At 68.1% G+C, this 56,083-nt stretch carries 55 protein-coding genes, 2 tRNA genes and 1 pseudogene (1 of these 58 cut by a window edge); 35 read left to right on the top strand and 23 right to left on the bottom strand.

The features are described from left to right. The 3 genes in view from K340_RS0110160 to K340_RS28995 are tightly spaced (at most 16 nt apart) and all read left to right on the top strand, a layout consistent with a single transcriptional unit that may run on beyond the window. Positions 1-780: the 3' portion of a Gfo/Idh/MocA family protein gene (locus K340_RS0110160; RefSeq protein WP_029136626.1), read on the top strand. 231 nt of this gene lie to the left of the window's left edge; only the last 780 of its 1,011 coding nucleotides appear in the window; its start codon lies beyond the left edge, outside the window; the stop codon is at positions 778-780. Continuing rightward, positions 777-1,286: a PH domain-containing protein gene (locus K340_RS29000; protein ID WP_051265739.1), complete on the top strand. Its 510-nt coding sequence runs from the start codon at positions 777-779 to the stop codon at positions 1,284-1,286. Before K340_RS0110160 ends, K340_RS29000 begins: the two co-directional genes overlap by 4 nt. Positions 1,287-1,302: 16 nt before the next feature. Continuing rightward, positions 1,303-2,814 carry a PH domain-containing protein gene (locus tag K340_RS28995; protein WP_154674174.1) on the top strand — a complete coding sequence of 504 codons (1,512 nt, stop codon included), beginning with the start codon at positions 1,303-1,305 and terminating at the stop codon, positions 2,812-2,814. A 48-nt stretch (positions 2,815-2,862) separates the two neighbouring features. Here K340_RS28995 and K340_RS0110145 read toward each other — a convergent pair whose 3' ends face one another. From K340_RS0110145 to K340_RS0110130, 4 genes are read right to left on the bottom strand one after another with little or no spacing between them, the layout of a single operon-like run. Beyond that, a complete protein-coding gene (locus K340_RS0110145; protein ID WP_029136625.1) occupies positions 2,863-3,624 on the bottom strand; it encodes an ABC transporter permease in 762 nt (253 codons plus the stop codon). A gap of 7 nt (positions 3,625-3,631) precedes the next feature. Continuing rightward, the gene (locus K340_RS0110140; protein WP_029136624.1) at positions 3,632-4,444 is read right to left on the bottom strand and encodes an ABC transporter ATP-binding protein; all 813 of its coding nucleotides are present in this window, start codon (positions 4,442-4,444) and stop codon (positions 3,632-3,634) included. Continuing rightward, positions 4,441-4,809 carry a DUF1048 domain-containing protein gene (locus K340_RS0110135; protein ID WP_029136623.1) on the bottom strand — a complete coding sequence of 123 codons (369 nt, stop codon included), beginning with the start codon at positions 4,807-4,809 and terminating at the stop codon, positions 4,441-4,443. The genes K340_RS0110140 and K340_RS0110135 overlap by 4 nt, the downstream gene beginning before the upstream one ends. 1 nt (position 4,810) lies before the next feature. Further along, positions 4,811-5,140: a PadR family transcriptional regulator gene (locus tag K340_RS0110130; RefSeq protein ID WP_029136622.1), complete on the bottom strand. Its 330-nt coding sequence runs from the start codon at positions 5,138-5,140 to the stop codon at positions 4,811-4,813. 137 nt (positions 5,141-5,277) lie between these two features. Here K340_RS0110130 and K340_RS28990 point away from each other — a divergent pair, with 137 nt between their 5' ends. From K340_RS28990 to K340_RS0110110, 4 genes are all read left to right on the top strand, one after another. Continuing rightward, positions 5,278-6,390 carry a cation diffusion facilitator family transporter gene (locus K340_RS28990; protein ID WP_211229368.1) on the top strand — a complete coding sequence of 371 codons (1,113 nt, stop codon included), beginning with the start codon at positions 5,278-5,280 and terminating at the stop codon, positions 6,388-6,390. 62 nt (positions 6,391-6,452) lie between these two features. Next, entirely contained in the window at positions 6,453-8,069 is a 1,617-nt protein-coding gene (locus K340_RS0110120; protein ID WP_029136621.1) for an FGGY-family carbohydrate kinase, read from the top strand. Beyond that, positions 8,066-8,725, top strand: a complete 660-nt coding sequence (locus K340_RS0110115; protein WP_029136620.1) for a histidine phosphatase family protein — start codon at positions 8,066-8,068, stop codon at positions 8,723-8,725. The genes K340_RS0110120 and K340_RS0110115 overlap by 4 nt, the downstream gene beginning before the upstream one ends. Next, positions 8,722-10,125: a DHA2 family efflux MFS transporter permease subunit gene (locus K340_RS0110110; RefSeq protein ID WP_029136619.1), complete on the top strand. Its 1,404-nt coding sequence runs from the start codon at positions 8,722-8,724 to the stop codon at positions 10,123-10,125. Before K340_RS0110115 ends, K340_RS0110110 begins: the two co-directional genes overlap by 4 nt. Before the next feature lie 12 nt (positions 10,126-10,137). Here K340_RS0110110 and K340_RS0110105 read toward each other — a convergent pair whose 3' ends face one another. Continuing rightward, the gene (locus tag K340_RS0110105) at positions 10,138-10,656 is read right to left on the bottom strand and encodes a DUF3817 domain-containing protein (RefSeq protein ID WP_211229367.1); all 519 of its coding nucleotides are present in this window, start codon (positions 10,654-10,656) and stop codon (positions 10,138-10,140) included. Positions 10,657-10,772: 116 nt separating this feature from the next. Here K340_RS0110105 and K340_RS0110100 point away from each other — a divergent pair, with 116 nt between their 5' ends. From K340_RS0110100 to K340_RS0110080, 5 genes are all read left to right on the top strand, one after another. Next, a complete protein-coding gene (locus K340_RS0110100) occupies positions 10,773-10,994 on the top strand; it encodes a putative acetyltransferase (protein ID WP_154674173.1) in 222 nt (73 codons plus the stop codon). 445 nt (positions 10,995-11,439) lie between these two features. After that, on the top strand, positions 11,440-13,452 hold the full coding sequence (gene gyrB / locus K340_RS0110095) for a DNA topoisomerase (ATP-hydrolyzing) subunit B (RefSeq protein ID WP_029136616.1): 2,013 nt from the start codon (positions 11,440-11,442) through the stop codon (positions 13,450-13,452). 379 nt (positions 13,453-13,831) lie between these two features. Then, a complete protein-coding gene (gene gyrA / locus K340_RS0110090) occupies positions 13,832-16,300 on the top strand; it encodes a DNA gyrase subunit A (RefSeq protein ID WP_084614296.1) in 2,469 nt (822 codons plus the stop codon). Next, positions 16,297-16,758, top strand: coding sequence for a DUF3566 domain-containing protein (locus K340_RS28985; RefSeq protein WP_051265735.1), 462 nt, complete (start codon positions 16,297-16,299; stop codon positions 16,756-16,758). Before gyrA ends, K340_RS28985 begins: the two co-directional genes overlap by 4 nt. Before the next feature lie 587 nt (positions 16,759-17,345). Continuing rightward, complete coding sequence (locus tag K340_RS0110080) at positions 17,346-18,782, top strand: hypothetical protein (RefSeq protein WP_211229366.1); 1,437 nt, start codon at positions 17,346-17,348, stop codon at positions 18,780-18,782. A gap of 210 nt (positions 18,783-18,992) precedes the next feature. Here K340_RS0110080 and K340_RS0110075 read toward each other — a convergent pair whose 3' ends face one another. Continuing rightward, positions 18,993-19,661 (bottom strand): response regulator, encoded by a 669-nt coding sequence (locus K340_RS0110075; protein ID WP_029136613.1) that lies wholly within the window; start codon positions 19,659-19,661, stop codon positions 18,993-18,995. A 2-nt stretch (positions 19,662-19,663) separates the two neighbouring features. Next, entirely contained in the window at positions 19,664-20,431 is a 768-nt protein-coding gene (locus K340_RS28980) for a sensor histidine kinase (RefSeq protein WP_051265733.1), read from the bottom strand. Between the two features lie 166 nt (positions 20,432-20,597). On the opposite strand from K340_RS28980, the gene K340_RS28975 reads away from it, so the two are divergent. The 4 genes from K340_RS28975 (at position 20,598) to K340_RS0110050 (ending at position 24,056) form a co-directional block, all read left to right on the top strand. Continuing rightward, positions 20,598-21,968, top strand: a complete 1,371-nt coding sequence (locus tag K340_RS28975) for an FAD-binding oxidoreductase (protein WP_051265731.1) — start codon at positions 20,598-20,600, stop codon at positions 21,966-21,968. Positions 21,969-22,095: 127 nt separating this feature from the next. Next, complete coding sequence (locus tag K340_RS28970) at positions 22,096-22,602, top strand: GNAT family N-acetyltransferase (RefSeq protein WP_051265729.1); 507 nt, start codon at positions 22,096-22,098, stop codon at positions 22,600-22,602. Between the two features lie 120 nt (positions 22,603-22,722). Further along, a complete protein-coding gene (locus K340_RS0110055; RefSeq protein ID WP_029136612.1) occupies positions 22,723-23,226 on the top strand; it encodes a hypothetical protein in 504 nt (167 codons plus the stop codon). A gap of 20 nt (positions 23,227-23,246) precedes the next feature. Further along, positions 23,247-24,056, top strand: coding sequence for a PaaX family transcriptional regulator (locus K340_RS0110050; RefSeq protein WP_029136611.1), 810 nt, complete (start codon positions 23,247-23,249; stop codon positions 24,054-24,056). A gap of 20 nt (positions 24,057-24,076) precedes the next feature. On the opposite strand, the gene K340_RS0110045 is transcribed toward K340_RS0110050, so the two are convergent. Beyond that, the gene (locus K340_RS0110045) at positions 24,077-24,475 is read right to left on the bottom strand and encodes a RidA family protein (RefSeq protein ID WP_029136610.1); all 399 of its coding nucleotides are present in this window, start codon (positions 24,473-24,475) and stop codon (positions 24,077-24,079) included. Between the two features lie 164 nt (positions 24,476-24,639). Between K340_RS0110045 and K340_RS0110040 the strand changes: the two genes are divergently transcribed. From K340_RS0110040 to K340_RS0110015, 6 genes are read left to right on the top strand one after another with little or no spacing between them, the layout of a single operon-like run. After that, positions 24,640-25,122 carry a cupin domain-containing protein gene (locus K340_RS0110040; protein WP_029136609.1) on the top strand — a complete coding sequence of 161 codons (483 nt, stop codon included), beginning with the start codon at positions 24,640-24,642 and terminating at the stop codon, positions 25,120-25,122. Next, a complete protein-coding gene (locus K340_RS0110035; RefSeq protein WP_084614246.1) occupies positions 25,119-26,114 on the top strand; it encodes an acyl-CoA thioesterase in 996 nt (331 codons plus the stop codon). The genes K340_RS0110040 and K340_RS0110035 overlap by 4 nt, the downstream gene beginning before the upstream one ends. 43 nt (positions 26,115-26,157) lie before the next feature. Continuing rightward, positions 26,158-27,834 (top strand): AMP-binding protein, encoded by a 1,677-nt coding sequence (locus tag K340_RS0110030; RefSeq protein WP_029136607.1) that lies wholly within the window; start codon positions 26,158-26,160, stop codon positions 27,832-27,834. Next, positions 27,831-30,272 (top strand): bifunctional salicylyl-CoA 5-hydroxylase/oxidoreductase, encoded by a 2,442-nt coding sequence (locus tag K340_RS0110025; RefSeq protein ID WP_029136606.1) that lies wholly within the window; start codon positions 27,831-27,833, stop codon positions 30,270-30,272. Before K340_RS0110030 ends, K340_RS0110025 begins: the two co-directional genes overlap by 4 nt. 44 nt (positions 30,273-30,316) lie before the next feature. Next, positions 30,317-31,705 carry an MFS transporter gene (locus K340_RS28965; RefSeq protein ID WP_084614245.1) on the top strand — a complete coding sequence of 463 codons (1,389 nt, stop codon included), beginning with the start codon at positions 30,317-30,319 and terminating at the stop codon, positions 31,703-31,705. After that, entirely contained in the window at positions 31,702-32,583 is an 882-nt protein-coding gene (locus K340_RS0110015; RefSeq protein WP_029136605.1) for an HAD family hydrolase, read from the top strand. The genes K340_RS28965 and K340_RS0110015 overlap by 4 nt, the downstream gene beginning before the upstream one ends. 26 nt (positions 32,584-32,609) lie before the next feature. On the opposite strand, the gene K340_RS28960 is transcribed toward K340_RS0110015, so the two are convergent. After that, positions 32,610-35,807, bottom strand: coding sequence for an AfsR/SARP family transcriptional regulator (locus K340_RS28960; RefSeq protein WP_037363959.1), 3,198 nt, complete (start codon positions 35,805-35,807; stop codon positions 32,610-32,612). Between the two features lie 236 nt (positions 35,808-36,043). Here K340_RS28960 and K340_RS0110005 point away from each other — a divergent pair, with 236 nt between their 5' ends. The 3 genes from K340_RS0110005 to K340_RS0109995 are packed head-to-tail and all read left to right on the top strand — an operon-like array spanning position 36,044 to position 37,433. After that, positions 36,044-36,520, top strand: coding sequence for a nucleoside deaminase (locus tag K340_RS0110005; RefSeq protein WP_029136604.1), 477 nt, complete (start codon positions 36,044-36,046; stop codon positions 36,518-36,520). Positions 36,521-36,528: 8 nt separating this feature from the next. Further along, positions 36,529-37,182 carry an RNA polymerase sigma factor gene (locus K340_RS0110000; protein WP_029136603.1) on the top strand — a complete coding sequence of 218 codons (654 nt, stop codon included), beginning with the start codon at positions 36,529-36,531 and terminating at the stop codon, positions 37,180-37,182. Continuing rightward, entirely contained in the window at positions 37,179-37,433 is a 255-nt protein-coding gene (locus tag K340_RS0109995) for an anti-sigma factor family protein (protein WP_051265728.1), read from the top strand. Before K340_RS0110000 ends, K340_RS0109995 begins: the two co-directional genes overlap by 4 nt. A gap of 30 nt (positions 37,434-37,463) precedes the next feature. Here the strand turns inward: K340_RS0109995 and K340_RS0109990 are convergent, their stop codons facing one another. Then, the gene (locus K340_RS0109990) at positions 37,464-38,633 is read right to left on the bottom strand and encodes a lactonase family protein (RefSeq protein WP_029136601.1); all 1,170 of its coding nucleotides are present in this window, start codon (positions 38,631-38,633) and stop codon (positions 37,464-37,466) included. A 222-nt stretch (positions 38,634-38,855) separates the two neighbouring features. Here K340_RS0109990 and K340_RS0109985 point away from each other — a divergent pair, with 222 nt between their 5' ends. Both K340_RS0109985 and K340_RS34125 read left to right on the top strand, forming a co-directional pair. Beyond that, the gene (locus tag K340_RS0109985; protein WP_029136600.1) at positions 38,856-39,401 is read left to right on the top strand and encodes a dihydrofolate reductase family protein; all 546 of its coding nucleotides are present in this window, start codon (positions 38,856-38,858) and stop codon (positions 39,399-39,401) included. 20 nt (positions 39,402-39,421) lie between these two features. Further along, positions 39,422-40,369, top strand: a complete 948-nt coding sequence (locus K340_RS34125) for a hypothetical protein (RefSeq protein ID WP_051265726.1) — start codon at positions 39,422-39,424, stop codon at positions 40,367-40,369. Positions 40,370-40,488: 119 nt separating this feature from the next. On the opposite strand, the gene K340_RS0109975 is transcribed toward K340_RS34125, so the two are convergent. Beyond that, entirely contained in the window at positions 40,489-41,109 is a 621-nt protein-coding gene (locus K340_RS0109975) for a TIGR03086 family metal-binding protein (RefSeq protein WP_029136599.1), read from the bottom strand. Between the two features lie 110 nt (positions 41,110-41,219). Between K340_RS0109975 and K340_RS0109970 the strand changes: the two genes are divergently transcribed. The 4 genes from K340_RS0109970 to K340_RS0109955 all read left to right on the top strand — a co-directional run bounded on the left by K340_RS0109970 (position 41,220) and on the right by K340_RS0109955 (position 42,732). Beyond that, on the top strand, positions 41,220-42,203 hold the full coding sequence (locus K340_RS0109970; RefSeq protein ID WP_029136598.1) for a helix-turn-helix transcriptional regulator: 984 nt from the start codon (positions 41,220-41,222) through the stop codon (positions 42,201-42,203). Between the two features lie 95 nt (positions 42,204-42,298). Further along, positions 42,299-42,375, top strand: a tRNA-Ile gene (locus K340_RS0109965). A 54-nt stretch (positions 42,376-42,429) separates the two neighbouring features. Next, positions 42,430-42,600 carry a DLW-39 family protein gene (locus K340_RS35805; RefSeq protein WP_154674172.1) on the top strand — a complete coding sequence of 57 codons (171 nt, stop codon included), beginning with the start codon at positions 42,430-42,432 and terminating at the stop codon, positions 42,598-42,600. A 59-nt stretch (positions 42,601-42,659) separates the two neighbouring features. Beyond that, positions 42,660-42,732 (top strand) — tRNA-Ala (locus tag K340_RS0109955). A gap of 289 nt (positions 42,733-43,021) precedes the next feature. Here K340_RS0109955 and K340_RS35070 read toward each other — a convergent pair. Further along, the gene (locus K340_RS35070) at positions 43,022-43,705 is read right to left on the bottom strand and encodes a PIN domain-containing protein (protein WP_029136597.1); all 684 of its coding nucleotides are present in this window, start codon (positions 43,703-43,705) and stop codon (positions 43,022-43,024) included. Positions 43,706-43,757: 52 nt separating this feature from the next. Further along, positions 43,758-44,138 carry a hypothetical protein gene (locus K340_RS36615; protein ID WP_211229364.1) on the bottom strand — a complete coding sequence of 127 codons (381 nt, stop codon included), beginning with the start codon at positions 44,136-44,138 and terminating at the stop codon, positions 43,758-43,760. A gap of 175 nt (positions 44,139-44,313) precedes the next feature. Between K340_RS36615 and K340_RS36610 the strand changes: the two genes are divergently transcribed. Continuing rightward, positions 44,314-44,532: a metallophosphoesterase family protein gene (locus tag K340_RS36610; RefSeq protein WP_051265718.1), complete on the top strand. Its 219-nt coding sequence runs from the start codon at positions 44,314-44,316 to the stop codon at positions 44,530-44,532. Between the two features lie 149 nt (positions 44,533-44,681). Here K340_RS36610 and K340_RS0109940 read toward each other — a convergent pair whose 3' ends face one another. From K340_RS0109940 to K340_RS28930, 8 genes are all read right to left on the bottom strand, one after another. Continuing rightward, positions 44,682-45,023, bottom strand: a complete 342-nt coding sequence (locus K340_RS0109940) for a hypothetical protein (protein ID WP_029136596.1) — start codon at positions 45,021-45,023, stop codon at positions 44,682-44,684. A gap of 150 nt (positions 45,024-45,173) precedes the next feature. Then, positions 45,174-45,833 (bottom strand): endonuclease domain-containing protein, encoded by a 660-nt coding sequence (locus K340_RS35065; protein WP_084614244.1) that lies wholly within the window; start codon positions 45,831-45,833, stop codon positions 45,174-45,176. Continuing rightward, complete coding sequence (locus tag K340_RS28940) at positions 45,830-46,651, bottom strand: tyrosine-type recombinase/integrase (protein WP_211229363.1); 822 nt, start codon at positions 46,649-46,651, stop codon at positions 45,830-45,832. Before K340_RS28940 ends, K340_RS35065 begins: the two co-directional genes overlap by 4 nt. Before the next feature lie 17 nt (positions 46,652-46,668). After that, on the bottom strand, positions 46,669-46,983 hold the full coding sequence (locus K340_RS36605; RefSeq protein WP_211229362.1) for a hypothetical protein: 315 nt from the start codon (positions 46,981-46,983) through the stop codon (positions 46,669-46,671). Further along, positions 46,976-47,173: a helix-turn-helix domain-containing protein gene (locus K340_RS0109930; protein ID WP_029136595.1), complete on the bottom strand. Its 198-nt coding sequence runs from the start codon at positions 47,171-47,173 to the stop codon at positions 46,976-46,978. Before K340_RS0109930 ends, K340_RS36605 begins: the two co-directional genes overlap by 8 nt. Positions 47,174-47,204: 31 nt before the next feature. Then, positions 47,205-48,554 carry a replication initiator gene (locus K340_RS0109925; protein ID WP_154674171.1) on the bottom strand — a complete coding sequence of 450 codons (1,350 nt, stop codon included), beginning with the start codon at positions 48,552-48,554 and terminating at the stop codon, positions 47,205-47,207. Between the two features lie 26 nt (positions 48,555-48,580). Then, positions 48,581-49,924: an FtsK/SpoIIIE domain-containing protein gene (locus K340_RS28935; protein ID WP_051265714.1), complete on the bottom strand. Its 1,344-nt coding sequence runs from the start codon at positions 49,922-49,924 to the stop codon at positions 48,581-48,583. Continuing rightward, positions 49,924-50,268, bottom strand: coding sequence for a hypothetical protein (locus K340_RS28930; RefSeq protein WP_154674170.1), 345 nt, complete (start codon positions 50,266-50,268; stop codon positions 49,924-49,926). The genes K340_RS28935 and K340_RS28930 overlap by 1 nt, the downstream gene beginning before the upstream one ends. Before the next feature lie 120 nt (positions 50,269-50,388). On the opposite strand from K340_RS28930, the gene K340_RS34105 reads away from it, so the two are divergent. Continuing rightward, complete coding sequence (locus tag K340_RS34105; RefSeq protein ID WP_051265710.1) at positions 50,389-51,147, top strand: GntR family transcriptional regulator; 759 nt, start codon at positions 50,389-50,391, stop codon at positions 51,145-51,147. A gap of 163 nt (positions 51,148-51,310) precedes the next feature. Next, a complete protein-coding gene (locus tag K340_RS35060) occupies positions 51,311-52,918 on the top strand; it encodes a translation initiation factor IF-2 N-terminal domain-containing protein (protein WP_084614243.1) in 1,608 nt (535 codons plus the stop codon). A 228-nt stretch (positions 52,919-53,146) separates the two neighbouring features. Here the strand turns inward: K340_RS35060 and K340_RS37490 are convergent. Then, positions 53,147-53,885 (bottom strand): annotated as a pseudogene (locus tag K340_RS37490) (DUF5131 family protein). A gap of 315 nt (positions 53,886-54,200) precedes the next feature. On the opposite strand from K340_RS37490, the gene K340_RS28915 reads away from it, so the two are divergent. Further along, complete coding sequence (locus K340_RS28915; protein WP_211229360.1) at positions 54,201-55,796, top strand: AAA family ATPase; 1,596 nt, start codon at positions 54,201-54,203, stop codon at positions 55,794-55,796. A gap of 8 nt (positions 55,797-55,804) precedes the next feature. Here K340_RS28915 and K340_RS0109890 read toward each other — a convergent pair. Beyond that, positions 55,805-56,083 (bottom strand): IS3 family transposase (locus K340_RS0109890; protein WP_029136593.1); only part of this gene is annotated, 279 nt, incomplete at its 5' end.

The following is a 56,083-nucleotide window of genomic DNA, read 5'->3' as shown; positions in this document are numbered from 1 at the left end:
ACCCCCCATCCGCAACACCACGCCATCGCGCTGGCCGGCTTGCGGGCCGGCAAGGCCTTGTTGATCGAGAAGTCCTTCACCGCAACCGTTCCCGGCGCGGAGCAGATCATCGATCTGGCCCGTTCGACCGGCACCTTCGTGATGGAGGCGATGTGGACCCGGTTCCAGCCGGCGATCGTCGAGCTGCGCCGGCTGATCGACGACGGGGCCATCGGCCAGGTCCGTCAGGTGCAGGCCGACCTCGGTGTCGACCGGCCCTTCGATCCGGCCGACCGGCTCTTCGATCCGGCCCAGGGTGGCGGCGCGCTGCTCGACCTCGGCGTCTACGTGGTCTCGTTCGCGCAGTACCTGCTCGGGAATCCGACCACGGTGACGGCCACCGGGTCGTTGGCGCCGACCGGGGTCGACCTCGAGGTCGGGCTACTGCTCGGGTATGACGACGGCCGGGCGGCCACGCTGCTGGGTTCGCTGCGGAACCCGACCCCGGGGCAGGCCAGGATCTTCGGCACCGGGGGCTGGATCGACGTGCTGCCGAGATTCCACCATCCGAGCACCTTCGTGCTGCACCGCAACGGGTCCGAGCCGGAGACCGTGAGCCGGGAGCCGCTCGGCGGTGGCTACGCCCACGAGCTCATCGAGGTGACCGATCGCGTCCTTGCCGGAGCCACCGAGAGCGAGATCATGCCGCTGGCCGACACGCTGGCCGTCCAGCGCATCCTGAACGGGGCGAGCGAGCAATTGGGCGTCCGGCACACCGAGGATGCGACAGTCCAGGTATGACGGCGCAGCTCAGGCTCCGGCCGCCGCAACACCGGGTCGACCCGCGATGTCGCGGATGGTGGGCGAGCCGGATAGGTCTACTCGTCGGCGTCCCAGCCGTCGTGCTGTTCGTCCTCGGGGTCCTGCTCGACGCGGCCAGGCCGTGGCTGTGGTGGCCCGCCGCGCTGCTGGCGCTGGTCGCGATCGGTGGTGCCGTCGTCGTTCCACCGGTGCTGTTCCGGATCCACCGCTGGGAGGTGACCGACGAGGCGGTCTACGCCCGCAGCGGCTGGCTCTGGCAGGAATGGCGGGCCGCTCCGCTGTCGCGGGTCCAGACGGTGGATGTGGAACGTAGCCCGCTGCAACGGGTCTTCGGGTTGGCCACCCTCACCGTGACCACCGCCTCGGCCAAGGGCCCGGTCCGGATCGAGGCACTGGCCAACGAGCAGGCGGAACAGATCTCGCACCGGCTGACGGTGCTGACCGAGCAGGTGTCCGCCGGTGCCGCGGACCGCGACGCCACCTGATGTCCGCCGCCACCTGATGTCCACCGATAGTGCGACCGGATCGCCGACCGACCACCGGCTGGATCCGCGCACCGTTCCGGCGTCGGCGTTGACGGTGGCCGGCACGTTGCTGGCCGCCGGGGTGCCGACCACGATCGGCCTGCGAATCGGCGACATCGCCTGGGAATGGGTGCTGCTGTGGGTGCTCGGCGGCACCCTGCTGCTGTCCGCCGCCGCCGCGCTGGTCGAATGGATCCGGTGGCGCTGCAGCAGTTTCCGGATCGACGTCGACCGGGTCGAGTACACCTTCGCGTTACTCGGCACCAAGCGCACCTCGCTGCCCCGTGACCGGATCCGGACGGTCGAGATCACCGCCGACCCGGCGCAACGGCTGCTGAACGTCGCCGATCTGCGGATCGGTACCGGTGATCAGCACGGCGATCTCACGCTCAGGTCGGTGAGCCGGCAGTACGCGGAGACGTTGCGGCTGCAGTTGTTGCACCGGCCGGGAGCGGAGGTGCCGGGCGAGCTACCGGTGATCGGCGAACTCGCCAGCTTCCACCCGAGTTGGCTGCGGTACGCACCGATGAGCTTCTGGACGCCGGTACTGGCCGCCGGCGCCTTCGGCGTGCTGATGCAGGTGGCCGGCTGGTTCAACGCGAACGGCGCTGTCCTGCAATGGATCCAGGACCGGTTCGCCGGCGTTCCGCTGGTCTGGGAGCTGCTGGCACTTGCCGTCGTCGGGCTGCTGGTCGGCGCGATCGGCAACCTGGCCATCTTCATCGAAGGGTGGTTCAACTACACGCTGGAGCGCGAGCCCGACGGCGCGTTGCGGATCCGCCGCGGCCTGCTGGTGCACCGATCCACCAGCTTCGAGGAGAACAGGGTCCGCGGTGTCGCCCTGGTCGAGCCCCTCGGCATCCGTGCGGTCGGGGCGGCCCGGCTGGACGTGCTGGCGACCGGCCTGCGCCGGACCGACGACCAGCGAACCGCGGAACCGGACACGCTGATGCCGGCGGCGCCGCGAGCGCAGATGCGGCAGGTAGCGGCGGCGGTGCTGGGCACCGCCGTGCCGGACCGGCTCACCCGGCACCCGGCGGCCGCCCGACGCCGCCGGTTCGTCAGGGCCGCCGCGGCCGCCACCTCGGTGACGCTGCTGTGCGCGGCCTTCGCCGTGCTCGTCATCCCGGCCCTCTGGTGGGCAGCGGCGGCAGCCGCCCTACTGCTCGGCGGGTTCGCCTTCTGGTCCGCCGGAAACAACTACGCCGCGCTCGGTCATCGGGTCACCGACCGGCATCTGGTGGTCCGGTCGGGATCGATCCACCGGGCGACCGAGGTACTCGGTCGGACCGGACTGCTCGGCTGGAACCTGCGGCAGTCGCCGCTGCAGCGCCGTTCCGGTCTGGTCACCATGCTGGCCACCACCGCTGCCGGTGACGGTGCGATCCGGCTACCGGACGCCGGCGTGGATCAGGCCGTCGGGCTGCTGCTCGAGACCGCGCCGGAATGGCGCCGGCTACTCGTCGAACAGCCGCCGCCGTCGAACTGAGCGACAGCCGCCGCCGTCGAACTGAGCGACGGCCGCCGCCGTGCCGGATCAGCGGATCTTGCGGCGGTAGAGCCTGGTCGCGAACAGGTACGCGACGGCCAGGATGCCGACGCACCAGGCCAGAGCGATCCAGATGTCGGCGCCGACCGGCTGTCCGGTGAAGATCGCGCGGATCGAATTGACGATCGCCGTGACCGGCTGGTTGTCCGCGAACCACGCGACGGGGGCGGGCATGGTGTCGGTCGAGACGAATGCCGAGCTGATGAACGGCAGGAAGATGAGCGGGTAGGAGAACGCGCTCGCGCCGTCAACGGTCTTGGCGCCCAAACCGGCGATCACCGCGACCCAGGTGAGCGCCAGGGTGAACAGGATCAGCACCCCGGCCACCGCGAGCCAGCCGAGAATACTTGTGCTGGTGCGGAAACCCATCAACAGTGCGACGGCGATGACGACCACCAGCGAGGCCATGTTGGCGACCAGTGAGGTCAGCACATGGGCCCACAACGCGCTGGGCCGGGCGATCGGCATGGACTGGAAGCGCTCGAAGATCCCGCTCTGCAGGTCCATGAACAGTCGGTAGGCGGTGTAGGCGATACCCGAGGCGATGGTGATCAGGAGGATGCCGGGCAGCATGTAGTCGATGTACGAACCCGACCCGACGTCGATGGCGCCGCCGAGCACGTAGACGAACAGCAGCATCAGCGCGATCGGGGTGACCGCGGTGGTGATGATGGTGTCCGGGCTGCGGGCGATATGGCGCAGCGACCGGCGGGTGAGGACCGTGGTGTCCTGCAGGGCGTGTGTGGCCATGATTTTCCTACCTTTCTGCATCGGCGGTGCGGTGCACCGCGGCGCTGTCGCTGCTGCCATCGGCGCCGCCGTTGTCGCCCACCAGCGCCAGGAAGACGTCTTCCAGGCTCGGCTGCTTCTCGACGTACTCGACCTTCGCCGGCGGCAGCAGTTGCTTGAGTTCGGACAGGGTGCCGTCGACGATGATCCGTCCTTGATGGAGGATCGCAATCCGGTCGGCGAGCTGTTCGGCTTCGTCCAGGTACTGCGTCGTCAACAACACCGTTGTGCCGTTCTTGGCGAGTTCCTCGACGGTCCGCCACACCTCTTTGCGTGCCTGCGGGTCGAGGCCGGTGGTCGGCTCGTCGAGGAAGATGACGGGCGGATCGCCGATCAGGCTCATGGCGATGTCGAGGCGACGGCGCATGCCGCCGGAGTAGGTGGACGCCCTCCGATCGCCCGCCTCGGTGAGCGAGAACCGGGCGAGCAGTTCGTCCGCGATCTGGCCGGCGTGCTTCAGATGCCGCAGTTGTGCCACCAGGGCAAGGTTCTCCCGCCCGCTGAGGATCTCGTCGACGGCCGCGAACTGCCCGGTCAGGCTGATCGACTCCCGAACGTCCTGCCCGCTATCGGCGACGTCGAAGCCGTTGACTTCGGCCGTTCCGGCGTCCGCCGCCAACAGCGTCGACAAGATCTTCACCACCGTCGTCTTGCCGGCCCCGTTGGAGCCGAGCAGGGCGAAGATGCTGCCCTGTGCAACATCGAAGTCCACGCCGCGCAGCACCTGCAGATCGTCGTACGACTTCTGCAGATTCCGCACCCGGATGGTGGCCGCGGTCATTGCTGCTCCCTCCCTTCGGCGTCCTGGATGGCCTTGACGAGGCGCTCGCGCTCCTTGTCGATCCACTGCTTGCCGCTGTAGGCCTGGGCGAATGCCTCGGCGAACTCGACCGGGTTGTCCCCGACGATCGCGTGCAAGGTGGTGCCGTCAGCCGCGGCCCTTTCCCAGAGCTCGACGTGGTCGCCCATCATCGACAGCAGGGTTCCGCCGTCCGTGACTCCCGCGTAGTAGGTCAGGTACCGCTGCAACGCCTTCGCTGCGGCGGCGTACGGCTCGGGGAGAGCGTCGATACGGGAGGCGTACTGCCGGTACTCCTTCTTCTGTTCGAGTGATCCGGTCAAGGTCTCGATCCACTTCGCTGCCATTTCAGTTCCTTTCTCGGTGGAGCTGTTCGATACGTTCTGCGAGGAAGCTCCAGGTCCGCCAGAACTCTTCGAGCTGGTCCCGCCCTTGGGCGTTGACCGAATACACCTTTCGTGGCGGCCCCTTCTCGGAAGGGACCTTCTGGACGTCGACGAAGCCCCGCTGCTCGATCCGGACCAGTAGGGCGTAAACAGTGCCCTCGACCAGGTCCGCGAAGCCCTGCTCGCGCAGCCGGGCGGTGATTTCGTATCCGTAGGCCGGACGTTCGGCCAGGATCGACAGCACAATTCCTTCGAGCGTGCCCTTGAGCATCTCCGTCATCTGATTCGCCATCACGTCTCCTTCGACCTACTCGGCGTCGCTGACTACTGGTAGACAGTAACACTGACTACCGGTAGATAGCAACACCAAGTACGACGGACCTGAACGACCACCCGAAGCCCGGATCCGCCGGCAGTATCGTCGAGTGCGTGGAGACGCACAGCCACCGCGCGGACCACGGGACCGGCGGTCACGATCACGGCGTCCGGGTGGACGCCGATCGGCGCTATCTCTCGGGTGCGCTGGCGCTGATCGTCGCGTTCCTGATCGCCGAGGTGACGGTCGGCGTCATCGCCGGGTCCATCGCGCTGATCTCGGACGCGGGGCACATGCTGACCGACGCCGCGTCGATCGTGCTGGCGCTGATCGCGATCCGGCTGGCCGCCAAACCCGCCCGCGGCCGCTGGACGTACGGATACCGCCGGGCCGAGATCCTCTCCGCGCAGGCCAACGGGCTCACCCTGCTACTGCTGGCCGCCTGGTTCATCTTCGAGTCGATCCGGCGGCTCATCTCACCGCCCGAGGTCGAGGGTCTGCTGGTATTCGTCACCGCGCTGGTCGGCATCGGCGTCAACATCGTTGCGGCCTGGCTGATCTCGAAGGCCAACCGGACCAGCCTGAACATCGAGGGCGCCTTCCAGCACATCCTCAACGACCTCTACGCCTTCATCGCCACCGCCCTCGCCGGGCTGGTGGTGATGCTCACCGGGTTCACCAGGGCGGACGCGATCGCCGCGCTGGTGGTCGCCGCGCTGATGATCCTGGCCGGCTATCGGCTGGTCCGCGACTCCGGCCGGATCTTCCTGGAGGCGGCGCCGGCCGACCAGGACCCGGACGTGATCGGCCCGGCCATGGCCCAACAGCCGGGGGTCACCGAGGTACACGACCTGCACATCTGGGACGTCACCTCGGGCCTGCCGGCACTGTCCGCGCACGTGCTGGTCGAGCCGGACGGCGACTGCCATGCGGTTCGGCGTGGGCTCGAGCAGCTGCTGCAGTCCGACTACCGGATCCGGCACACGACCCTGCAGGTCGATCACGCCGGCGCCGACTTCAGGCTGCCGGCGACGCTGCCCGACCCGACCCTGGCGCGGCCGGCCGGTGCGCCCACCTCGTCGGCCGGGCGGCCGGTGTCGCGCGGCACCGGGGCCGCCGACGGCGGCCGGACACCGGTGCAGCAGGATAACTGCGAAGACCCGCACGGCCCACGGCACCACCCGGTGGCCGGGCGGGTCGACAGCCCGGCCAGCCCCCCGCACTGACCGGCACGGGCGCTGCCGGTGCCCGGGGCCGAGCAGTTGCCCCGACGTCGAAGGCGGATGCCATGTCCGATCCCGCCGGGGACGACGCGCTGTACCTGGGCATCGACATCGGCACCCAAGGAGTGCGCGCCGCGCTGGTCGCCGCCGACGGGACCGTCGTCGGCACCGGTGCGAGCCCGCTGCGCAGCAGTCGCCGGGAGGCCGGCCGGCACGAGCAGGATCCCGACGAGTGGTGGCGTGCGCTCTGCCAGGCGAGCACGGTGGCGCTGGCCGGACTCGGCGGCCGCAGGCTGGGTGGGGTTGCGCTGGACGCCACCTCCGGGACGATCCTGGTCGAGGACGCCCGGCAGCGACCGCTCACCCCGGCGCTGATGTACGACGACGCCCGGGCCGTCGAGCAGGGGGCCGCCGTGGCGGCCGCCGGTCGGTCGGTCTGGGCCAGGTTCGGGGTGACGATGCAGCCGAGTTGGGCGTTGCCCAAGGCATTGTGGTTGGTGCACGGTGGTTTGACGCACGGTGGTTTGACGCACAGTGCTTTGACGCACGGTGGTTTCACGCACAGTGGTTTGACGCACGGTGGTTTGGCGCACGGTGGTTTGGCGCACAGCGCCGCGCTGCCGGCCGGCGCCCGGATCGTCCACCAGGGCGATCACCTGGTGGCCCGGTTGGCCGGCCGCCCGACAGCCACCGACACCAGCCAGGCGCTGAAGACCGGCGTCGACCTGATCGAGCTTCGGTGGCCATCTGACGTGTTCGACGACCTCGGGCTGGACGTCGGCCTGCTGCCCGAGGTGGTACTGCCGGGCACGGTGATCGGCGAGGTGGGCCCGGCCGCTGCCGCGGCCACCGCGATCCCGGTCGGCACGCCGATCCGGGCCGGCATGACGGACGGCTGTGCCGCGCAGATCGCTTCCGGCGCACTGGATCCGGGTTCGTGGAGCTCGACCCTTGGCACCACCCTGGTGATCAAGGGCAGTACCTCGGCGCCGGTGATCGACCCGACCGGGGCCGTCTACTCGCACCGGAGCCCGGACGGCGGCTGGCTGCCGGGCGGGGCGTCCGGCATCGGCGCCGGGATCATCGCGCGCGATTTCGCCGGGGCCGACCTGGCCGCGCTGAGCACGGCCGCCGCCGCCCTGGAACCGGCCGGCGGGGTCTGCTACCCGCTGGCCGGCCGGGGCGAGCGCTTCCCGTTCGTCGCCCCAGCGGCCACCGGGTTCACCGAGGGCGTCCCGGCCGGTGCAGCTGCCCGATTCGCCGCCGTCCTGCAGGGCATCGCCTTCACCGAACGTCTTGGCTACCAACGGCTCCGGGAACTCGGCGCGGAGGTTTCCGGTCCGGTCAGCTTCTCCGGCGGGGCCACCGCGAACGACTACTGGAACCAGCTGCGTTGCGATCTGCTCGGCCTGCCGGTGGTGGTCCCCGAGCACGCCGACGCCGCCATAGGGATGGCGATCCTGGCCGCAGCGCCACCGGATCGACCCGGCGGCGTGGCCGCCACCGCGGCGCGGATGGTCCGTCATTCCCGGGCTCTGCAGCCCGACCCCGACCGAGCGGCGGTCTTCGACGACGCCTATGCGGCGTTCGTCGCCGCGCTCACCGAGCGCGGCTGGCTGCCCGGCGCCGCGCCGCACCAGGCAGCAGCCGCACACCAGACAGCACAGGAGGACGGGCCGTGACCGCACCGACCACCGTCATCGTGTCCCGGCACGGCCAGACCGTCTGGCATGCGGAGAACCGGTACGCCGGGTCCAGTGACGTCGACCTGACACCGACCGGGCGCCGGCAGGCGGAGCAGTTGGCCGAGTGGGCCGGCCGGGTCGAACCGCAGGCGCTGTACGTCTCGCCGATCCGCCGGGCCAGGGAGACGGCGGCACCGGTGGCCGCCGCGCTGGGCATCGAACCGATCGTGCTGGACGATCTACGGGAGGTGCACTTCGGCGTGATGGAAGGCCGGACGATGGCCGAAATGCGTTCCGCCGCACCGGACCTGGTCGCCAGGTTCGTCGACGATCCGGTCGGCGGGCACTTCCCGGAGGCCGAGCCACCGACCGCGGCCGCCGAGCGCGGACGGGCCGTCTTCCATCGGATCGCCGCTGCCCAACCCGGCGCGACGGTACTGGTGGTGGCGCACAACACCTTCTTCCGACTCACCCTGTGCGCGCTGTTGGGCATTCCGCTGGGCAGCTACCGCCGGGTGCTGCCGCGGCTGGACAACGGCACCCTGACCACCCTGTCGCTGACCGGTGACCCGGACTCCGGCGCCGCACTGCTCTCGTTCAACGTGCCACTGGACACCGGAGCGTCAGGCGACACCCGGCCCGCGGCACCATGAGCGACGAACGGCGGCAGAAGATCGCCGTCGCCACGGTTTTCGTCGCGGCGATGTTCATCAACATCATCGACGCGACCGTGGTGAACGTGGCCCTGCCGACCATCGCTCTCGATTTCGGGGTGCCGGTCGATCAGACGGCCACCATCAACATCGGCTTCCTGGTCGCGGTCGCGGTCGCCATCCCGGTGGCCGGCTGGCTCGGCGACAGGTTCGGCCCGCGCGGGGTGTTCATCGGTGCGCTGGCGGCGTTCACGGTGGCCTCCGGCGCCTGCGGGCTGGCCGGGTCGGTCGAGCAGTTGGTGCTGTTCCGGGTGCTGCAGGGGCTGGGCGGCGGGCTGATGACCCCGGTCGGGCTGGCCATGCTGTTCCGCACCTTCCCGGCCAACGAGCGGGTCCGGCTGTCCCGGATCACCACGGTGCCGATCGCGTTCGCGCCGGCGCTCGGCCCGGTACTGGGCGGGTTCCTGGTCGAGCACGTGAACTGGCGGTGGATCTTCGGCATCAACATCCCGATCGGGGCGCTGGCGCTGATCTTCACCCTCATCTGGGTCCGGCCGCTGGCGCCGGCACCGCGGACCAGGCTGGACATCGCCGGGTTCCTGCTGGCCGGCATCGGTTTCGCCGCCTTGATGTTCGCGGTCTCCGAGGGCCCATCCCGCGGGTGGGGATCGCCACTCATCCTGGTCTGCGGCCTGGTCGGTCTGGGCCTACTGGTGCTGTTGGTGATGGTCGAACTGCGGCTGACGGCACCGATGCTGCACCTACGGCTCTATGCGTTGCGGCTGTTCCGGTCGGCCAACCTGGTCACCATGGCGTCGTCGGCCGGCTTCCTCGGGGCGCTGTTCGCCTACCCGCTGATGCTGCAGACCTCGTTCGGTTACGGCGCGATGGAGGCGGGACTGCTCACCTTCCCGGAGGCATTCGGGATCATGATCGGCACCCAGCTGGTGGGCCGCCGTTACGGAAGGGTCGGGCCGCGTCGATTGATCGCCGGCGGGCAGACGTTGGTCTGCCTGCTGCTGCTGACGATGGCGGCGATCAGCGGCCAGCGGGTCCCGCCGGTGGTGCTGGTGCTGGTGATGCTGGTGCTGGGGATCGGTCAGTCGCACACCTTCGTGCCGACCCAGGCCGCCGCTTTCGACACCGTGCCCAGGGACAAGATCGGCGCCGGGACCTCGCTGTACAACGCCACCCGGCAGGCCGGCTCGGCCATCGGGGTGGCCATCGCCGCGACGGTGATCGCCGCGATCGGGGTCGGCCTGGCCCCCGACGCCGACCCGACCCCGTTCCGTTGGGCGCTGGTGGCCTGTGCGGCGTGCAACGCCCTCGGGGTGTTCTTCGCGCTCACCATCGACGACAACGACGCCGCACCGAGTCGCGGCCACACCACTTCGAAGTGAACGTCGACCCGGCTAGTTGCCGCGGCCGCCCGGCGGACCGATGAGCAACAACGTCACCATGATCACCACGACCAGCGCCACGAAGACACCGGTCAGCACCGCCGGCCGTCCGAGCATCCAGCGCAGCAGCCTGCTCACCGCGGTGTGATCGCGAGGATCGTCGGTGGCGGTGGTGCGCCAGCCACCCTCGAGCAGCTGACGCCGCTCCAGTCGGTTGTCGAACGGGATCGTCGCGTACGGCACGACGGCGGTGAGCACCGCGGCGACGATGAGCCGGGTGTTCCACCGCTGGTTGACGCCGACCAGCACCGCGGTCAGCCCGTAGCTGATGAACACCAGGCCGTGCAGGGAGCCGGCGATCAGCACCGGCAGGCCGCCGGCCTTCGCCACGTACTTCAGCAGCATGCCGATGATCAGCAGCGTCCAGGTCACGGTCTCGGCGATGGCGACGATCCGATAGAACCGGCGGGGAGACAGTTTCGGCGCGGCCGGTGTGATGACCGGACCGGACACCGATGGTCGGGACGACATGCGTGGTTCCTCTCGGGTTCTGCGGGCTTGCCCCCACGCTAGCTGGCTGCTGCACGGCGGCTCCGCCGCACCGGCCGCCAGGGGCGAACGGGCCGTCGGCGGCTACCGTCGATCAGGTGAGCGACAACCCAGCGGTCGAGCGCCTGCGCGGGCTGCCCATCGGCACCAGGGTGGTGGTCCGTCACCGGGTCCCCGGCGCCTTCACCGACGCGTTGGGCGACCTGGTCGCGATCGACGACGCGACCTGCACCATCAGCACCCGGCGCGGCGAGGTCGTCATCGACCTGGCCGAGGTCGCGCTCGCCAAGCCGGTCCCGCCGCCACCGCCCCCTCGATAGTCCGCAGCCGCGACCGGCAGGATTGTGGAGCAATCGCCGCATGGTGGAGCAATCACAGGAATGTGGAGCAATCGCGGTGGGTGGACAACCGTGCGCCTGCCGGAGTGCACCGAAGGCGGCTCCTGAGTCCACTCTTGGTGCATCCGGACCCGTGGATGCGGCCGATGACCTCAAAACCCCGCCAAAAAGCGCGCCACGGCGTTAACAGGTACCGGGAAAGAGGCGGAGAGGGCCTCCCGAGCGCTAGAATGAGGAGTGCCTTCGACGTAGTGGTGCCCAGCAGCCTCGCTGACGGAATCGGCAGTCCCAAAAGTTGGGCGTCGTCAGCCGGACCGGATCCCCGGTTCCGGCGCCATCGGCGGGCCGCGGTGCCGCGGCATCCGGTCGCGTCATCGACGCGCGGTGTGCGCAGCTGTCCAGGGCCGTTCTCATCCTAAGGAGACCAGTGGCGAAGAAGAAGAACGAGTACGGCGCGTCATCGATTACCGTGCTCGAGGGGCTGGAGGCCGTCCGCAAACGGCCCGGCATGTACATCGGTTCCACCGGCGAACGCGGCCTGCACCACCTGGTGCAGGAGGTCGTGGACAACTCGGTCGACGAGGCGATGGCGGGCTTCGGAACCAAGATCGTCGTCACCCTCCAGGCGGATGGCGGTGTCTGCGTCGTCGACGAGGGCCGCGGCTTCCCGGTCGACATGCATCCGACCCAGAAGAAGCCGGCCGTCGAGGTGGCGCTCACCGTGCTGCACGCCGGCGGCAAGTTCAACTCCGACACCTATGCCGTCTCCGGCGGCCTGCACGGCGTCGGCGTCTCCGTGGTGAACGCGCTGTCGACCAGGTTGGTTGTCGACATCAACCGCGACGGCAACCACTACCGGCAGAACTACGACAACGCCGTGCCCGGCCCGCTGGAAATTGTCGGCAGCAGCACCGGAACCGGCACCACCATCACCTTCTGGGCCGACCCGAACGTCTTCGAGACCGTCGAGTACAACCTGGAGACGATCTCCCGGCGGCTGCAGGAGATGGCCTTCCTCAACAAGGGCCTGACCATGGTGCTGCGCGACGAGCGGCCCAAGGCGCGCGAGCTCGACGAGACCGCGGGCGACGGCGCTCTGGACGGCGCGCTGGACGTCAAGACGGAGGCCAAGGAGCGCAGGTCGCTGCCCGCCGAGCGGGTGTTCCACTACCCGGATGGGTTGATCGACTACGTCAAGCACATCAACGCCACCAAGGACCCGATCCACCCGTCCGTCATCGGGTTCGACGTCAAGGGCGAGACGATGGAGGTGGAGGTGGCCATGCAGTGGAACTCCTCCTACTCGGAGTCGGTGCACAGCTTCGCCAACACCATCAACACGCACGAGGGCGGCACCCACGAGGAGGGCTTCCGGGCCAGCCTCACCACCGTGGTGAACAACTACGCCAAGGCGAAGAAGCTACTCAAGGACAAGGACCCGAACCTGTCCGGCGAGGACGTCCGCGAGGGCCTGGCGGCGATCATCTCGATCCGGCTGCGGGAGCCGCAGTTCGAGGGCCAGACCAAGACCAAGCTGGGCAACACCGAGGCCAAGAGCTTCGTGCAGAAGGCCTGCAACGAGTGGCTCACCGACTGGTTCGAGCGCAATCCGTCGGAGGCCAAGCAGATCATCAGCAAGGCGGTCGGTTCGGCGCAGGCCAGGGCGGCGGCCCGCCGGGCCCGCGACCTGGTGCGGCGCAAGGGCGCGCTGGAGATCGGCGGCCTGCCCGGCAAGCTCAAGGACTGCCGGTCGACCGACCCGGCCCAGTCCGAGTTGTACATCGTCGAGGGCGATTCGGCCGGTGGCAGCGCCGGCGCCGGCCGCGATTCGATGACGCAGGCGATCCTGCCGATCCGCGGCAAGATCATCAATGTCGAGAAGGCCAGGATCGACCGGGTTCTGAAGAACACCGAGGTGCAGAGCCTGATCACCGCCCTTGGCACCGGCATCCACGACGAGTTCGACCTGAGCAAGGTGCGCTACCACAAGATCGTGCTGATGGCCGACGCCGACGTCGATGGTCAGCACATCCGTACCCTGCTGCTCACCTTGCTGTTCCGCTTCATGCGGCCACTGGTGGAAGCCGGATACGTCTACCTGGCCCAGCCGCCGCTGTACAAGCTGAAATGGACCAAGGGGGCGCACGAGTTCGCCTACTCCGACCGCGAGCGCGACGGGTTGATCAAGATCGGCAACGAGGCCGGCCGCCGGCTGCCCAAGGACGACGGTGTGCAGCGCTACAAGGGTCTGGGCGAGATGGATGCCAAGGAGCTGTGGGAGACCACGATGGATCCGGCCCACCGGCTGATGCTGCAGGTCACCCTGGACGACGCGGCCACCGCGGACGAGTTGTTCAGCGTGCTGATGGGCGAGGACGTGGAGGCGCGTCGTTCGTTCATCACCCGCAATGCCCGCGATGTCCGCTTCCTGGACTTCTGAGCGCGGATTTCCGGGCAACCGGATATCTCCTCGACGCGGGTCGGGGAATTGACGATCCACCCACAGGCTTCATCCCCAGTTGTGGATGAAATTCCGCTCAGCGCGGACGTGATCTGAAAGGTCTGCAGTTGTGACTGGTCCCACCGATGGCGACGGCACCGATAACGGTTCCGGTACCGACAACAACGAGAACAACAACTCCGCTGACGAGACCAACGGTTCGGTCGACGGCGGTGACGTCAGCCCCGGCGGCGGTGACGTCACCCCCGGTGGCAGCGGCTCCTCGGACGGGCCGGACGAAACGGCGGAGGCCGGCGAGTCCGTCGATACGGTGATCGTCCAGCACGACCGGACCGAGCCGATCGACATTCAGCAGGAGATGCAGCGCTCGTTCATCGACTATGCGATGAGCGTCATCGTTTCCCGTGCGCTGCCGGACGTCCGGGACGGACTGAAGCCGGTGCACCGGCGCGTGCTGTACGGCATGTACGACTCCGGTTTCCGGCCGGATCGCGGGCGGGTCAAGAGTTCTCGCGTGGTCGGCGACGTGATGGGTAACTACCACCCGCACGGCGACTCGTCGATCTACGACACCGTTGTCCGGATGTCGCAGCGCTGGTCGCTGCGCTATCCGATGATCGACGGCCAGGGCAACTTCGGATCCCCTGGTAACGATCCGGCCGCTGCCATGCGGTACACGGAATGCCGGATGAGCAATCTGGCGATGCACATGCTGACGGGCATTGACGAGAACACCGTCGACATGATCCCGAACTACGACAACAAGACCACCGAACCGACGGTGCTGCCCTCGCGTATCCCGAATCTTCTGGTGAACGGTTCGGAAGGTATTGCGGTCGGCATGGCCACCCGCATTCCGCCGCACAATCTCCGCGAGGTCGCCGCGGCGGTGTTCTGGAGCCTTGAGCACCCGCAGGCAACGGCGGAAGAACTGCTCGAGGCGGCCGTGGAACGGATCAAGGGGCCGGATTTTCCGACCGGCGCGCTGATCGTCGGCGCCGACGGTATCGCCGATGCCTATCGGACCGGCCGCGGCAGCATCCGGATGCGGGCCGTCGTGGAGATCGAGGAGGACAGCAAGGGCCGCACCATTCTGGTGGTCACCGAGCTGCCGTACCAGGTCAACCCGGACAATCTGGTCGAGTCGATCGCGCAGCTGCACAAGGACGGCAAGATGGCCGGCCTGGCCGACGTCGCCGACGAGTCCAGCGACCGGATCGGGCAGCGCATCGTCGTCACCCTCAAGCGTGACGCGGTGGCAAAGGTGGTGCTGGCCAACCTGTTCAAGCACACCCAGCTGCAGACCAGCTTCGGCGCGAACATGCTGGCCATCGTCGACGGGGTGCCCCGCACCCTGCGGCTGGACCAGATGATCAGCTTCTACGTCACCCACCAGATCGAGGTCATCACCCGGCGGACCCAGTTCCGGTTGGACGAGGCGGAGAAGCGCGCCCACATCCTGCGCGGCCTGGTCAAGGCACTCGACGCGCTCGACGAGGTGATCGCGCTGATCCGCGCATCGCAGACGGTCGACGTCGCCCGCGAGGGTCTGAAGGAACTGCTGGACATCGACGACGTCCAGGCGATGGCCATCCTGGACATGCAGCTGCGCCGGCTGACCGCCCTGCAGCGGCAGCAGATCATCGACGAGTTGGCGGAGATCGAGCTGAAGATCGCCGACCTCAAGGACATCCTGGCCAAGGACGAGCGCAAGCGGCAGATCATCGCCGACGAGCTCGCCGAGGTGGTCGAGAAGTACGGCGACGAGCGGCGTTCCAAGCTGGTGCCCTACGACGGTGACGTGTCGATGGAGGACCTGATCGCCGTCGAGGACGTGGTGGTCACCATCACCAGGACCGGCTACGCCAAGCGCACCAAGTCCGATCTGTACCGGGCCCAGAAGCGCGGTGGCAAGGGTGTGCAGGGCGCCGGCCTCAAGCAGGACGACATCGTTGCGCACTTCTTCGTCTGCTCCACCCACGACTGGATCCTGTTCTTCACCAACAAGGGACGGGTGTACCGGGCCAAGGCGTACGAGCTGCCGGAGGCGAACCGGAACGCCCGCGGGCAGCACGTGGCGAACCTGCTGGCCTTCCAGCCGGACGAGAAGATCGCCCAGGTGATCCAGATCCGGAACTACTCGGTGGCCCCGTATCTGGTGCTGGCCACCAAGGGCGGGCTGGTCAAGAAGTCCGAGCTGACGGCGTTCGACTCCAACCGGCAGGGCGGCATCGTCGCGGTGAACCTGCGGGACGGCGACGAGCTGGTCGGTGCGGTGCTCTGCTCCAGCGAGGACGATCTGCTGCTGATCAGCGCCGAGGGGCAGTCCATCCGCTTCCACGCGACCGACGAGGCGCTGCGGCCGATGGGCCGGGCCACCTCCGGCGTGTTGGGCATGCGGTTCCGCGACGGTGACGAACTACTCTCGCTGGATGTCGCGCAGGAGGGCGCCTACGTGCTGGTGGCGACCGAGGGCGGTTTCGCCAAGCGGACGGAGATCGACGAGTATCCGGTGCAGGGTCGCGGCGGCAAGGGCGTGCTGACGATCAAGTACGACCGCAAGCGTGGCAAGCTGGTGGGCGCGTTGATCACCGACCTGGACACCGAGATCTTCGCGATCACCTCCAGCGGCGGGGTGATCAGGACCAGGGCCAAGGAGGTCCGCAAGGCGCAACGGCAGACGATGGGAGTGAAGTTGATGAACCTGTCCGACGGTGACAAGCTCGTCGCGATCGCCCGCAATGCCGATGCCTCGGACGAGGTGGACGAAAACGGTAACGGGTCGGATACGGCCGATGGTCCCGACAAGAAGGGTGACGGTGCGTGACGACGCCTCGCACGGATCAGCCCCGTAACGATCCGTCCGGCAGCGGCGGTGGGCACGCCGCACCGCCGCGCCGGGCGAAACCGACGAAACGCCCGCCACGGCTGGCCTCGCTGCAGCTGAAGCGGATCGATCCGTGGACGGTGCTGAAGATCAGCCTGATCGTGGCGATCGTGATGTTCTTCGTCTGGATGATCGCGATCGGCATCATCTACCTGGTGCTCGGCGGGATGAACGTCTGGACCTCGGTCAACGACACGTTCAACACGCTGACCACCTCGGACACCACGCAGGCCACCGGTGACCTGATCACCCCGGCCAGGGTGTTCACCATCGCCGCGGTGATCGGCGCGGTGAACATCGTGCTGTTGACCGCGCTGTCCACCATCGCCGCGTTCGTCTACAACGCCGCCGCCGGCATGGCCGGCGGAGTGGAACTGACTCTCGGCGAGCGCGACTGAGTCTTCTGGTTCGCCGGCCGCGCTGTGCCCGATTGGTTCGCCGGCCGCGCTGTGCCCGATTGGTTCGCCGGCCGCGCTCGGCTGCGGTCACTAACCGGGCTCGTTCCTCGCCCGGTTCGTGTCCTCGCTTCGCTGTGCCGGCGAACGAGGGCGCGGGCGCCGGGTTCGTGTCCTCGCTTCGCTGTGTCGGCGAACGAGGGCGCGGGCGCCGGGTTCGTGTCCTCGCTTTGCTGTGCCGGCGAACGAGGGCGGGCGCCCGGGCTGGTGTCCTGGCTTTGCTGTGCCGGCGAACGGGGGCGCCCACCCCGTGTCCTCGCTTCGCTGTGCCGGCGAACGTGGGCCGGTGGTCCCGCTGGGGCGTAGCGGGCTTGTCCCGCCCGGGTGAACCGTTCGGCCGGGCGTCACGTACTTAGTGGAATCGGGACAGCGTCGATCGGGCAGCGGTCCGCCACATCCCATGGGATGAGCCACCTTTCGCCCGATTTCGACGGTGACCAGCACCCGAGTTTGCCGCAGCGTTGCTGGCGTGCGGCCATCCGTGCGGTTACCACGAGCTGGGATACGCCCAGCCTGAGCGAGGACTTGTCATGCACAAAATCAGCAACAAGGTCACCGGCATCGCGGCCATCGCGGCCCTCGGCGTCGCCATGGCCACCACCACCGGCATCAGTTCCGCGACGCCCGCAGCGCATCCGACCGCGGGATCCGCGTTCGCCGACCGCGGCGACATCCGGCAGCTACCCGTTCCCCTGAAAGACCGGCTCGCCCTGCTGGCGAGCCGACCGAGCACCTACCCGCCGATGACGGCCTTCTCCGAGGCCGCCACGCCCAGCAAGCTGTTCCAGTACTACCTGTTGGACACCAAGCACTTCCAGCCCAACGAGTTCACCACAACGATCCCCGGCGTCAACGACGGCGTCGCGCCCAGCGCGACCGGACCCAACCACGATCTACCGAACCTGGGCGCCATCCGGGTAGTCGTCGAGCCCAAACCTGGCCTGCCGAAGGATCCGAACGATCCGGGCTCATTCGTGGACATCTTCAGCGACATCTCCGGCCTGTTCGTGATCAACAACGAGTCGGGCTGGTACGAGGGCTGGCTGATCCACGATGTGACCGTTCCGGCCGCCGCGGCGCCCCGGCCGGACGGGCATGCGCAGTTCGGCAAGCTCACCGCGGCCGACGTGGTGAAGCTGGCCCGGATGGGCGATTACCACAATCGGCCCGGCGCGATCTTCACCACCGACGGGAAGAACGTGCACCTGCCGGCGGCCACCGATCACTGGCCGGATCACGTCTCCAACACCGTTCCGGTGCAGGTGTCGCTGGGTGCCTACAACGCGCTGCAGCAGAGCGACCTGCACTCCTACTGGGAGCTGAACCAATACACGAACTGGGCCCCGCCGACGTACGAGCTGCCGTTCACCGGCGGTCTGCCCGGCACCTTCGAAAAGGGCAAGGTCGGCGCTCGGTCCTCACTGATCCCGGGGTCGGGTCCGTCCGGCGTCAGCAACACCCCGCAGGCCGAAGGTGACAACCCGAACCTGCCCCGCGACCCCGACCGGCTGCTCAACACCAGCCCGGACGATCCCGACCGCGGCAGCGTCAACAACGACGATCACAAGGAAACCCGGCTCCGGTTCATCCCGAGCGGGCTGTCCAACGAGGTGCTGCTGGACGCCTACGAGCGCCTGGCCTCGTTCGAGCCCAACGTGCACAGCCTCAAGAAACGCATCTTCGACGGTTATGCCGCCGAGGTCGCGCGGGTCGACTCGAACCACGACGGCGTCGTCACCGCTGTGGAGGCCGACCTCGAGGGCACCTCGGACGGTGGCCAGTCCAACGACCGGCTGTTCCTGCCGGCGCCCGCCTACAACCGGGTCGCGGTCACCCGGGAGATCAACGACGGGCTGCTGTCGCCCCGATTCGCACCGAGCCAGCGGGCCTGGGTCCTCAGCGGCACCATCACCAGGGTCAACCCGTCGGTCAATGCCTCCATCCCGCAGGACGGCGACAACCGCTGACCGGACAGCGCGGCGACCCGCCGCCGGCCCACCCGGCCGGCTGCGGGTCGGCTCGGTTGGCGGCGGGCAGCCGGAGCCTCGCAACGCTGCCAGTGGTTCGCAACGTGAATTTCCCCTGCGGACCACTGGTGGCATTGCGAACCCCGGGTGCGCCGGCACCGGCCCGCCTCGACCGCAAGTTCCACGGCGACCACACTCGGTCGACGGAGGTCAGGCCGGATCGCTGCGCGGCAACACCAGCCCGGTCTCGTAGGCGAACACCACCAGCTGCGCGCGGTCGCGGGCGTGCACCTTCGACATCGCCCGGCTGACATGGGTTTTCGCGGTGGTCGGACTCACCACCATCTGCTGGGCGATCTCGTCGTTGCTCAGTCCCTGCCCGACCAGCGCCACCACCTCCCGCTCCCTGGCGGTCAGCTCCGTCAGCCCCTCGGTCGACACCCGAGCGGCCGGCCGGGCGACGAACTCGCTGATCAGTGTCCTGGTGATGGTCGGCGACAGCAGGGCGGCGCCGTCGGTCACCACCCGCAGCGCCTGCAGCAGTTCGGCCGGCTCGGTGTCCTTCACCAGGAACCCGCTGGCACCGGCGCGCAGCGCGGAGAACACGTACTCGTCCAGCCCGTAGTTCGTCAGCATCACGACCCGGACACCGCACAGCCGTGGATCCGCGACGATCCGGCGGGTCGCCTCGATGCCGTCCATCGTCGGCATCTGCACGTCCATCAGCACGATGTCCGGCAGCAGCTCGGCAGCAAGCTCGACCGCCCGGGAGCCATCGGCCGCCTCCCCGACAACGGTGATGTCGTCCTCCGCCTCCAGCAGTGCCCGCAGCCCGGTGCGGATCAGTGTCTGGTCGTCGGCGAGCAGCACTCGAATCACGATCATCGGGGGACCAGCGGCAGGACCGCCTCGACGGCGAACCCGCCCTCCGGACGGCGGTAGGCGACCAGGCTGCCGCCGAGCGCCGCGGCCCGCTCGCGCATGCCGATCAGGCCAAGGCCCGGCCGATGGGAGTCGGCGGCGATGCCCTCGCCGTCATCGGTGATCTCCACCCGGAAGCAGTCGTCCGAATAGTCCAGCGTCACCCGCGCGGTGGCCGGCCCGGCATGCCGGGAGGTGTTGGTCAGCGCTTCCTGAACGATCCGGTAGGCGGCGGTGTCGACATCGGCCGGCAGCTCGCGCCTCGTCCCGAGTTCGTGCACCGAAGCCTCCAGCCCGGCGCTGCCGCAGCGGGCAATCAATCGCGGCAGCTCCGTCAGCCCGGTCCCGGTGGGCACCTCGTCGCGGCGCAACACCCGCAGCGTCTCGCGGAGTTCCCGGGACGCCTCGGTCGCCGCCTCCTCGATCGCCAGCAATGACTCGGGCACCTGCTCGCCGCGTTTGCGGGCCAGGTGCACGGCCACTCCCGCCTGCATCTTGACCACGGAGATGCTGTGCGTCAACGAATCGTGCAGATCGCGGGCGATCCGCAGCCGCTCCTCGGCCGCCCGCCCGCGGGCGGTCGCCTCGTGGGTGCGCTCGATCTCGGCCGCCCGCTGCTCGGCCTCCCGGACCCGGCCGTTCCACTGCCGGGCGGCGGCCACTGCGACCAGACAGGAGACCACCCATCCGGTGGCGTAGAACCTTTTCCAGCCGCGGTCGGTGCGCACCTGATCAACAGTAGGCGGTGCGTCAGCCGCGGTCGTCGTCCGCCGGGAGTAGTTCACCGGTACTCCCGCGGTGGTACTTCGCGGACCGGACGGCGCCGCTCGTCGTGCCGGCAAGTGTCACCCCAGGTCCGACGACATCCGGCTCGTCGCCGACGACGGTAAAGGTATGACATCACAAGGAATCGACACGACCATCACCGATCGCGGCGCCGACCGGCTCGCGCCCGGACCGACCGAGCTGGGCGACGTACTGCTGCCCGGGGATGACGGTTACGACGACGCGTCCGGGGCGGTTTTCGCCCTCGGGGCACCGGATGTGATCGTCCGTCCGAGAGACCCGGGGGAGATCGCCGCCGCCATCGAATACGCAACCGGCTCCTGCCTGGACATCAGCGTGCGGGCCGGCGGGCACAGTCCCGCCGGGCTCAGCACGAACACCGCCGGGGTGCTGATCGACCTGTCCCACTTCGACCGGATCGTGGTGCTGGACCGCACGGCCCGCCGGGTGCGGATCGGCGCCGGCGCCACTTGGGGGGCGGTGAGCGACGCATTGGCCGAACACGGCTGGGCGATCACCGCCGGCGACACCCGCAGCGTCGGGGTGGGTGGGCTGACGCTCGGCGGCGGCATCGGCTGGCTGGTCCGCAAGTACGGGCTGGCCATCGACAGCGTGGTGGCCGCCGACGTGGTGCTGGCCAACGGGCAGTTGGTGCGGGCCACCGTCGACGAGAACCCTGACCTGTTCTGGGCGTTGCGCGGCGGTGGCGGCAACTTCGGTGTGGTGGTCAGCCTTGACTTCATCGCGCAACCGATCACCTCGGTGTACTACGGCTCGATCGCCTTTGCCCTGCAGGATGTTCCGGCGATGGTTGCCGGCTGGCGGGACGCGATGCGGGCCGCCGACGAGAACCTCACCAGCACCCTGGTGCTGATGCCGCCGATGATGGGCCGGCCGGCGGCGGCCATGGTGCTGTGCTGCTACGCCGAGCCCGACGAGCGGGCCGCCGATGCGGCGCTGGAACCGTTGCGGGCCTTGGGCTCCGTCGTGGCGGACACGGTACGGCTGATGCCGTACTCGCAGGTGCTGGAGGACGCCCACCATCCGCCGGGGATCCGGATCGTGGCCCGCAACACGCTGCTGCCCCGGCTCACCGACGAGGTGATCTCCGGGATGGCCCGCGCCTTCGAGTGCGAGCAGATGATGCTGACGCTGCGCAGCCTCGGCAGCGCGGTCGCCAGGGTCAGGGCCGATGCCACCGCGTACGCTCATCGCGCCTCGGAGGGGATGCTGCTGGCCGGGATCATGCTGCCGATGGCTGCCACCGAGGCCGAGATCGACCAGGCGTTGAGCGACTGGAAGCCGTTGGCGGCACAGGGATCCGGCCCTTACATCAACTTCCAGGGCTCGGCCACACCGGACGATGTCGCCGCCGCGTATCCGCCGGAGACCTATCAACGGCTCTCGTTGATCAAACGGCGCTACGACCCGGAGAACATCTTCCGGCGCAACCACAACGTCCCGCCCGCAGCCGGCTGACGCCACTGCCGCCCGCCCGGGAGGTAGCGGAATGCTCTGCAGGTAGCGCGAAGTCTCGCGGCGTGTCCTGCGGGTTTCCGCTACCTCCATGGTGATTCTTGACCATCGGTCGTGACAAGGTGGTCCGGTGACGTCGACGATTCGGGTCCTGCCGTGCAGGTCGGACGATGTGCCGCTGCTGACGGCTGCCGAACCGTCGGGTGCGCGACTGGCCGAGCAGTTTTTCTCGAGCCAACAGGCCGGCTCGATCGTGTACCTGGTCGGCTGGCTGGACGGGGTGCCGGCCGGGACCGGGGTGCTGACCAGGGGCGAGCGACCGGAGTTGAAGAACCTGCACACCCGCGCGGAGTTCCGTGGCCGCGGGGTGGGTCGGGCGCTGATCGCGGCGGCCGAGCAGTTGGCCGCACTGCAGTTGGCCGCATCGCAGTTGGCCGCACCGCAGTCGGCCGCCGCCGACGGCGTGCTGGCCATCGGTGTCGGCGTGGACAACCCGGATGCCCGCCGGCTGTACGTGCGACTCGGCTACCGCCCGACCGGTCGGCTGACCACCACCACGTACCGCTATCACGACGGCGAAGGGGTCGAGCGAGAGGCGACCGAGACCGCCGAGGAGCTGGAGAAGCCGCTCCGCTGAGCCCCCCGGGGCAGGTAGCGGAACCTTGCAGGACACGCCGCACAACTTCGCGCTACCTGTCGAACATTCCGCTACCTCGTGGGTGGGAGCCGGCTGGTCGGGTCGAATAGGGTCTGACGGATGACCACCCCGACGCCGCAGGCGGGTGCCCGCACCTACCAGGTCCTGGCGAACACCTTCATCAGCGTCCCGGTGCTGCTCGGGATCGTGGTGTTCGTCGTCCAGAGCTCACAGTCCGACTCGCCGCAGGTGTCCTGGCTGGCCGTCGTGGTCCCGCTGGTGATCGCTGCGCTGTCCTGGATGCTGTGCGAACAGATCGGCTATCGACTGGCGCCGTTGGAGTCTGCCCGGGCGGGCACCGACGTGCAGCAGGTCGCGTTCGCCCGGTTCCAGACGTCGGCGATGGTCCGGGTCGCCCTCTGCGAGGTGCCGATGCTGGTGGCGGTCGCACTCACCTTCCTGTCGCCGCCGGCGTCGGTCGGCAACTACCTGCCGGGCGGCCTGGCCTCGCTGGTGTTGCTGTTCATGCACGTGCGGCCGACCCGCGCGGTGGTTGGCAGGTCGGAAGCCGCGCTCGACCGGAACGGCGGTCATTCCGGACTGAGCGCCACGTTCGGGTTCTGAGCTGATCTAGGCTCCCGATCATGCCCGCCAGTCCACCGACCGCGCCACGTCACCAGCACTTGATCGTCACCGTCTTCGGGCTGTATCGCGACCTGCGGGGCGCCATCCCGATCGCCGCACTCATCAGGATGCTCGGCGAGTTGGGCGTGGAACCGGCCGGCGTCCGCTCGTCCGTCGCCCGGCTCAAGAAGCGCGAGATCCTGGTCAGTGCGACGACCGACGGTGCCGCGGCGTATGCCCTGGCCCCACAGCTGAACGAGGTGTTCGACGAGGGCGACCGGCGGATCTTCGGCCGGCATGCGGAAGCCTCGGACGAATGGCTGCTGGCCACCTTCACCGTCCCGGAATCGCAGCGTCACCTGCGGCACCGGATCCGAATGGTGTTGGGCCGCTGGGGTTTCGGATCAGTGGCCCCCGGACTGTGGATCGCCCCGGCCGGGGTGGCGGACGCGGTCAGGACCAGGCTCGCCCGCGAGCAGCTGGACCGCTATGTCGAGTTCTTCACCGCCCACTACACCGATACGGCGGCGCTCAAGACGAAGGTCGCGAGCTGGTGGGACCTGGACAGCCTCGAGGGCCAGTACCTCTCGTTCGTCAACCGGCACAGCGCGCAGGCGGACCGGCCGACCTCAACGCCCGGCGAGGCATTCGCCGGCTACATCCCGTTGGTCACCGAGTGGCGGCAGCTGCCGTACCTGGATCCGGGACTGCCGGCCGACCTGCTGCCCACCGGCTGGCACGGCCGGGTCGCCGAGTCACTGTTCATGCGCCTGCACCAGCGCTGGTCCGGTCCGAGCCGCGACCACGCCCGGGCACTGCTCACCGGCTGACGGCGTCGCCGTCATCCCCGTCAGTCGAGGGCGGCGATGCCGGAGATCTCGATCAGCGCCTCCGGCTGCCACAGCCGGGTGACGCCGATGCCCGCCATCGCCGGGTAGTTGCTGCCGGCCAACTCCCGCCAGATCCGGCCGATCTCGGCCCCGTTCGCCTGGTAGTCGTCAACGTCGGTGAGGTAGATCGTCAGCGAGACCAGGTCTTCCGGAGTCCCGCCGGCGGCGGCCAACGACGTCAGCACGTTCCCGAACGCCTGCCGGAACTGCTCGACAATGCCGCCGGCGACGATCCGCCCGTCGGCGTCCATCGCGGTCTGACCGCCGAGGTGAACGGTGCGGCCGGCCGGCGCGACCGTGGCGTGGGCGAAGCCACGCGGCGTCGCCAGCGAGGCCGGGTTGATGTTCTGGTGCGGCACTGGATTTCTCCTCCGGGTCCCTTGCGAGCGATGTCGCCGATGGTACATTGAGTAAATGTGACGGCCGTCAGAATCGTGACACAGTCGCCCTGACACGCACAGGGAACGCCCTGACACGCACAGGGAACGAGACGGCTGACGGAGCGCGACCCGAAGGAGCGACCATGACCGAAACCCTGCCGGGAACCCAGCAGTACGGGCCCAACGAGCAGTACGCGGATCCGGAAGGACTGGTGGCGCCGGTCGTCACCAGGGCCGGTGACGAGAGCAGCGACACCACCCAGTCCGGCGACTGCGTGCGGGTCTCCGGGGTCAGCATCCAGCACACGCCGGCGACCAGGATCTGGTTCGGCAGGGTGAGCAACAAGCCCGGCTACCGCTCGCTGCCGCACCACCACGGCGAGGCCGAGACCGGCGGTTACGTGCTCTCGGGCCACGGCCGGATCTACTTCGGCGAGAACTACGCCCAGTGGTACGACATGACCGAGGGCGACTGGGTTTTCGTGCCGCCGTACATGCCGCACGTCGAGGCGAACATGAGCGTCACCGAGGATCTGGTCTGGCTCACCACCCGCACCCCGGAGAACATCGTGATCAACCTCGACGAGGTGGACGACGCGCTGCTCGAGGGGTTCCGGCGGGTATGAGTTCACCGGTGGGCACCCACGGCGCGGTGAATGCCGAGCCCGAACGGACCGACCGGGTTGACGGCACCCGGCCGGGCGCCGCCGCGGCTGACTCCACCCGGGCCGACGCCGCCCCGACCGCCGATCCGTTCCTGGCCGCGATCGAGCTGACACCCGTTGCCCCGCAACACCTCGACCAGGCCTACCTGGCGACCACCCAGCCCTGCCCGTGGCCGAAGGCCTACGGCGGCGACATGGTTGCGCAGGCGACCGTTGCCGCCATCCGGTCCGCCGCGGCCGACCGGCAACTGCACTCCATGCACAGCTACTTCCTGCGGCCCGTCGATGTCGGCGCCCAGGTGCGGTACGAGGTGGAGATCCTGCGGGACGGGCGCGGCTATTCCACCCGGCAGGTCCGCGGGTATCAGAACGACAAGATCGTCTACACCTGCCTCGCGTCGTTCCAGGTGCCCGAGGACGGGCTGGACCTGACCACCCCGATGCCGGCCGACGTGCCGGAACCGGAGTCGCTGCCCAGTTCGGCGCAGGCACTCGCCGGGCAGACCGGCCCGGCCGCCGAGTACTGGTCGTTCGGTCGCAGCTTCGACCAGCGCCACGTGTCCGGCCCGGTCTATACCGAGGTCAGCGGCGAACACGTTCCGACGCAGGCGGTCTGGCTCAAATCGTTCAGCCCGTTGCCGGACGATCCGATCGTGCACACCGCCGCGCTCGCCTACGTCTGCGACTACACCATCCTGGAACCGGTGCTCCGCGCCCACGGCCTGGCCTGGGCAGACCCGGGGCTGACGACGGCCAGCCTTGACCACGCCATGTGGTTCCACCGCCCGGCGCGGCTGGACGACTGGGTGCTCTACAGCCAGCGGGCCGTGTCCGCACAGCACAATCGCGGCCTGGCCCGCGGCTACCTGCACGACCGGTCCGGCAATCTGCTGGCCACCGTGCTGCAGGAAGGCATGATCCGCGGCCCGCAGCCGGCGAACTCCGCGACCTGAACGCGCAACCTCGACTTCCGCATCGACGAAGGGGCACGGCATCATGACGCAGACCGAGACTCCGTTGAGTCCCAGCGCGCACCAGGACACCTTCGCCCGCGATCATCTGCCGCCCCGTGACAGCTGGCCGGTGTTCGAGTTCACCGTCCCCGAGGTGCAGTACCCGGACCGGCTGAACGCCGCGACCGAGCTGATCACCCGACCCACCAACGAGTTCGGTGCCGACCGGCCCGCGCTGCACGCCCCCGGCCAACCCAGCTGGACCTACCAGGAGCTGCTCACCAGGTCGAACCAGGTGGCGCAGGTGCTGGTCGAGGACCTCGGCGTGCTGCCGGGCAACCGGGTGATGCTGAGGGCACCGAACACGCCGTGGCTGGTGGCCTGCTGGCTCGGGGTGCTCAAGGCCGGCGCGGTCGTGGTCACCACGGTGCCGGCCCTGCGTGACCGCGAGGTCCAGCAGCTGATCGACCTCACCCTGCCCGCGGTGCTGCTGTGCGACCACCGCTGCGCCGACGACCTGCCCGCCGCCGAGCCCGGCGGATCCGCGCCGATCACCGTGCTGGTCGGCGGTCCGGGGGACGACGACCTGGTGGCCCGCTGCGCCGGCAAGTCCGGCGAGTTCGTCGACGTGCCGACCGCGGCCGACGACGTGGCGCTGCTCGGACCCACCTCGGGATCCACCGGCGTCCCGAAGATCACCATGCACTTCCACCGCGACGTGCTGGCCAACGCCGACACCTTCGCCCGCTACCTGTTGCACCCGGTGCCGCAGGACGTGTTCGCCGGATCGCCGCCGCTCGCCTTCACCTTCGGGCTCGGCGGACTGGTGGTGTTCCCGTTGCGGTTCGGCGCGTCCAGCCTGCTCACCGAGAAGACCACCCCGGTGGAGCTCGCCGAGCTGAGCAACGCCAACGGCGCGACCGTGCTGTTCACCGCACCGACCGCGTACCGGGCCATCGTCAAGCAGGGCAAGGCAGACCTGCTGCGCACCTTGCGAATTGGTGTCTCCGCGGGCGAGCACCTGCCGGCCGACACCTGGCACCAGGTGCACGAGGCCACTGGCCTGCGACTGATCGACGGCATCGGCTCCACCGAGATGCTGCATGTGTTCGTCTCCGCGGCCGGCGACGACATCAGGCCCGGAAGTACCGGCCGGGCGGTGCCCGGCTACCGGGCGGTGGTGCTCGACGAGCAGGGCCGTCCACTCGGGCCGGGAGTCCCGGGGCGGCTGGCGGTGATCGGTCCGACCGGCTGCCGCTATCTGTCCGGCGACCGTCAGCAGAACTACGTGCAGGACGGCTGGAACATCACCGGAGACATCTTCGAGCTGGACGCCGATGGCTACTTCATCTACCACGCTCGTTCGGACAGCATGATCATCTCCTCCGGCTACAACATCGGCGCGCCTGAGGTGGAGGCGGCGATCAACAAGCACCCGGCGGTGCTGGAGAGCGCGGTGGTCGCCCGCCCGGACCCGGAACGCGGATCGGTGGTCTGCGCCTTCGTGGTGCTCGCCACCGGCACCACCGCAGACGGGCAGACCCGAAAGGACATCCAGGATTTCGTGAAGCAGCAGATCGCTCCGTACAAGTACCCGAGGGACGTTCGGTTCGTCGACTCGCTGCCGCGCAACCCGAGCGGAAAGCTGCAGCACTTCCGGTTGCGGGATCTGCTGGCCACCGAACAGGATGCGCCGGCGGCTGCCGCGGGGCCGAAGTGAAGATCGCCGTCGTCGGCGGCGGACCGGCCGGGCTCTACTTCGCCGCCCTGATGATGCAGCTGGACCCGAGCCACCGGATCACCGTGTGGGAACGCAACGCGGCCGGCGACACCTTCGGCTTCGGCGTGGTGTTCAGCGACGAGACGCTCGGTGGGATCGGCAATGCCGATCCGGTGATCGCCGAGCAGATGGCCGCCGGGTTCGCCCGCTGGACCGACATCGACATCCACCGGACCGGCGTCGACGGGTCGCACGAGGTGGAAACGGTGGGCGGCCAGGGATTTGCCGCGATGTCCCGCAAGGACCTGCTGCGCCTGCTGCAACAACGCTGCCTCGACCTGGGCGTCGACGTCCGGTTCTCCACTCCCGCCCCGGACGTAGCGTGGTTGTCCCGCGAGTACGACCTGGTGCTGGCCGCGGACGGGGTCAACTCGGCCATTCGACAGCAGTACGCCGACGACTTCGGGCCCGAGCTGGACCGCCGCACCTGTAAGTACATGTGGCTGGGCACCGACCAGGTCTTCGAGGCGTTCACCTTCTTCGTCAGGAACACCGAGCACGGGGTGATGCAGATCCACGGCTACCCGTACTCCGATTCCGGCAGCACCTTCATCGTCGAGATGACCGAGGACGTTTGGCGCGCAGCGGGTTTCGCCGACACCGAATCCTCGCCGATCGAACCGGGGCGCAGCGACGACGCGGCGATCGGGCGGATCCGACAGATCTTCGCCGACGAGCTGGCCGGGCACCGGGTGCTGGCCAACAACTCGAAGTGGATCACCTTCACCACCGTCCGCAACCGCAGCTGGCGGCGCGGGAACATCGTGCTGATCGGCGATGCCGCGCACACCGCGCACTTCTCCGTCGGCTCCGGCACCAAGTTGGCCATGGAGGATGCGCTGGCGCTGGCCGCCTGTCTGCACGAGCACGATGGACTCGAAGCGGCGGTGCAGGCGTACGAGGACGAGCGCCGGCCGGTGGTCGAATCGACCCAGCGCGCGGCCCAGGCGTCGTTGGAGTGGTTCGAAAACCTTGGCCAGTACCTGGATCAGGACATGGTGCAGTTCTGCTTCAACCTGCTCACCAGGTCCCGCCGGATCACCTACGACAACCTGCGGCTGCGGGACCCGGAGTTCGCCGACCGGGTGGATCGGGCGTTCGCCGATGCCAACGGGCTGCAGTCGGTGGCACCGGCGATGTTCCAGCCCTTCCGGTTGGGTGAGCTGGAACTGACCAATCGGATCATCGTCTCGCCGATGGACATGTACTCCGCGGTCGACGGCGTGCCGGGCAACTTCCACCTGGTGCACCTGGGCAGCAAGGCGATGGGCGGCGCCGGACTGGTGATGACGGAGATGGTCTGCGTGTCGCCGACCGGCCGGATCACCCCCGGCTGCACCGGCCTGTGGACCGACGAGCAGCGCGACAGTTGGTCAACCGTCGTCGATTTCGTGCACGCCAACTCGCCGGCGAAGATCGGTGCGCAGCTCGGTCACTCCGGCCGCAAGGGTTCTACCAAGCTGATGTGGGAGGGCATCGACGAGCCATTGCCGGACGGGAACTGGCCGGTGGTCGGGCCGTCAGCCCTGCCGTACGGCCCTGGTAACCAGACACCAGCCGAGCTGACCCACGCCGAACTGGACGCGATCCGCGACGAGTTCGTCGTCGCCGCGCACCGCGCCGGCGAGGCAGGATTCGACCTGCTGGAGCTGCACTGCGCACACGGATACCTGTTGTCCTCCTTCCTGTCGCCGATCTCCAACCAGCGCACCGACCGCTACGGCGGATCCCTGGAGAACCGGCTGCGATATCCGCTGGAGGTCTTCGACGCGGTTCGGGCAGCCTGGCCGGCCGGCCGGCCGATCACCGTCCGGCTGTCGGCGGTCGACTGGATCGACGGCGGCAACACCGCCGACGACTCGGTGCGGATCGCCGCCGCCTTCATCGGCAACGGGGCTGACGGCATCGACGTGTCCACCGGCCAGATCGCCAGCCACGAGAAGCCGGCGTTCGGCCGCAGCTATCAGACCCCGTTCGCCGACCGGATCCGCAACGAGGTCGCCGCCCCGGCCGGTGCCGCGGTGATCGCGGTCGGCGCCATCTCCTCCTACGACGACGTCAACTCGATCCTGCTGGCCGGCCGGGCCGATCTGTGCGCGCTGGCCCGGGCACACCTCTACGACCCGCAGTGGACCCTGCATGCCGCGGCCGAGCAGGAGTACGCCGGGCCGGGCGCGCAGTGGCCGGCGCCGTTCCGCGCCGGCCGGCGCAAACCGCCCAGCGCCCGTACCGACGCCGTCCGCCCCCGGCTGTCGCTGGTCCGCGATCCGGGCGCTGACGAACTGCCGACCCACGTCCGGTGGACACCGGCCGTTGCCGACCCGGGCGGTCGGCCCTCCCCACTGCCGAAGGCCACGGCCGCCGCTGCCGGCAGATAGCGGGATGAAAGCCGGATGAAAGCGGTCCGGTCCAGGCTCGCCGGATGCCAGGTTCCCATCACCCCGCCGTCGCACCGGCCGCCGGCGCGATGCCGACGGCCCGAATGGCCGTCGTCTGTCTCGCCCTGCTGCTGGAGGGCATGAGCTCCTCCAGCATCAACGTCCAGGTCAGCGCGATCAGCCTCGACCTGCGGATCGACGGAACGGCGCTGCAGCTGGTGGCCAGCGCCTTCCTGGTCGCCTATGCCGGGCTGCTGCCGGTGGCCGGCCGGCTGGTCGACGCCTGGAGCCGGCGCACCGTCTTCCTGATCGGCGTCGCCCTGTTCGGCGTCGGGTGCCTGCTCTGCGCGGCGGCCCTGTCCGCGCCGATGCTCATCGCCGGCCGGATCGTTCAGGGGGCCGGTGCCGCGCTGAGTGCCCCGGCCGCCCTCGCGCTGATCACCGCCGGACTGGACGAGGGGCCGGCCCGGAACAAGGCAGTGGCGCTGTACGGCGCCATGGGGGCGGTCGGTTTCTCGCTCGGCCTGGTGCTTCCCGGCGCGGTGGTGGCCTGGTGGGGCTGGCGCTGGAGCTTCGTGGTGTTCGTCCCGGTGGTGCTGCTGGTGTTGCTGGCCACCTGGTCGATCCAGGCATCGAAACCGGTGCGGCGCAGCGGCATCGATCCGGTCGGCGCCGTCGTGGTGACGCTGGTCCTGGTGCTGGCCATGCACGCCGTCGGCGGCATCGGCAGCTCCACCGGTCTGCTGATCGCCCTCGAGGCCGCTGCCGTGCTGGTCGGCGTAGCGTGGTTGTCCCGCCGCCCCGGCGGCGCCGGGTTCCCGGCCGAGGTGGTCCGCTCCCCTCGGGTGCGGGCCGCCTGTCTGGGGCTGGCGGCGGTCTTCGCCGGGGTGGTCGCCTCCATGTACGTGCTGAGCCTCGGCCTGGGAACCGGTTACGGCCACAGCGGTCTGGTCGTCGGGTTGCTGATCCTGCCGCAGCCGCTGTTCTTCAGCGGATTGGCCGGCCTGGGGGCGAGGTTGGTGACGATCGCGCGACCGACGGCGGTCTTCGCGTGCGGTTCGCTGTTGCTGGTGGCGAGCCTCGGCTACCTGGCACTGATGAGTCCGTCGTTGCCGATCGCGGTGCGGGTGTTGCCGGCGATGGCCGGGATCGGGGCCGCGCTGGCGCTGTGTTTCCCGGCGGCATCGATCGCCGCGGTGGATGCGGCGCCACCTGAGCTGCGCGGAACCACCGCCGGGCTGCTGACCACCGCGCAGAACGTCGGCGGCGCAGTGGGTCTGGCGGTGGTCACCGCCTCGGCGGTAGTACCTGCGGTGAGCAAAGAAACGCAGCTGGCGCCGGGGATGTACGTCTCGGCGGCCGCCGTGCTGCTGGGTGTCGCGATCGCCGGTCTGCTCGCCGCGGCCGGCCGTCGGGCCGCGGTGACGGCATGAACCGCCGCCGGAACAACGGACGCGCCGCCTCCCGGAGGGCGGCCGGAACAGATCGAGCCGACCGGCCGTCGGTGCTGCCGCGGCAGGTGCTGGCCACCGATCTGGACGGCACCATCGCCTTCGGTGGCCGCCCGCCGGCGGCAGCGATCATCACGCTGCTGCAACGGTTCGCCGCCGCCGGCGACGTCAGGGTGGTGGTCGCGACGTCGCGGGCGCCGCATGCGGTCCGCGGCTGGCTCCCCGGTCTCGGCGACCGGATCGACCTGCTCTGCTGCAACGGCGCACTGGTGCTGCGCAACGGGCGGGCCCTGGCCCGCCAGCCGCTGCCGCCGGCACTGGTGGCCGCGGCGGTGGGTGTCCTGGATGCGGCGGGGGAGCCGTACTGTATGGAGTACGGCGACCAGTTCCTGGCCAGCGCCCCTGATGCGCTGCCGTGGATGGGCGACACCTACCGGCATAACCGGTGGCCGGGTGAAATCCCGCGCTGGGACGGCGTTCTGAAGCTCAGCGTGGCGCACGCCGACCCGTGGGCCGAACGCTTGCGGGCCATCGGTGTCGGCGCGGCGAACGTTTTCGCCCACGGCACCGGTGACGCCGAGGTGGTGGCGGCCGGCGTCGGCAAGGCGGCAGCATTGACGGAGCTGTTCGGCCGCGACGTGCCGGTGGTTGCCTTCGGGAATGACGAGAACGATCGGCAGATGCTGACCGTAGCAACCCGTTCGGTGGTGGTGGGCGCGTTACTGCCCGGCCTGGATACGCTGCCCCAGGTGCGCCGGATCGAGGCCGCCGACCCGGTGATCCTCGGAGCGCTGTCCGCCGAACTCGCGATCGCCGAGGCGCCGACTCCTCGCCGCTGGTGGGACGAGGCGGTGTCGTGACCAGGGCCGATCGGACGGGTCGGTGGTCATCGCGCCGGGGGCCGGATCGGGCCCGGACGTCCGGCGCCGGCTACCGCGCGTTGGCCAGGCAATCGTCGGCCGTCCAGTGCGGAGAGCCGCGCTCGCACCATTCCCGCCTGCTCGTCCTGCACCCGCTCGGCCACCTGCAGTCCGGCCACCAGGTGCGCACGCGCGGCATCAAGGTCTGCCGACTCGCCATCCGTCGACTGGCCATCCGCTGATTCGCCATCCGCTGATTCGTCAACCGCGGTGAGCACTTCGGCGATCGCGAGCCGGACACTGATCTGCTTGTGGGTCAACCCGTTGGCCGTGGTCACGTCCAACGCCTCGGTGAGATCGGCAAGTCCGCTCGGCGGGTCGAGCTGCGACCTGGTGATGCCTCGCTGCTCGAGGGCGTGCACCTGCACCTGAACGTCCTGCAGCTCCCGGGCGATCTCCACCGCTGCATCGTGGTGGGGCAACGCCTCAGAGTGCCGGCCCTGCAGACGCAACGAGGCCCCGATGGCCACCTCGGCCTCCGCCTCGACCGGGCGATCCAGCTCCGCCCTGGCCAGCTGCAGCGCCTTCCGTGCGTGCCGGAGTGCGATCGTCGGGTTGCCGCGCTCCCGGTGCAGCTTCGACAACTGCGTTTCGCAGAACAGCAGGGTGGCCCTCTGGTCGAGCGCTGCGGCGAGTTCGCGACCCTCGGCGAGATACTCCGCCGCGTCCGCCAGCTCGCCCAGAAGCAGATGGGAGTGCCCCAGGTTGCTCAGAACCCGTGCGGTGGCGGCGGTCTCGCTGGCCGGACGCAGAATCTCCAACGCCTGCCGGAGCAGCTCGGCGTCCTGCCGGATCCGGCCGCGAAGGTGGGCGATCATCGAAAGGTTGTTCAGCGCCGCGGCCTGGGCGAGCACGGATCCGCAGCGCCGGCCGAGCTCGGCAGCCCGCAGGTAGTGCCGTTCGGCAGTGTCCACCGGGTCGCCGTCGTCGATCCGCCCGAAGTTGCTGTACACGCTGCCCAGATGCAACTCGGCAATTGACTCTGCGCGCAGATCACCGAGCCGCGCGGCCGCCGCCAGCGCGGCCCGGCACATCGGGAGCAACACGTCCGGCAGGCCGTTGCGGACCAGGTAGATGTTGAACGCCTCGGACAGTTCGATCAGCCGGGTGTCGTCCGCCGCGCTGTGCTCGCCGTGACCGGTGACCGTACGCAGCAGCGCAGGCAGTCCCGGCGCGGTGACAGCCATCCATTGCTCTGCCGCCAAGGCCGTCGAGAAGGCCCTGGCCGGAAGGTCCGCAGCGACGACCGGCGGCGCGCCACTGAGCGGCTCGTGGCCGAGCGCTCGCCGGGCGGCGTCCGCCGTCAGCGCCAACCCACCCAGCAGCCGAGAGCCGGCGGCCGACCGTTCCGCCCGGCCGTCGACCTCGTCAGCCAATTCGGAGGCGTACGCGCGCACCAGGTCGTGCTGTCCGTAGTGGCCGAACTCGTTCTGCTCCACCAGGTGTGCCCGGACCAGCAGCTGTAGCTCGCGGCGCACCGAGCGAACGTTCGCGCCGCACTCACCGCTGCCGGCGAGCGCCGCAATCGCGGGCAGGTCGGCGTTCGGCGTCGGCAGCATGCCGAGGTACCTGAACACCCGCGCGGTGGCCGGCTCGAGCGCGCGGTACGACCAGGAGAACACCTGCCGCACATCGGTTTCCGGGCCGTCGCCGGCATCGAGCAGGTCGAAGGGATCACCCGCATCGGCGATCTCGGCAACCAGGGGTGCGACGTTCAGCTGGTCCCCGCCGAGGCGTTCTCCGACGATGCGCAGCGCCAGCGGCAGCCCGCCGCACCAGTGCAGCAGGGTGGCGAGCGCGTCCGGCGGATGCCCGATGTCGGGTGGGTGGCCCTCGACGCCATCGGGATCGACCATCCCCAACACGGCACGTGCGTCGGTGGGCGCGAGGGCGCCGATCGTCAGCGATCGAACGCCGTCGGTGACGGCCAAGCCCGGCAGGGCATTTCGGCTGGTGATCACCGCCGCGCACCCGTCACCGGCCGGCAGCAGCGGCCTCACTTGTTCTGTCGACCAGGCGTTGTCCAGCACCACGAGAACGCGGCGTCCAGCCAGCAGGCTGCGGTAGCGGGTCATCCGCTCGGCGACGCCGGACGAAAGCTCGGTCAGCGATCCGCCCAGCGCCCTGATGAAGGTGCCGAGCACGTCTTCGGGGTCGACCGGTCGGTCGGCCCCGAAACCCTGGAGATCGCAGAACATCTGACCGTCCGGGAACCGGTCGGCATTCCGATGCGCCCAGTGGACGGCCAGCGCTGTCTTGCCCATGCCGGCGGTGCCGACCACGGCACAGGCCCGGGAGCCGTCGTCCGCGCCGGCCAGCAGCGTCGTCAGCCGTTCGAGATCGTCGTCCCGGCCGCGCAACCAACGAACATCGCCCGGCAGGTGGGCCGGCGGGCAGTCGTACATCGGAGGGGCCGCGGGCACCTCACCGGCGAGCACGGCTCGATGCAACTCGGTGAGGTCGGGACCGGGCTCGACACCGAGTTCGGTGACCAGGGTCGATCGGGTGCGGCGATACGCCGCCAGCGCCTCGGCTTGCCGGCCCGACCGATACAGGGCGAGCATGCTCAACTCCTGCAGGCGCTCGTCCAGTGGGTGCTCGCGAGCAACCTGATCCAGTTCGGCGAGCACCACATCGTGCCTACCGACGTCCAGCTCTGCCTCGAAGACCTTGGTCAGAACCGCGATTCGTCGTTCCTGCAGTCGGGCGGTGGTGGCCGCGAGGGCCGGCGCGTCGATGTCCTGGAACGGTTGCCCGCGCCACAGCCCGAGGGCGCGTCGACCGAGCGTGACGGTGTGATCCGGTGCCGGGTCGCCGGTGAGCAGCTCGTCGGCCCAGCGTTCGAATTGCGCGGCATCCACCTCGTCCGGGCCCGCCAGCAGCCGGTAGCCGTGCGGTGAGGACTCCACCCGATCGGGATCGTCCAGCGACCGGCGCAGCCGGTGCACCAGCAGGTGCAGCTTGCCATTCGAGGTGCCGGATGGCGCGCCCGGCCAGAGGGCCTCGGTGAGCACGTCCACCGAGACCGGCCGACCGGTGTCGGCCAGCAGCAGTGCGAGCAGCGTCTCCTGCATCCGGCCGGCGATCGGCAGCGGTGCGGTGTCGCTACCCTCCGGGTCGTCGTCGGCATGCACCTGCAGTGGTCCGAGGACCTGGAACTGCATGGCAACCACTCCGAGCCGCGCGTCGACGTCTGTGAACCGTGCTCCGTGGTCCGCTGATGGCGAACCGTGGGGTCGACGACGGTCGTGGCCGTCCCGACTCCGGCGTTCCCGCTGGTGGGCGGGTTCGTCCGACTGTAGGCGAGCCGGCAGCCGAGGGCTGAACGAATTATCCGGCTGCCTGCGGAACGGTTCTGCAAGACTGGGGTCCCTAACCGGTCAAGGTGATCGAGGTGTCCATGAACGACGACGACCTGAACCACCTGCGGCGCTGCATCGCGCTCGCCGGGGATGCCGCGGCTGCCGGCGACGGGGCATTCGGCTCGGTGCTGGTGTCCGGTTCCGGCGACGTGCTCGCGGAAGATCGCAACCGGGAGACCAGCACCGGCGACCCGACCGCTCATCCGGAGTTCGCGCTGGCGCGGTGGGCGGCGATGAACCTGAGCCCCGAAGAATGTGCGGCCGCCACGGTCTACACCTCCGGCGAGCACTGTCCGATGTGTTCGGCGGCGCACGGCTGGGCCGGGATCGGCCGGATCGTGTATGTCCAGTCGGCCGCGCAACTGCAGTGGTGGCGGTACGGCGACAACCCGCCGGCCGGACCCGTTGCCGCACTACCGATCCAGCAGGTCGCACCGCTGGTCCGGGTCGAGGGGCCGGTGCCCGAGCTGCTCGACGAGATCCGTGCGCTGCATCCCCGCCGGGTTGCCGAGTAGGGGTTGCCATGGATCCGGTGATCGCCCCCAGCGCTGACGGCGACCTGGTGGACCGACTCCGGCACGGGGATTCGGCCGCCTTCACCGACCTGGTCAGGGCGTGGTCGCCGGCCATGCTGCACGTCGCCCGATCCTGTGTCGCCTCACAGGCCTCCGCCGAGGAAGCCGTGCAGGAGACCTGGTTGGCGCTGATTCGCGGTATCGACCGGTTCGAAGGTCGATCCAGCCTGCGAACCTGGGTCTTCCACACCCTGCTGAACATCGCTCGTCGGCAAGGTGTCCGCGAGCGCCGCGCGGTGCCGGTAGCCGATCCGGAAGTGCAGAACGCCGCGCCCACCGTCGATCCGCGTCGCTTCCGGCCGGCCGGTGAGCAGTGGGCCGGCGGCTGGCGGGCGGATGCGGCGCCGCGGGCGTGGGGCCCCGAGGCGGCAGCGCTGTCCGGTGAGGTGCGGGCGCTGATCGCGGACGCCCTGGCCCGGCTTCCGGACCGGCAGCGGGTGGTGGTGCAACTGCGCGATGTCGACGGCGTGCCGGCCGAGGAGATCTGCGATCTGCTGAACCTCACCGCCGCCAACCAGCGGGTGCTGCTGCACCGCGGCCGCGCCGCACTACGGCAACACCTCGAGGACTACTACCATCCGCGCGAGGAGGAAACGCAATGACTACCGAGCACCTGTCGTGCCAGGTCGTGGTGGAGTTGCTCACCGACTACCTCGACGGTGCCCTCGACGCCGACACCGTGGCCGCCCTCGAGGCGCACCTTGCCACCTGCCCGGCCTGCGTCCTGTATCTCGAGCAGCTCCGCACCGTCATCGAGTCGGCCGGGCGGCTGCCGCCCGACACCCTGTCCGAGGCAGCGCTGGCCGAGCTCGAAGCCGCGTTCCGCGGCTACCGCCCACCGGCCACGCAGTAACGGCGTGACCGACGGGCGGCGCGTGCCGGCTCAGTTGGCGGCGATGCCCTCGAAGCCGTGACCCTGGTCGGCCGGCAGACCCGCGACGCTGCCGATCGAGTGCAGCGAGCCGTCGTCACCCACCCGGAACTCGTCGATCGCGCCGGCGCCGGTGGCCTGCTGGTACAGGAAGTTCCCGTCACCCGAGACCGCCAGATCCACCGGGCCGGCGTCGGTCCGGGCGGTGACCCCGGTCGGGTCGTGCAGGCTCAGCCGACCGGAGCGGTCGACGGTGTAGCCGGTGATGGTGGCCGAGCCGGCGTTGGCGACGAACAGGTAACCCTTGGCGTTGACGGACCAGCAGGTCGCTGCCTGCCCGTTCGCCACGAACGGCGAAATCGCGGACAGGGTGCCGTCCGACCGGACGGCGTAGGACGAGGCGCCGCCCTTGGCGTCGGCGACCTGGAGTCGGCCGGCCCGGTCGAAGGTCAGCGCGAACGGCACGACTCCGTCCGGCGTGGCCGTCACCACCGGGTGCGCCGCCGGGTGCCCGGCCCGGTCCAACGGGAAGGCAAGGAGGTCGCCGTGCGTTTTGGTCGCGACGATGACGGCCCTCGCGTCCGGGGTGATCGCCACCTGCGACGGTGACGACAGGAACGGCGGCGCCGCCGGGTTGCCGAGGCCAAGGCTGCGGGTGGAGCCGGGGATCGGCCGCAACCGGTCGCCGTGGATGCGGAACCCGGTGATGGCGCCGTCGCCACCGGCATCGAGCACGTAGACCAGGTCCCCACTCCGGCTGACCGACACCGGCAGGATCCCGTTGGTGGCCAGCACCTGCCGGCGGGCCAGTGACCGACCGTGCACCTCGAAGACGGTGAGCGTGTTGCTGCCGGCGTTCACCGCGTACAGCAGGCGATGTGCCGCGTCGTAGGTCAAAGATCCTTGTGAGGCAAGAGGATCGACGACCGCGCCGGGCTCGCTGCCGCCGCGCCCGCCGGTGGCGTACTCGCCGGCCTCGGTCAAGCGGCCGTCGTGGCCGCGGGCGAACACCAGGATGCTGTTACCGGCCTCGTTGTTCGTCTGGACGAAGACCGCGGCGTCGTCGCCGCGATGGGTCGGGCGCTCGGCGATCGAGCCGGCGCCTGCCGCGGTGGGGGACAGACCTAATGCCAGTGAGCCTGCCACCAGGGCGGCGACGGCGGCGATGCGGGGAAGGGACATGAAGACTCCTCGGGCGGGTACGGACGGGACCACGAACAGTCCCGTGACAAGCCGAGGTGTTACACCGCTGGTGACGCGACCAGCCGGCGATCACCCCGCGGCCGACGGCGCTTCCCGCGTACGCTTCTGACGGCCGATGTTCGCGCGGCGATGATTTCGTCATCCGCGCAGGGTCCATACCGCTACGGCGCGCCCCGGCGCCGCGGATGAAAGGACGAACCGATGACTCGCAGCGTCACCGCGCACCTGTTCAACAGTGTCAACGGGGTGGTCGAGAGCCCCGATCAGTGGCAGTTCGACGCCTTCGGCGAGGCCGAGGGCGAGCTGATGGGCAAGGCGATCGCCGGCATCGACGACGTGGTGATCGGTCGCAAGCTCTGGCAGGAATGGTCCGAATACTGGCCGGCGGCGCAGGACCCGTTCGGCGCCTTCATCAATCCGGTGCGCAAGCACGTGGTGACCAGCACTCTCAGCGGCGAGTTGCCATGGAACTCGACGATCATCGAGGGCGACCCAGCCGAGTATGTCCGCCGGCTCAAGGCGGGCGACGGCGGCGGGATTTCGGTGGTCGGCGGTATCGAGACCATCCGATCGCTGTTCCTCGCCGGGGTGGTCGACGCACTCACCCTGACGACGCATCCGGTGGTCGGCCAGGGCCGCCGGCTGTTCGACGACTCGGTGCCGATCACCCGCCTGCAGTTGGTGGACAGCACGATCACCCCCGCCGGGAATGCCGTGCTCAGCTACGCCCTCCGTCCTTCCGACTGACCCGGGCGACGGCGGCAGCGATGGGCGGTGCGGATCATCCGACGGCGCAGGACGCTGCCTTCGATGCGGCCGCCGACGAGCTGTATGCGCTGACGCCGGAGGAGTTCACCGCTGCCCGCAACGACCGGGAGAAGCAGGCGAAGGCCGACGGGGACAAGAAGCTGGCCGCGCGGGTGAAGGCGCTCGGCAAACCGAACGCCTCGGCCTGGCTGGCCAACCAGCTGGTCCGCGGCCACCCCCAGGAGGTTCAGCCGCTGGTCGAGCTCGGCGAGGACCTGCGGGCCGCGGCCGCCGACAGCGACGGGCCGCGGCTACGCGAGCTGGCGAAGGCGCAGCGGCTGGTGATCGCGGCGCTGGTCGACCAGGCGAAGCAGGATGCCCGGGACGCCGGCCGGAAGGTCCCCGACGCCGCGATCCGTGGCCTGGTCGACACCCTGCGGGCGGCGATCACCGATGGCGGCGCGGCCCGAGAGCTGTTGGCGGGCAGGCTGACTGCGCCGCTGTACCGCAGCGGGCTGGAGTCCGACGGCGCGGATGGCGCGAGCGAGGATGTCGCGCCGGCCCCGGCGCCGGGTGGCTCCCGGCGCCGGGCCGGCTCAGCGCGTACCGGGTCGGGTAGCACCGCCGGGGATGACGACACCGCGGACGACGGCACCGCGGACGACGGCACCGCCGATGACGACGCTACAAATGACGGCGCTGCGGCGGCCGCGGCCGCCGCCGCGGCGCGGCGGATCCGGGAGATCGCTGATGCCGCAACGGCTCTGGCCGCCGAGGCGGCAGCGGCTGCCGACGAGGCCGACGCCGCAGTGGACGGCGCCCGGGCCGAGGTGCAGCGGCTCCGGGACGAGTTGGCCGATGCCGAGACCGCCCTCACCGCCGCCGAGACCACCGCTCGTCAAACGCATTCCGAGCTGACGAAGGCCCAGCGGGCGGCAGCCGGCGCCCAGCGTCGCGCCGACCGCTGACCCTGACCCGACTCCGACCCCAGCATCGGCAGCGATCCCCACGATCTGCTGGCGCCGCAGCGCACCCGGCTGAGGTGCAACGCCAGCGGAATCGCAGGCCGGGCGGACCGTCAGACCCGTCAGCCGGCGACCCACTGCGGATCCCGGCCGGTCCAGCCGACCAGCCGGGCGTACGGTGCGGCGTCATCGGAGACCGGAACCACTGGGCCGAACGGGATCTGCCCGCCCCGCGGCTCGGCCGGCACCTTGCGCCGGTAGGTCGACAACGCGACGGTCGCCAGCTCGGGATCGAGCTGCTCGAGACGCCCGGTGGCCACCGCAATGTCCCACGAGTGCACCGTCATCTCGCCCACGTACGAGGCCAGAACGTCGGCGCCGAGTTCCTCGCCCCAGGGCACGGTGACGGTGCGGGACAGGTTGCCGGCATCGGCCAGGACCTGCTCGGTTCCGGCGCGGCCGGTGGCCCAGTCCGCCGACCAGTCGGTGCTGTCCAGGTGGCTCGGCGCCTCGTAGAAGGGCCGGCCGTCCAGCACCACGCCGATCCGCCGGACCACGCCGAGCAGGTGTCCGACCACAGCCGCGACGTCGAAGTCGGCGCACGGCGTCGGCAGTGAACCCTGGGCCGGATCGGTGCCATCGATCAGGCGCCCGGCCTGGTCCAGGGCGCGGGCGAGCTGCGGGCGTGGGTCGGGCTCGTACGCGGTGGCCGCGGTTTCGGTGGGAGTGGGGGTGACGCTCATCGTCGTGCTCCTTGGTTCAGGTTGCGGGTTCCCGTCTCGGAACCCGTCGACACCAGTTCACCCGGCAAACCTGACATCCTTTGTCAGGTTTCCGTGAGATTCTCGAAGCCATGCGCGCGGACCGGTTGTTGCACCTGCTGATGCTGCTGCAGCGTCATCGGCGGGCGAAGGCGACGTGGTTGGCCGAGCAGCTCGAGGTGAGCGAGCGGACCGTGCTGCGCGACATGGATGCGCTGTCGGCGGCCGGCGTGCCGGTGTTCACCGAGCGGGGCCGCGGCGGTGGTTGCGTGCTGATGGACGGCTTCACCACGACAGCGTCCGGGCTGACGCCACCGGAGGCGCAGGCGCTGTTCGCCTGGACCTCGCGGGAGGCCGCCGATCAGCTCGGCCTCGGCGGGGCGCTGACGTCGGCGCTGGCCAAGGTGGCCGCGACGGCGCCAAGCCTGGCGCTGGAGCGCGCCGAGTCGTTGGGCGATGTGGTACTGGCCGACCGGCGGACCTGGTTCGCCGCCGCCGAGGCGGTGCCGCTGTTGCCGGAGCTGCGCGAGGCCGTCACCCGGCGGCGTCGGGTGCGGATGACGTACACCTCGGCCGGCGCCTCGGCGCCCGGTGTCCGGACCATCGATCCGATCGGCATCGTCGATCACTCCGGGCGGTGGTATCTGATCGCCGAGCATCGCGGCCGGATGCGCAGCTACCGGGTGTCCCGGATCGGTGGGCTGACGGTGCTCGAGGCGCCGAGCCGCCCGCTGGACGGCAGGCCGCTGGCGGTGATCTGGGAGGAGCTGCGGTCGCGGCTGAACCGGGCGTTGAACCCGGTAGAGATGACCCTGCTGGTGCGGCCGGAGCGGGCCGCGGTGTTGCGCCGACTGGTGAACATGCAGGTGGCGGCCGGTAGCGCGATCCAGGTAGAGCCGACCGGAGCCGACGACGGCGCGGAAATCTGGCGGGTGCTGGTGCGGCTGCCGGACGTGATGACGGCGGTCGCGGTGCTGCACGCTCCCTACCTGACCGTGCTGGAACCGGCCTGGATGACGGCCGAGATCCGGGCCGCCGCCCGGCAGGCACTTGACCACTATCCGGAGCCGGGCTGACGGTGGCCCTATCGGTTTGGGCGTGCCCGGAGCGTGCGGTAACCTTGGGTGTCGCGGTGCTGACGGCTGACCGTCGGTACCGCGGTGTTCTGTGCGGGCCTGTAGCTCAGGCGGTTAGAGCGCTTCCCTGATAAGGAAGAGGTCGGAGGTTCAAGTCCTCCCAGGCCCACCACCGTGTTCCGGATGGCACCGGCGTCGTCCGGCTCGGTCGACGAAGGGCTGACGGATGATCAAGAAGTTGCTGGTTCTGGGCACACTCGCCGGGGGCGCCTACGCCGTGGTCAACAAGCGCAAGAAGACCGCCGCCGCCGAGGCCAAACTCTGGGACGAGGCCACCGGCCGTACTGCACCGACCACACCGGCTGCGCCGGCCACATCCGACGGCGTCGCCAAGTAACACTCGCAGCACCGCGGGCTCCCGGCCCGCAGCCGTACCGGAGTCGCCAGGCTCCGTCCGGGGACGTAGCTCAATTGGCAGAGCACCGCCTTTGCAAGGCGGGGGTTGGCGGTTCGATTCCGCTCGTCTCCACAAACGGAAGGAACGCCGGACAGCAGTATCGTCCGGCGTTCCTTCCGTTCATGGAACGGATCGAACCGCGAAGGTGGGCCCACGCCGAGCGCAGCGAGGTGGGGATTCGATTCTCCTCGTCTCCACAGCGTCTGACCTGCGGGAACGCTGACCGTAATGCTGGTCTGTTGCCAATCGATCGCGCCAAATGTAGCCAACTTGTAGCCAACCAGGCGGATCGCCGCGAGCGTCGGCGCTCGGTTAGGTTGTCATCGGGCTTCGCCGGGTCGGTAGGAACTCGACGGCTTGGTCACGAGTAGGTCGTCATGTCCCATGTTCGTTTGAACGTCGTCTCGTCCAGCTGGGTATTCCACATGGGCCGGCTGCGATCGGTCGGATGGAGTTGGTATCCGACCCTTGCGGCACGGTCGTACCAGCAGCAGGTCTCTATTTTCGCCGTTCCAAGGTGCCGAACCTCGTCCAGCGCCGGCGCTAGGTCTGAGTCGGAAGACGCAAGGATCACCAGGTCGATGTCCTCTGCCTGTGCCTCCCGGACGCAGGCGAGAGCACACAGCACGTCCACGCCCTTCTCGCGGGGTGGGCCGACGACGATCTTTTGTCCGTTGGTGTCTGTCGCATGCCGGCCGGACTGATCTCGGCTGTACAGATACTTGAGCGGACGCAAGGTGACGCGCACACGGGGGTCGCGTTCCCACTGCGCCTTCTGGGCTTGGTTCCGGGCGTATCCGTCCGGGTCATGCTCAGACGAAGGTTGGCCCCGGTAGACCAGGACTCGGGAGAGGGTGGCCGGCGGAAAGCCTGGGCGTTGGCGCTGGTTACGCTGATCCAACAGACAGTTGGCGAACAGGAGCGGGTCGATCAGACACTCGTGGCGCGGGCGGAATTTTGCGCTCGAGAATAATCCGTGTCCAGTCAGGTGCACATTTTGGTAGTCCATGATGACGGCAGTTCTGAGAGCATCGCTGGCACCCATGCGTCCCCCTTTGGACGAAAAAGCCCCACCAGTCCCGGGGGACGGTGGGGAACTATGCCCCAAGTCTGGCACGAATATTGCGTAGACGCAAACCCGCCAGGCAGGCGATCATGCGACCAGACGAACGTAGCCCTTGGGCCTCGATCGTCCGAGACTTGGGGGTCATCACGAAATGGGCAAAACCTACTTCACCGCTGACCTGCACCTCGGGCATCGGCTGGTCTCCGGGCTGCGCGGTTTCGCTGATCCCGCAGAACATGATGTAGTCGTTGCCGAACGATGGCGTTCCCTGGTCACCGCCGACGATGTGGTCTGGGTGCTCGGTGACCTTGCGGTGACCTCCAGCCCGCGAGGGATCGACGACGTACTGGGCAAGATCGCGGAGCTGCCCGGGACCAAGCAGTTGATCGCCGGCAATCATGATCCAGTGCATCCGATGCACCGCGACGCACATCGCTGGCAGCGCCGGTACTTGGAGGTGTTCGAGTCGGTGCAGGCGTTCGGACGTCGGAAGATCGGTCTGTCTGTTCCGGCAGGACAGAACAGCGCCCAGAACGTGCTGCTCTCGCACTTTCCATACCGCGCGGACCACGAAGCGGGCGCGCTACATGGAGTACCGCCTGCGCGATGAGGGCAATTGGCTGCTTCACGGGCACACCCATTCTTCGGAGAAGGTGACCAGCTCGCGGGAGATCCACGTCGGTCTCGATGCCTGGGATCTCGGGCCGGTGGAAGTCGGTGCCGTGGCCAAACTGATGGTCGGGCAGCTCAACAGGTCCGAACGCGAGGCACCCGATTCGGATCCGGAGGTGCCGACGTCGGTCTGACGATGCTGGGAACGCCCTACGAATTGCTACGGATCGAGTGATTCGTAGGGTCCGACGCTACGAATACGGGCAAACGTAGGGCGGCGTAGCAGGTCTGCCGGAACACCAGGCCCATGGTGCGCCGGATCGAGGGACGCGAGCCCGACAGGTCAGTCTTCGTCGAGTGCGAGCGACAGTTGCTCTTCGACGAATTCCGGGCTGATCTTGCGGGCCCCTTCGATGGTGACAGGGATGACGACCACGACTCGTTGGCCGATCACGTCGAACTGGATGCCCCAGGTGAGGGCTTTGTGGCAAGCTCGTCCGACCGGCGGAAAGCTACCAATGCCCATGAAGCAACAGGGGTGGCCGACCGCGGCGAGCGTGCGTTCGACAGCTTGAGCGAAGAGGTAGCGCCAGCGAACGTAATCGATGACGTGGAGTGTGAACTCACCGTCGCGACAGGACAGACCCCAGTCGCGATAGAAGGACGTGAACCAGTTGTGCGGCACGGCTGACTCCAAGGAGACGCCTCGGGGATTCCCGCCGCGGATCGCCGGATATCGGCGATGCCTACCGCGGCGGGCCGGGCATCTGTCGGAGCGCGTGGGTGGTCACGAGGGCCACTGTGCCACAGGCCGCCGACACCGGCGCCGATCTGCTCACCGTCGACGGCGGGAGTTTGGTTGACGACTCCGCCAGGACGGGTAGGTCAAACCAAGGTGTTCCGCCGGCGGCTGGCCACGGTACTGGACGAACGCGCATCCCGGTCCGTCATGCTCACAACGGTCCACCCACGCGTTGCAGCCGATGCACAGCAGGCCGCGCACCAGTCCTGTGGTGTGGTCGTGGTCCACGACGAGATGGTCTTGCTGCCGCCCACACAAGTGGCACCACGGTCCGAGATCTTCGATCAACGCAATCCGGATTCGACCGAAAGCCGAGCCCGGGTCATAGAAGACCGGCCACGCGTATCGACCGGACACGTTGCATCGCTGTCGTCGCGGGATCGCTTCCGCGAGAACGGGTTCGCCGACCAGTTCGAATTCCCAGTCGACAACGAATCTCTCACCCCACCACCAGTCCACGTCGCCCTGCCATCCACCGATCTGGTACCTATGACCGTCCGTCGTCCAGGGGCAGCGCTGGGTGTGTCGATGAACTTCCAGATCGGGAGCCGCGCAGATGAAGTCGTCACGAACATTCCCCGTCAGGTGCCAGCGGCCATCGCTGCCGAGCTGTGCCGTCGGAGCGGGAAGTGGGATCGTCGGAGACACGATGGTCGGCCCAGGCGCATCCGCACACGGAACGACGACCGTCATCCTGACTCCTGAGACCGGGAGAGCACGCCATCGAGTAGATCGGCAGCATGAGCTGCTCGGCTCGGCAAGACGTGTCCATAGGTATCCGCCGTCAGTCGGATCGTGGAGTGCCCCAACAGGTCCATCACGGTGCGCAGCTCCTCGCCCTGGTCGAGCAGGAAGGTCGCGAAGGCGTGCCGCAGGTCGTGCAGCCGGAGCCAGGTCAGGTCGGCGTCCTTCCGCGCCACATCGAACCGGCGGTTGATGTTGCGGGGCTCAAGTGGCGTCCCGATCTGGGTCGTGAAGACCAGGTCTGCGTCATGCCAGAGGGGGCCGGCTACCAGTCGCTCGGCAGCTTGTCGTGCTCGATGATTCTGCAGCGCTGTCACGACGAACCTAGGTAGTGGCACGGGGCGGGTTGATCGATGTGTTTTCGGCGCAACGAACCGGAGTTCACCACCGGAGCGCTGCACAGCTTGACGCACGAACAGGCTACGAGTATCGAGATCGACGTCGCTCCAACGCAAACCGAGGATCTCCCCGCGCCGCAGGCCCGTACCGATGGCGACCACGAACACCGCCTCGAGTCGGTCGCCGTTGAGTGAGCGCAGCAGTCGACCGGCTTCATCCGGGGTCAATGCCCGCCGTTCGGTGCGGGGCAGTGATGCCGGACGAACAGCCTTTGCCACGTTGCGGGGCACCAGGTCCATTCGTTCGGCGTCTCCGAGGGCATTGCGCAGCACGCCATGCACCTTGATCACCGTGGCGGCCGACACCTTGGCGCGGAGTCCAGCGACCAACTGCTGAACATGTCGTGGAGTCAGTGCGGCGAGCTTCACTGAGCCTAGTGCGGGCGTCAGATGCACCGGATGACTTGGTCGTATCTGGCCAGGGTTGCCGGCGAGGTGCCGTCGACTCCCTTCGTGTCTCGCATCCATTCGATCAGCCATTCGCTGACGGTGCGCGGTGCTGCGCTGAGGTCAACGCCTCGGGCCGCCTGTGTCCGGAGCGCATCGCGCTTCCTCAGCACCTCGCGTTCAGTCTTGGCGTACACGGTCTTCCGGCGGCGCTTGCCGTCGATCCAGCCCAGGTCAATGGCGGCGACCCACAGTCCATCTCCGCGTCGGAATACCGAGCCCTCACCCTGAGCTCGTCTGCCTCGTCTACTCATCGCGGCTCAGCTCCTCGATGAACTCGTGGAGCGCGAAGGTGGGCACCCGTCGGGACCGGCCGATCTGGACCGAGCGCAGCCGGCCGGATGCCATCAGCTCGTAGACCTTCGTGCGCGAAATGCCAAGCTGCTGAGACACCTCGTGGGTGTTGAGCAGAAGCCTTGCAGTATCGGTGATCGTGGTCGTCATGATCTTTCCTTTCTTGGGTCCAGGTTCAAATTCAGGCGGCGTCGAGACGGGACAGCCAGCGGGCTTCGATCGCCTCGACTCGGGCGGACTCGGCAAGCAGTCGGTCACCGTGGTTGAGGTAGCCGAGTCCGGCGAACTTCCAATCGCGGTCGACCTCGGGGCACGAACTTCTATCGGCCGGATCGCTAGCTTCGCGCCAGGTCCGACGAGCCTGGCGTGGCGCCGTCAAGGTCGTGGAGAACCGGCGCGACTTCGTGGTGAAGTGCCCCCGGAATCCGAGCATGTGCAGCCATCGGCCGATGCCGCCGAAACCCTCAGTGCCGGAAAGGCTCTCGGCCGCAATGATCATTCGAATGACGTGGTCGCGCAGACCCGCGTATCTCGCGGCGGCCGACGTCCGGATTGTCGAGTCGAGCCCGAAGTCTTCCGATGCCTTGGTCGCGTACTTCGCGATATAGGCGGCGACCGTCTCCGGTGTCAATGCGTCGCCATCGATGGCAGCCTGGACGCTGCGTACGTCGACCTGGCGCCCGAAGGTGAGGTGTACCCGGCGGTCCGTCCCGAGTTGAAGCTCGACTGCAACCTCAAGTGCTGCACGTCGAAGTGCGTCCGCAATAAGGGACTCCGGGATGGGCTTCGGTGCCTCGTAGGGATCACCGGCACCGTCGAGCCGGACGATCGCGTGGAAATGCACGACCCCGCGGCGCTGGAACTCGGCGACCTTGGCGTAGGAGAGTCGCACGAGCTTGCGCATTTCAGCCTCAGTGATCCGTAGTTCGTTGGCCAACTCTCGCCGCGCCGTGATGGTGTATCGCCGCCACAGTTCCGGCGCCATCCAGTTGAAGGCAATGGCTGCCGAGTAGTCGTAGCAGTCGGAGCAGATTGGGTCGCCAAGCACAACATCGTCAGTCGAGTGCTGCCTGTCGCAGCGCGAGACCCCATGAGGGCAAGCACTTCTCGACCGACGGCTGCCGCATGCGTCCCCGTGTACGGCGCCGAAGCTCGGGCCGGTCAGGGTGACGAACCACTTCGGATGCTGCGCTACTGACGTGGGTACTCCCTTCATCCCGCCGGTTGCGCCCGCTTTCAGCAGATGCCAGACGTCGCCCTTGTACTCGGCGGAGCACGAGGGGCAAGCTGTCGCCCGCCGATTGCCGCAGCGGATCAGCAATGTCCGATCCGGTTCGTCCTCGCTGGTGTAGACCAAGCGCCCCGTGTCCGAAATGGTGACGGACCCATGCACCCGGATGGGCGAACGGCAATAGCCGGCGCGCCGCACCATTTCCGACCATCGGCCGAAGTCCGTCGACACCATCCGCCGCACCATCTCCCGAGCGTGATCGGTACCGATGGTCCCGGAGGCAGCGATGTGATCGGCCACCGGAACCACCACCGCTGCGGACCCGTTCATGCCGCGTCCTCTGAGATTTGGGCCGCATCGAAGTCAGGGACGAGTGGAGCGCGGTAGTGCTCACCCATGGCGATGATCTCGTCGTCGTCGATCCAGGAGGCCCGCACTCGCATCGGTTCGCGAATTCCTTCAACGCTGACGAAAGCGACACCGGCCAACGAGGGTGGGATGCGGTCGCAATGCGCACCCATGGCGTGCAACCCGTCACCGAGCACCATGTCGACCTGCATCCCGGTGTCCAACCGCATCGCGATCTTCGTCGGGAACAGCGACCGGAAGCTGACGACCTCCTTGCGGGGGTCTTGAGCTGCAGCCACCACCACGATGGCCGCAGCGCGTCCCTTGGTGAGCAGAGCCGAGATCGCTGCCGAGGCGCGCTCCCGAAGCTTCCGATCCGTGACGTAGGCCGTGAGCGAGGCGAGCTCGTCGATCAGGACCAGGATCATCGGCTCGTCAGGCGTCGGCGAATGCAGGCGTGTCTTCCCGGCGAGGGACTTGCACCGGCGGTCCATCACAGCGACCGCGTCCTCCAGCAGTTCACACATTGCTTCGGCGCTCTCACCCGTGAAGCGAGTGAATAGTGGCCGACCGAAGCCAAGTTCCATCCCTCCTTTCGGATCGATGGCCCATACCTGTGTGCTGCCGGCCCAGATCGAACTCGCCAGCCCTCGCAGCAGCGACCAGATCACCGAGCCCTTGCCCGCTCCGGTGGCGCCCGCGACGAAGCAGTGGGTGCCGAGTACCGGCAGGGTCCACAGGCCACCATCTTCGCGTCTTCCGATCGCGATGTTCCTCAGGTCTGGGTTCGCGGGGACCGGCAGTGGCCAGACCGGCGTCGCCAAAGCATCACCGTGTCCGAGTTCAAGCCAAAGGCTGCTGGGTCCTGCCGCAATCACTCGGCAACTCCGGACTCCGTACGCAGCCGCGATGCGGTCGCTGGCCTTTTCGTAGTCGACGAGTGCCTGACCGGACACCATTCCGAGAAGCAGTCGGTCGGAGTACTGGCCGAGTTCGACGCGACCGAGTGACGCGACATACGAGGCCCCTTGACGTCGTCGCAGGAGGCCGCAGTCCTTCATGACGCTCACGAACCGTTTGCTGTACCAACGACGACGCTGGCGCCGTCGGTAGGGGAGAGCGACAGCCTTCCGGAAGGAGCGCGGATGCCCGAGCCGCCAGGCCGGCAAGACTGTGGCGACCGCGACCGGAACCATGTAGACCAGGTGCCAATCGCTCCTCATGCCGAGCCACGCGACGCCGACCAGGAGCGCGAGCAGCAGGGCCAGCCTGGTGACGATCTTGACGATGCCCCACATGCGCCGAAGGACCTTGCTGGCCATCACGCTGCCCTGGCTTCCGGAGCGCGCCGGCTGCTGTCCGGGCCGACCGGTTCGATGACCCGTGCTCGGAACGACAGGCCGTGCCGATCGCCCATCTCCCAGGTCCGAGCCACCAGGTCGTGAACGCGGACCTGAGATCCCAGGCCAACGCCGGCCGGCTGTCCCGGAATCCGGATCGAGAGCTGATCCGGCTTCTCACCGGCTTCGACTGCCATCAGATGCACGGTGAACAGCGGCTTGCCGCTCTCTCGGTCCAGGACGGGTGCGTTGGTCTCCCGGTCGGTGACGGTTTCTACGCCGCCGACGATGAGCGTGACCCCGTTTGTGTCGATCTTGAATCGCATTGCCTTCTCCATTTCTGCCCAAGTCGATGTGACTAGGTTGCCTAGCCAGGCTAGGACAGTTGCCGAGATCGCGCAAGGACCTATCTAGGTTGGCTAGGCGACTACAGCTACGATGGCGAGATGAAGCAACTGGATCTGGACGATCCGCGGCCGCCGTTTCAGCAGCTCGCGGCCGTTTTGCGAGAGGAGATCCTCGCCGGCCGATATCCGCCAGGAGCTCAGCTGCCATCGGGCAGCGAGCTGGCCAAGCAGTTCAAGGTCGCGCGGCAGACCGTTCAAAACGCGGTCAAGGAACTCAAGGTCGAGGGCCTTGTGGCATCACGCCAGGGGAGCGGCGTGTTCGTCCGGGACGTGACGAAAGCAGTGTCGAGCCTTGAGGCTGCCCTCGTGCGTGCGTTGGACGACACCGAGGCCGAGATCAACTACCTCGGGACGAACCCGATCCAACTCGTCGAGGCGATGAAAGTCCGCTCAAAGGTCAAGGCGGAGACTCCGAACGACCAGGTATATCTAGACGCTCGCATCCTCGTGCCGATCCCGAGGGGACCAGACTCCGGCCAGGTCGCGCCCATCCCAGCCGGGATCGAGGACTTTCGACAGCTGGTTCTGGCCGCCGAACAAGATCCTTCGTCGTCGATCCGTCCTTCGGTTGTCGAGCGCCACACGGACCGAACGCCAATGTTCGAGCTCTACGTTATCCGCGGTGACGAGTATGTCTCGTTCGGCGATCCGTCAGAGACGGGCTTCAGCCGCGATTTCTACCTTCAGCGACCGGCATCCAGCGATGACCAGGACCACCGCAGCGGTCCCCATGAGGTGTTCTTCGCTCTCTGGGATGTAGCCAATCCAGCAGACAACGATCGATCGGCCGGCTCGTGAGGACTTTCTCTACTCATTCAAGGCCAGCCCGCACCTTCGGCCTCCGCTGGCGCTCCGGCCTCCGGCTCTGGCTGGTTAGATGGGGCAGGTCGTTCCCAGCCACGAGTGGCCAGACCGCGCTCGCATTTCGTGTCGTGCACGTTGACATCGGGAGTGTGCGATCGTGACAACAGTCAGCGAGCTGGCTAAGCGGTTGGGACTTCCTGCCAATGAGGTACTTCGCGAACTTGCCAGGCACGGATCCTATCCGAAGGCCAAGAGCTCGCGAGTGGACGCAGCGCTGGCTCAAAAGGTAGCAAGCAAACTTCAACCTGCAGAAGGCAGCGACTTCTCGGGAGACACCGGCGACACCGGAGAGCCGGATGCCAAAAGCCGAGACAGCAGCCAGCAGACAGCGGGCAGCCAAGATCAACCAGACGATCTGCCGGCCGTCCAGCGCCCCGCGGTTGTTGGGGGCAGTAGTCTGACTGAGGAGGCATCGAGTCATCATCCAGTCCGAACAACCGTGAAACTCTCAGGCGATCGCCAATCTCAGCCTGCTCGCACACCCGATCACCTTCTGTATGCTCCCGACAATCTGGCGAAGGCGAGTGATATTCGCCCGCTCGTAGCGGCCGCGCGCCAGGCAGAAATCTCTAAACGCCCGATCTTGATCGACCTATCCCAGGTGGGCAACTTCTGGCCAAATGCTTGTGCGCCGCTGGCGGCGGTAGTTCAAGCGATTAAGGCACAGGGGGTCGACACTGTATTCCGTGGTGCGACGCCGGTACTCGAGGCCGCCCGAGTGCGTAACCCGCTCGAAGCGGATCGGGCTACGCTCTCCTCACACCGCATCGAGAACACGGTCTGGGCGTACTTCTCTGAGTCCCAGGCATCTGCTCTGGCGGACGAGATCGTTGGACTAGTTCGGCGTTCAGCGGAGGTCGCCGCTGGGGTACAAGAGTCGCTGAATCTATGCCTGTACGAGGTCCTTGACAATGTGTTTCAGCATAGCGAAGCTGAATGTGGTTTCCTGATGGCGACAGTGACAGGCCAAGGTAAGCGACTGGCTCTTGCTGTAGCAGACATGGGCATTGGAGTAAGAGAATCCTTCATGAAATCAACTTCCCGGTATCGGCCAAAGTCACACTTTGACGCGCTAACGATCGCTGTGCAATCCGGTGTAACGAGTACCGGGGACAAGCGTGGCCAAGGCCTTTTCTTGCTTTCGGAAATGGTCCGCGACAATGGTGGACGACTCGAGCTTACGAGTGGACGCGCATATCTTCGCACTGGAAATCGCCCAGATGGTCGAGAACTTGACAGTGTTCCGATCTTTAAGGATCGCGCTGGCCTATTTGTTGATTGGCAGTTAGATTTTCGGAATCCTGTAAATCTCCACGACGCATTAGGCGGCACCGCACCAGTCATATTCACCGACCTGGAGAACTTTGAAAATGACAGTGGAGAACATGTCATCAAAATCGCTGACCACGAGGGTGGTACGGGATCACGACGCGCCGCCTCTGAACTTCGGAACTACATCCTGAATGTGCGGACCTTGGGGGCACACAGACTGGTCCTCGACTTCGAGGGAGTGGCCATGGTCGGCGCGAGTTTTTCGGACGAAGTGGTGGGGAAGCTCGTAGAAGGATTTGGAATAGTCGGCTTCATGAGGGCCTTCGAGTTTCGTGGGATGAATCCAACTGTAGAGACGCTTGTAAACCGCTCTGTCGAGTTAAGGATGGGCAAGGAGAATCCACCGGCGATCCGCAGACCTCCGAAGGCCTAGCTCTGTGCAAGGCCAAACAAGCCAGCCGCCCTGAATGCGGAATCGCAGAATATCGCATAGCCGGTCCTGGACCACCCGTGCACAGGCTCAGTGGGATGTCGCCGGTCGTACCCAGGTGTCTTCGATGAAGTGACGACGCTTGCGCACGCTGGTGAAGTCAGGTGAGCTCGAGCACGTGACGAAGGCAAGAAGCCCCGCGACCTCGTATTCCGCCGAGTTCCCTAAGCCCTAGTGGCCCAACGATGCGGCCAATTGCGGTATGTCGTTCCAGGTGCGGCCGTCCAGCTGCCGACCGTTGGTCTTCGGGGTTCGGCCGCCCCACTGCTTGAAGAAGAAGGCCACGTCGGCTTCGACGCACGGTCGCGGATGTCCTCTACCCAGGCCGCGTCCATCGGACGGGCCCGCGGCCCGGACTCGCCACCGGCGATCACCCAGTCGATGCCGTCGAGCTCGAGGCCGGGCAAGGCCGTGAAAAGTGGCTCGCAGGACAGGAATCTCGTCGCCGCCGCCGGGACGGTCCGGAGGTGGTCGATCCTGTCGGTGACTTCAGACGACTCCACCGAGACACCCATCCAGAGGTTCTCAGGCCACTCGAGTTTTCGGCGATCCTGGCCGCCGGTGGGCGCGCTTCGTGAGCACCTGGTAAGTGTGGTGCGACGTCTCGCGGATAACGTTTGAAGATGTCGCGGATGAAGCCGAGCGGCACCCTGGCGTGGAACAGGTCGCTCATCGAGTTGACGAACACAACCTTGGGTGCGCGCCATCGCAGAGGCTGCTCCAGCGCACGCGGATGAATCGTGACCCCGAAACCCGGTGCGGAGGTCCTGGGGTCCCCATCGTTCGGGTACTTCTCCGCGCCCATGGCCTTGAGTCGCTTCGCCAGAGCTAGTGCGTAGCAGTTGTCGCAGCTGGCTGCGACCCGATCGCATCCCGCGACGGGGTTCCATGTGACCTGTGTCCACTCGATCGCGCTGCTCGTGGCCTACGATTTCACCTCTTCCATCCGTGAGCCTATGGACTCCGTCCGTGTCGCCGGTCAGAACCATCACAAACCAATAGGCTCCTGGGTCACAGTCGGTCGTCGCGAGCGACGCTGACGATCGTGACATCCGGCACCGACAGGCGTTGCCTTCACTCGATCGCGAACGGGGCGGGCGCGGGGCGTCCCGGCTCGAAGGAATCACCTGTCGTATGACGGACCGGCCGTTCGTACGGGACGCGGTGGCGATCGTGTCTGGCAGTGCCATCGCCATGAATGGGTGCGCTGTGCCAGCATGACGGTGTGGACACTTCTCAAAACGGACGAGCTGCCAGTGGAGACGCGCCGTTACTGGCGGATCGCGGCGTCGGCGCGCGCTGGTGGAGCTTGGATATTCACGCGCACTCACCGACGTCTTTTGACTACGGCGGCCTTGACGGCACGCAAAACAATGACCCTAAGCCCACCCACAAAGAGTGGATCCGTGCCTATATCGACTCTGGCGTCGACGGTATTGTCATCGCGGATCACAACACGTACGAAGGCATCGAGCCGGCACGAGCGGCCCTAGCTCAACTGCGCGAAGAGGATCCTTCGCTTCCGATGCTCGTGATCTTTCCGGGAGTCGAGCTCACGGTGACCGGCGGAATACACGTCCTGGCAATCTTCGACCCTCAGTGCTCGGCCGAGGTCGTCCAAGAGACGCTGACGCTATGCGAGTTCCGTGGCGCTCGTGGGCGCAGCGATGAGACCGCCAACGTGACGGTGAGCACGGCAGCCAAGATCGTTGCGGAGCGAGGCGGGCTTTTCGTTCCCGCCCATGCCGATCAACGGGCGGGCGTGTTCAGTATTGGCCAGCGTGAGCTCCAGGCTCTTCGCGACCACGAGCACATACATGCCGTGGAAGTGATCGACGACAGCGAAATCAAGACCGCTGACCGTTGGAACTGGGTCCCTCTTTTGGGTTCCGATGCGCACCACCTCACCACCGAGTCGCATCCTGAGCCGGCGTTGGCGAAGGCACCCGGCACACATCTCACGCTCGTAAAGGCCGAGACGCTCGATCTGAAAGGTCTGCGACTGGCCCTCACAGATCCGGCGGAGTCCATCAGACGCTGCCACAGGGGCTACATCGATCCGAATGAGATCGACCACGGCCACATCAATTCGCTGATGGTGAACCATCGAGGCGCAGTCGAGACGTACCGATTCGGACCGTGGATGAACTGCCTGATCGGCGGGCGCGGCGTGGGCAAGTCGACCGTCATTGAACTGCTGCGTATGGCTCTGGGTCGCACAGACGAGTTGCCGGCAGGCGTCGCCGAGGACTTACGGCGATTCAACCCGACAGCCACTGGGGAGGAGCAATGGTGGGAGGCAGACACCCGTATCGTCATCAAGTACACGAAGGACCACAGACTCCTCAGAGTCACGTGGTCAGGTTCAGATCCAGAGCGATCGACGATCGAACTCTGGGACGGGAGCCAATGGGAGACGCAGTCGGGCCGCGTCCTCGACCGTGCGCCCGTTCGCGTGTTTAGCCAGAAGCAGATCTACGAGCTCGCCTCCAGGCCGCAGAGCTTCTTGACGATCCTCGATGATATGCCGTCGATTCGGCGCGGCGAGTGGGATGAGGAGTACGAGGCCCTTCAGCTTCGGTTCAAGAGTGAGCGAAATACCCTTCGTCAACTACGAGCTGAGACTGAGAAGGCCGATCGCATTCGGGGCGAACTGCAGGACGTCCGCGGTCGACTTCAGCACCTGGAGGACCTTCGGGCGACCTCGGAGTACCAAGAGATGGACGCACTCGAGGCGCGCCTTCACGACTCAGGATCGGCAGAGGAGCAGGCAACAGACATCGAACCCGGTCTCGTTAGGGTTTGCCCAGGGTCTGGTTGACCGGTTCGTCAGGCCGCGGGTGCGGCTCTGTTGATTGTCTCAAACTCGATCGGGGTCAGCTTCCCGAGGCGGCGTTGCCGGCGTTTGCGGTGGTAGGTCCGCTCGATCCAGGTCACGATCGCCAGGCGCAGCTCCTGGCGGGTGCGCCACCGCTGGCGGTCCAGGACGTTGCGCTGCAGTAGCGCGAAGAAGCTCTCCATGGCCGAGTTGTCGGCACATGCCCCCACCCTGCCCATCGAGCCGAGCAGGCCGTTGTTGGCCAGGGTCCGGACGTATTTCTTGGATCG

Origin of the sequence: Nakamurella lactea DSM 19367, from assembly GCF_000426645.1 — a bacterium.
GTDB classification, from domain to species: Bacteria; Actinomycetota; Actinomycetes; order Mycobacteriales; family Nakamurellaceae; genus Nakamurella; species Nakamurella lactea.
The sequence above is the reverse complement of the archived record's forward strand: the minus strand, read 5'-3'. Positions and strand labels throughout refer to the sequence as shown.

Bases quoted from the DNA above. Each gene is read 5' to 3' on its own strand.
- K340_RS0110120 (WP_029136621.1), top strand. From the start codon at position 6,453: ATGTCCGATCCCGCCGGGGACGACGCGCTGTACCTGGGCATCGACATC.
- K340_RS0109975 (WP_029136599.1), bottom strand. From the start codon at position 41,109: ATGAGCGTCACCCCCACTCCCACCGAAACCGCGGCCACCGCGTACGAG.
- K340_RS0110055 (WP_029136612.1), top strand. From the start codon at position 22,723: ATGACCACCCCGACGCCGCAGGCGGGTGCCCGCACCTACCAGGTCCTG.
- K340_RS0110140 (WP_029136624.1), bottom strand. From the start codon at position 4,444: ATGACCGCGGCCACCATCCGGGTGCGGAATCTGCAGAAGTCGTACGAC.
- K340_RS29000 (WP_051265739.1), top strand. From the start codon at position 777: ATGACGGCGCAGCTCAGGCTCCGGCCGCCGCAACACCGGGTCGACCCG.
- K340_RS35070 (WP_029136597.1), bottom strand. From the start codon at position 43,705: ATGGGTGCCAGCGATGCTCTCAGAACTGCCGTCATCATGGACTACCAA.
- K340_RS0110000 (WP_029136603.1), top strand. From the start codon at position 36,529: ATGGATCCGGTGATCGCCCCCAGCGCTGACGGCGACCTGGTGGACCGA.
- K340_RS35065 (WP_084614244.1), bottom strand. From the start codon at position 45,833: ATGACGGTCGTCGTTCCGTGTGCGGATGCGCCTGGGCCGACCATCGTG.
- K340_RS0110145 (WP_029136625.1), bottom strand. From the start codon at position 3,624: ATGGCCACACACGCCCTGCAGGACACCACGGTCCTCACCCGCCGGTCG.
- K340_RS36605 (WP_211229362.1), bottom strand. From the start codon at position 46,983: ATGAGTAGACGAGGCAGACGAGCTCAGGGTGAGGGCTCGGTATTCCGA.
- K340_RS34105 (WP_051265710.1), top strand. From the start codon at position 50,389: ATGAAGCAACTGGATCTGGACGATCCGCGGCCGCCGTTTCAGCAGCTC.
- K340_RS0110050 (WP_029136611.1), top strand. From the start codon at position 23,247: ATGCCCGCCAGTCCACCGACCGCGCCACGTCACCAGCACTTGATCGTC.
- K340_RS0110015 (WP_029136605.1), top strand. From the start codon at position 31,702: ATGAACCGCCGCCGGAACAACGGACGCGCCGCCTCCCGGAGGGCGGCC.
- K340_RS28930 (WP_154674170.1), bottom strand. From the start codon at position 50,268: ATGCGATTCAAGATCGACACAAACGGGGTCACGCTCATCGTCGGCGGC.
- K340_RS0110030 (WP_029136607.1), top strand. From the start codon at position 26,158: ATGACGCAGACCGAGACTCCGTTGAGTCCCAGCGCGCACCAGGACACC.
- K340_RS0109995 (WP_051265728.1), top strand. From the start codon at position 37,179: ATGACTACCGAGCACCTGTCGTGCCAGGTCGTGGTGGAGTTGCTCACC.
- K340_RS0110105 (WP_211229367.1), bottom strand. From the start codon at position 10,656: ATGTCGTCCCGACCATCGGTGTCCGGTCCGGTCATCACACCGGCCGCG.
- gyrA (WP_084614296.1), top strand. From the start codon at position 13,832: ATGCAGCGCTCGTTCATCGACTATGCGATGAGCGTCATCGTTTCCCGT.
- K340_RS28935 (WP_051265714.1), bottom strand. From the start codon at position 49,924: ATGGCCAGCAAGGTCCTTCGGCGCATGTGGGGCATCGTCAAGATCGTC.
- K340_RS0110110 (WP_029136619.1), top strand. From the start codon at position 8,722: ATGAGCGACGAACGGCGGCAGAAGATCGCCGTCGCCACGGTTTTCGTC.
- K340_RS0110080 (WP_211229366.1), top strand. From the start codon at position 17,346: ATGCACAAAATCAGCAACAAGGTCACCGGCATCGCGGCCATCGCGGCC.
- K340_RS35805 (WP_154674172.1), top strand. From the start codon at position 42,430: ATGATCAAGAAGTTGCTGGTTCTGGGCACACTCGCCGGGGGCGCCTAC.
- K340_RS36610 (WP_051265718.1), top strand. From the start codon at position 44,314: ATGGAGTACCGCCTGCGCGATGAGGGCAATTGGCTGCTTCACGGGCAC.
- K340_RS0109930 (WP_029136595.1), bottom strand. From the start codon at position 47,173: ATGACGACCACGATCACCGATACTGCAAGGCTTCTGCTCAACACCCAC.
- K340_RS0109985 (WP_029136600.1), top strand. From the start codon at position 38,856: ATGACTCGCAGCGTCACCGCGCACCTGTTCAACAGTGTCAACGGGGTG.
- K340_RS0110035 (WP_084614246.1), top strand. From the start codon at position 25,119: ATGAGTTCACCGGTGGGCACCCACGGCGCGGTGAATGCCGAGCCCGAA.
- K340_RS0110040 (WP_029136609.1), top strand. From the start codon at position 24,640: ATGACCGAAACCCTGCCGGGAACCCAGCAGTACGGGCCCAACGAGCAG.
- K340_RS28965 (WP_084614245.1), top strand. From the start codon at position 30,317: ATGCCAGGTTCCCATCACCCCGCCGTCGCACCGGCCGCCGGCGCGATG.
- K340_RS0110005 (WP_029136604.1), top strand. From the start codon at position 36,044: ATGAACGACGACGACCTGAACCACCTGCGGCGCTGCATCGCGCTCGCC.
- K340_RS0109990 (WP_029136601.1), bottom strand. From the start codon at position 38,633: ATGTCCCTTCCCCGCATCGCCGCCGTCGCCGCCCTGGTGGCAGGCTCA.
- K340_RS0110135 (WP_029136623.1), bottom strand. From the start codon at position 4,809: ATGGCAGCGAAGTGGATCGAGACCTTGACCGGATCACTCGAACAGAAG.
- K340_RS28995 (WP_154674174.1), top strand. From the start codon at position 1,303: ATGTCCACCGATAGTGCGACCGGATCGCCGACCGACCACCGGCTGGAT.
- K340_RS34125 (WP_051265726.1), top strand. From the start codon at position 39,422: ATGGGCGGTGCGGATCATCCGACGGCGCAGGACGCTGCCTTCGATGCG.
- K340_RS0110130 (WP_029136622.1), bottom strand. From the start codon at position 5,140: ATGGCGAATCAGATGACGGAGATGCTCAAGGGCACGCTCGAAGGAATT.
- K340_RS36615 (WP_211229364.1), bottom strand. From the start codon at position 44,138: ATGCACTGGATCATGATTGCCGGCGATCAACTGCTTGGTCCCGGGCAG.
- K340_RS28975 (WP_051265731.1), top strand. From the start codon at position 20,598: ATGACATCACAAGGAATCGACACGACCATCACCGATCGCGGCGCCGAC.
- K340_RS0109970 (WP_029136598.1), top strand. From the start codon at position 41,220: ATGCGCGCGGACCGGTTGTTGCACCTGCTGATGCTGCTGCAGCGTCAT.
- K340_RS28960 (WP_037363959.1), bottom strand. From the start codon at position 35,807: ATGCAGTTCCAGGTCCTCGGACCACTGCAGGTGCATGCCGACGACGAC.